The sequence below is a fragment of the Rhodococcus sp. NPDC003348 genome (genome assembly GCF_053589375.1).
Genome location: NZ_JBSFRT010000041.1, coordinates 1 through 55,510, shown reverse-complemented (window position 1 = coordinate 55,510; position 55,510 = coordinate 1). Strand labels below are relative to the sequence as shown.

Annotated in this window: 55 protein-coding genes and 1 pseudogene (1 of these 56 cut by a window edge); 27 read left to right on the top strand and 29 right to left on the bottom strand. The window is 70.5% G+C overall.

The features are described 5' to 3' along the window. On the bottom strand, positions 1-581 hold the 5' portion of the coding sequence (locus tag ACWDU4_RS22680; RefSeq protein ID WP_450116183.1) for a shikimate 5-dehydrogenase. It extends 250 nt beyond the left edge of the window; the window shows 581 of its 831 coding nt (coding positions 1-581); its start codon is at positions 579-581; its stop codon lies beyond the left edge, outside the window. 373 nt (positions 582-954) lie between these two features. Between ACWDU4_RS22680 and ACWDU4_RS22675 the strand changes: the two genes are divergently transcribed. The 7 genes from ACWDU4_RS22675 (at position 955) to yhjD (ending at position 7,751) form a co-directional block, all read left to right on the top strand. Then, on the top strand, positions 955-2,178 hold the full coding sequence (locus tag ACWDU4_RS22675; RefSeq protein ID WP_450116182.1) for an NADP-dependent isocitrate dehydrogenase: 1,224 nt from the start codon (positions 955-957) through the stop codon (positions 2,176-2,178). Between the two features lie 209 nt (positions 2,179-2,387). Further along, entirely contained in the window at positions 2,388-3,530 is a 1,143-nt protein-coding gene (locus ACWDU4_RS22670; protein ID WP_450116188.1) for an MFS transporter, read from the top strand. 170 nt (positions 3,531-3,700) lie between these two features. Continuing rightward, on the top strand, positions 3,701-4,504 hold the full coding sequence (locus tag ACWDU4_RS22665) for an exodeoxyribonuclease III (protein WP_450116181.1): 804 nt from the start codon (positions 3,701-3,703) through the stop codon (positions 4,502-4,504). Then, positions 4,501-5,088: a ribonuclease domain-containing protein gene (locus ACWDU4_RS22660; RefSeq protein ID WP_450116180.1), complete on the top strand. Its 588-nt coding sequence runs from the start codon at positions 4,501-4,503 to the stop codon at positions 5,086-5,088. The genes ACWDU4_RS22665 and ACWDU4_RS22660 overlap by 4 nt, the downstream gene beginning before the upstream one ends. After that, complete coding sequence (locus ACWDU4_RS22655) at positions 5,088-5,540, top strand: barstar family protein (protein ID WP_450116179.1); 453 nt, start codon at positions 5,088-5,090, stop codon at positions 5,538-5,540. The genes ACWDU4_RS22660 and ACWDU4_RS22655 overlap by 1 nt, the downstream gene beginning before the upstream one ends. 107 nt (positions 5,541-5,647) lie before the next feature. After that, positions 5,648-6,688: a tryptophan--tRNA ligase gene (trpS, locus tag ACWDU4_RS22650; RefSeq protein WP_450116178.1), complete on the top strand. Its 1,041-nt coding sequence runs from the start codon at positions 5,648-5,650 to the stop codon at positions 6,686-6,688. 37 nt (positions 6,689-6,725) lie between these two features. Further along, complete coding sequence (gene yhjD, locus ACWDU4_RS22645; RefSeq protein ID WP_450116177.1) at positions 6,726-7,751, top strand: inner membrane protein YhjD; 1,026 nt, start codon at positions 6,726-6,728, stop codon at positions 7,749-7,751. A 165-nt stretch (positions 7,752-7,916) separates the two neighbouring features. Here the strand turns inward: yhjD and ACWDU4_RS22640 are convergent, their stop codons facing one another. The 9 genes from ACWDU4_RS22640 to sdhC form a co-directional block, all read right to left on the bottom strand. After that, positions 7,917-9,221: a D-alanyl-D-alanine carboxypeptidase family protein gene (locus tag ACWDU4_RS22640; protein WP_450116176.1), complete on the bottom strand. Its 1,305-nt coding sequence runs from the start codon at positions 9,219-9,221 to the stop codon at positions 7,917-7,919. Positions 9,222-9,254: 33 nt separating this feature from the next. Further along, the gene (locus ACWDU4_RS22635; protein WP_450116175.1) at positions 9,255-10,241 is read right to left on the bottom strand and encodes a hypothetical protein; all 987 of its coding nucleotides are present in this window, start codon (positions 10,239-10,241) and stop codon (positions 9,255-9,257) included. Further along, positions 10,238-10,675: an ImmA/IrrE family metallo-endopeptidase gene (locus ACWDU4_RS22630; RefSeq protein WP_450116187.1), complete on the bottom strand. Its 438-nt coding sequence runs from the start codon at positions 10,673-10,675 to the stop codon at positions 10,238-10,240. The genes ACWDU4_RS22635 and ACWDU4_RS22630 overlap by 4 nt, the downstream gene beginning before the upstream one ends. 77 nt (positions 10,676-10,752) lie before the next feature. Next, complete coding sequence (locus tag ACWDU4_RS22625) at positions 10,753-12,474, bottom strand: hypothetical protein (RefSeq protein ID WP_450116174.1); 1,722 nt, start codon at positions 12,472-12,474, stop codon at positions 10,753-10,755. A 4-nt stretch (positions 12,475-12,478) separates the two neighbouring features. Beyond that, the gene (locus tag ACWDU4_RS22620) at positions 12,479-12,898 is read right to left on the bottom strand and encodes a helix-turn-helix domain-containing protein (protein ID WP_450116173.1); all 420 of its coding nucleotides are present in this window, start codon (positions 12,896-12,898) and stop codon (positions 12,479-12,481) included. 202 nt (positions 12,899-13,100) lie between these two features. Next, positions 13,101-13,874 (bottom strand): succinate dehydrogenase iron-sulfur subunit, encoded by a 774-nt coding sequence (locus ACWDU4_RS22615; protein ID WP_450116172.1) that lies wholly within the window; start codon positions 13,872-13,874, stop codon positions 13,101-13,103. Further along, positions 13,874-15,625 carry a succinate dehydrogenase flavoprotein subunit gene (gene sdhA / locus ACWDU4_RS22610; RefSeq protein WP_450116171.1) on the bottom strand — a complete coding sequence of 584 codons (1,752 nt, stop codon included), beginning with the start codon at positions 15,623-15,625 and terminating at the stop codon, positions 13,874-13,876. Before sdhA ends, ACWDU4_RS22615 begins: the two co-directional genes overlap by 1 nt. A gap of 5 nt (positions 15,626-15,630) precedes the next feature. Further along, on the bottom strand, positions 15,631-16,074 hold the full coding sequence (locus ACWDU4_RS22605; protein WP_450116170.1) for a succinate dehydrogenase hydrophobic membrane anchor subunit: 444 nt from the start codon (positions 16,072-16,074) through the stop codon (positions 15,631-15,633). A gap of 1 nt (position 16,075) precedes the next feature. Continuing rightward, positions 16,076-16,480 (bottom strand): succinate dehydrogenase, cytochrome b556 subunit, encoded by a 405-nt coding sequence (gene sdhC / locus ACWDU4_RS22600; RefSeq protein WP_450116169.1) that lies wholly within the window; start codon positions 16,478-16,480, stop codon positions 16,076-16,078. Positions 16,481-16,748: 268 nt separating this feature from the next. Between sdhC and ACWDU4_RS22595 the strand changes: the two genes are divergently transcribed. The 3 genes from ACWDU4_RS22595 (at position 16,749) to ACWDU4_RS22585 (ending at position 19,699) form a co-directional block, all read left to right on the top strand. Beyond that, entirely contained in the window at positions 16,749-17,168 is a 420-nt protein-coding gene (locus tag ACWDU4_RS22595; protein WP_450116168.1) for a cytidine deaminase, read from the top strand. A 101-nt stretch (positions 17,169-17,269) separates the two neighbouring features. Further along, entirely contained in the window at positions 17,270-18,556 is a 1,287-nt protein-coding gene (locus ACWDU4_RS22590) for a thymidine phosphorylase (RefSeq protein ID WP_450116167.1), read from the top strand. Between the two features lie 9 nt (positions 18,557-18,565). Beyond that, positions 18,566-19,699 (top strand): adenosine deaminase, encoded by a 1,134-nt coding sequence (locus ACWDU4_RS22585; protein WP_450116166.1) that lies wholly within the window; start codon positions 18,566-18,568, stop codon positions 19,697-19,699. A 39-nt stretch (positions 19,700-19,738) separates the two neighbouring features. Here the strand turns inward: ACWDU4_RS22585 and ACWDU4_RS22580 are convergent, their stop codons facing one another. The 4 genes and pseudogenes from ACWDU4_RS22580 to ACWDU4_RS22565 all read right to left on the bottom strand — a co-directional run. Next, positions 19,739-20,995: a primosomal protein gene (locus ACWDU4_RS22580; RefSeq protein WP_450116165.1), complete on the bottom strand. Its 1,257-nt coding sequence runs from the start codon at positions 20,993-20,995 to the stop codon at positions 19,739-19,741. Positions 20,996-21,005: 10 nt separating this feature from the next. Next, a complete protein-coding gene (locus ACWDU4_RS22575; protein ID WP_450116164.1) occupies positions 21,006-21,305 on the bottom strand; it encodes a YbaB/EbfC family DNA-binding protein in 300 nt (99 codons plus the stop codon). A gap of 49 nt (positions 21,306-21,354) precedes the next feature. Next, positions 21,355-21,840 carry a hypothetical protein gene (locus ACWDU4_RS22570; protein WP_450116163.1) on the bottom strand — a complete coding sequence of 162 codons (486 nt, stop codon included), beginning with the start codon at positions 21,838-21,840 and terminating at the stop codon, positions 21,355-21,357. Then, positions 21,837-22,436, bottom strand: a pseudogene (locus ACWDU4_RS22565) (C40 family peptidase); the annotation flags it as partial. The pseudogene ACWDU4_RS22565 and the gene ACWDU4_RS22570, both read right to left, overlap by 4 nt. A gap of 174 nt (positions 22,437-22,610) precedes the next feature. Between ACWDU4_RS22565 and ACWDU4_RS22560 the strand changes: the two are divergent. Further along, positions 22,611-22,892, top strand: coding sequence for a hypothetical protein (locus ACWDU4_RS22560; RefSeq protein ID WP_450116162.1), 282 nt, complete (start codon positions 22,611-22,613; stop codon positions 22,890-22,892). Between the two features lie 127 nt (positions 22,893-23,019). On the opposite strand, the gene ACWDU4_RS22555 is transcribed toward ACWDU4_RS22560, so the two are convergent. Beyond that, positions 23,020-23,343, bottom strand: coding sequence for a type VII secretion target (locus ACWDU4_RS22555; RefSeq protein WP_450116161.1), 324 nt, complete (start codon positions 23,341-23,343; stop codon positions 23,020-23,022). A gap of 138 nt (positions 23,344-23,481) precedes the next feature. Between ACWDU4_RS22555 and upp the strand changes: the two genes are divergently transcribed. Beyond that, positions 23,482-24,111, top strand: a complete 630-nt coding sequence (gene upp, locus ACWDU4_RS22550; protein ID WP_450116160.1) for a uracil phosphoribosyltransferase — start codon at positions 23,482-23,484, stop codon at positions 24,109-24,111. A gap of 59 nt (positions 24,112-24,170) precedes the next feature. Here the strand turns inward: upp and ACWDU4_RS22545 are convergent, their stop codons facing one another. Together ACWDU4_RS22545 and ACWDU4_RS22540 are read right to left on the bottom strand one after the other, a co-directional pair. Then, positions 24,171-25,784 carry a phospho-sugar mutase gene (locus tag ACWDU4_RS22545; protein WP_450116159.1) on the bottom strand — a complete coding sequence of 538 codons (1,614 nt, stop codon included), beginning with the start codon at positions 25,782-25,784 and terminating at the stop codon, positions 24,171-24,173. After that, a complete protein-coding gene (locus ACWDU4_RS22540; protein WP_450116158.1) occupies positions 25,781-26,566 on the bottom strand; it encodes a purine-nucleoside phosphorylase in 786 nt (261 codons plus the stop codon). The genes ACWDU4_RS22545 and ACWDU4_RS22540 overlap by 4 nt, the downstream gene beginning before the upstream one ends. A gap of 53 nt (positions 26,567-26,619) precedes the next feature. Here ACWDU4_RS22540 and ACWDU4_RS22535 point away from each other — a divergent pair, with 53 nt between their 5' ends. The 3 genes from ACWDU4_RS22535 (at position 26,620) to ACWDU4_RS22525 (ending at position 29,810) form a co-directional block, all read left to right on the top strand. Continuing rightward, positions 26,620-27,324, top strand: coding sequence for an enoyl-CoA hydratase/isomerase family protein (locus ACWDU4_RS22535; RefSeq protein ID WP_450116157.1), 705 nt, complete (start codon positions 26,620-26,622; stop codon positions 27,322-27,324). 111 nt (positions 27,325-27,435) lie between these two features. Beyond that, positions 27,436-28,644 carry a M20 family metallopeptidase gene (locus ACWDU4_RS22530; RefSeq protein ID WP_450116156.1) on the top strand — a complete coding sequence of 403 codons (1,209 nt, stop codon included), beginning with the start codon at positions 27,436-27,438 and terminating at the stop codon, positions 28,642-28,644. Next, positions 28,641-29,810 carry a M20 family metallopeptidase gene (locus tag ACWDU4_RS22525; RefSeq protein ID WP_450116155.1) on the top strand — a complete coding sequence of 390 codons (1,170 nt, stop codon included), beginning with the start codon at positions 28,641-28,643 and terminating at the stop codon, positions 29,808-29,810. The genes ACWDU4_RS22530 and ACWDU4_RS22525 overlap by 4 nt, the downstream gene beginning before the upstream one ends. A gap of 110 nt (positions 29,811-29,920) precedes the next feature. On the opposite strand, the gene ACWDU4_RS22520 is transcribed toward ACWDU4_RS22525, so the two are convergent. Then, complete coding sequence (locus ACWDU4_RS22520) at positions 29,921-30,397, bottom strand: gamma-glutamylcyclotransferase (protein ID WP_450116154.1); 477 nt, start codon at positions 30,395-30,397, stop codon at positions 29,921-29,923. Positions 30,398-30,573: 176 nt separating this feature from the next. On the opposite strand from ACWDU4_RS22520, the gene ACWDU4_RS22515 reads away from it, so the two are divergent. Further along, the gene (locus tag ACWDU4_RS22515) at positions 30,574-31,977 is read left to right on the top strand and encodes an NAD(P)H-quinone dehydrogenase (RefSeq protein ID WP_450116153.1); all 1,404 of its coding nucleotides are present in this window, start codon (positions 30,574-30,576) and stop codon (positions 31,975-31,977) included. 156 nt (positions 31,978-32,133) lie between these two features. Further along, positions 32,134-33,309 carry an aminotransferase-like domain-containing protein gene (locus ACWDU4_RS22510; RefSeq protein ID WP_450116152.1) on the top strand — a complete coding sequence of 392 codons (1,176 nt, stop codon included), beginning with the start codon at positions 32,134-32,136 and terminating at the stop codon, positions 33,307-33,309. A 66-nt stretch (positions 33,310-33,375) separates the two neighbouring features. On the opposite strand, the gene glpK is transcribed toward ACWDU4_RS22510, so the two are convergent. Then, entirely contained in the window at positions 33,376-34,878 is a 1,503-nt protein-coding gene (glpK, locus tag ACWDU4_RS22505) for a glycerol kinase GlpK (RefSeq protein WP_450116151.1), read from the bottom strand. 81 nt (positions 34,879-34,959) lie between these two features. Between glpK and ACWDU4_RS22500 the strand changes: the two genes are divergently transcribed. Beyond that, positions 34,960-36,693 (top strand): glycerol-3-phosphate dehydrogenase/oxidase, encoded by a 1,734-nt coding sequence (locus ACWDU4_RS22500; protein WP_450116150.1) that lies wholly within the window; start codon positions 34,960-34,962, stop codon positions 36,691-36,693. Between the two features lie 46 nt (positions 36,694-36,739). Here ACWDU4_RS22500 and ACWDU4_RS22495 read toward each other — a convergent pair whose 3' ends face one another. Continuing rightward, on the bottom strand, positions 36,740-37,237 hold the full coding sequence (locus ACWDU4_RS22495; protein ID WP_450116149.1) for a hypothetical protein: 498 nt from the start codon (positions 37,235-37,237) through the stop codon (positions 36,740-36,742). A gap of 279 nt (positions 37,238-37,516) precedes the next feature. Next, positions 37,517-38,218, bottom strand: coding sequence for a TetR/AcrR family transcriptional regulator (locus tag ACWDU4_RS22490; protein WP_450116148.1), 702 nt, complete (start codon positions 38,216-38,218; stop codon positions 37,517-37,519). A gap of 70 nt (positions 38,219-38,288) precedes the next feature. Between ACWDU4_RS22490 and ACWDU4_RS22485 the strand changes: the two genes are divergently transcribed. The 3 genes from ACWDU4_RS22485 to ACWDU4_RS22475 all read left to right on the top strand — a co-directional run bounded on the left by ACWDU4_RS22485 (position 38,289) and on the right by ACWDU4_RS22475 (position 40,238). After that, positions 38,289-39,056, top strand: coding sequence for an SDR family NAD(P)-dependent oxidoreductase (locus ACWDU4_RS22485; protein WP_450116147.1), 768 nt, complete (start codon positions 38,289-38,291; stop codon positions 39,054-39,056). A gap of 97 nt (positions 39,057-39,153) precedes the next feature. Further along, positions 39,154-39,741 (top strand): TetR/AcrR family transcriptional regulator, encoded by a 588-nt coding sequence (locus ACWDU4_RS22480; RefSeq protein WP_450116146.1) that lies wholly within the window; start codon positions 39,154-39,156, stop codon positions 39,739-39,741. A 38-nt stretch (positions 39,742-39,779) separates the two neighbouring features. Beyond that, positions 39,780-40,238, top strand: a complete 459-nt coding sequence (locus ACWDU4_RS22475; RefSeq protein WP_450116145.1) for a hypothetical protein — start codon at positions 39,780-39,782, stop codon at positions 40,236-40,238. Between the two features lie 25 nt (positions 40,239-40,263). On the opposite strand, the gene ACWDU4_RS22470 is transcribed toward ACWDU4_RS22475, so the two are convergent. From ACWDU4_RS22470 to ACWDU4_RS22460, 3 genes are read right to left on the bottom strand one after another with little or no spacing between them, the layout of a single operon-like run. Further along, complete coding sequence (locus ACWDU4_RS22470) at positions 40,264-40,848, bottom strand: hypothetical protein (protein ID WP_450116144.1); 585 nt, start codon at positions 40,846-40,848, stop codon at positions 40,264-40,266. Further along, the gene (locus ACWDU4_RS22465) at positions 40,845-41,648 is read right to left on the bottom strand and encodes a DNA-formamidopyrimidine glycosylase family protein (RefSeq protein WP_450116143.1); all 804 of its coding nucleotides are present in this window, start codon (positions 41,646-41,648) and stop codon (positions 40,845-40,847) included. Before ACWDU4_RS22465 ends, ACWDU4_RS22470 begins: the two co-directional genes overlap by 4 nt. A 29-nt stretch (positions 41,649-41,677) precedes the next feature. Continuing rightward, complete coding sequence (locus ACWDU4_RS22460) at positions 41,678-46,264, bottom strand: ATP-dependent helicase (protein WP_450116142.1); 4,587 nt, start codon at positions 46,262-46,264, stop codon at positions 41,678-41,680. A gap of 84 nt (positions 46,265-46,348) precedes the next feature. Here ACWDU4_RS22460 and ACWDU4_RS22455 point away from each other — a divergent pair, with 84 nt between their 5' ends. Next, complete coding sequence (locus ACWDU4_RS22455) at positions 46,349-47,176, top strand: alpha/beta fold hydrolase (RefSeq protein ID WP_450116141.1); 828 nt, start codon at positions 46,349-46,351, stop codon at positions 47,174-47,176. On the opposite strand, the gene ACWDU4_RS22450 is transcribed toward ACWDU4_RS22455, so the two are convergent. Both ACWDU4_RS22450 and amaB read right to left on the bottom strand, forming a co-directional pair. Beyond that, positions 47,173-48,186, bottom strand: coding sequence for an acyl-CoA dehydrogenase family protein (locus ACWDU4_RS22450; protein WP_450116140.1), 1,014 nt, complete (start codon positions 48,184-48,186; stop codon positions 47,173-47,175). The two genes, ACWDU4_RS22455 and ACWDU4_RS22450, sit on opposite strands and share 4 nt — an antisense overlap. Positions 48,187-48,286: 100 nt before the next feature. Then, entirely contained in the window at positions 48,287-49,792 is a 1,506-nt protein-coding gene (amaB, locus tag ACWDU4_RS22445; RefSeq protein WP_450116139.1) for an L-piperidine-6-carboxylate dehydrogenase, read from the bottom strand. A 56-nt stretch (positions 49,793-49,848) separates the two neighbouring features. Here amaB and ACWDU4_RS22440 point away from each other — a divergent pair, with 56 nt between their 5' ends. The 5 genes from ACWDU4_RS22440 (at position 49,849) to ACWDU4_RS22420 (ending at position 53,818) form a co-directional block, all read left to right on the top strand. After that, a complete protein-coding gene (locus ACWDU4_RS22440) occupies positions 49,849-50,289 on the top strand; it encodes an Lrp/AsnC family transcriptional regulator (RefSeq protein ID WP_450116138.1) in 441 nt (146 codons plus the stop codon). A 63-nt stretch (positions 50,290-50,352) separates the two neighbouring features. Then, entirely contained in the window at positions 50,353-51,702 is a 1,350-nt protein-coding gene (gene lat / locus ACWDU4_RS22435) for an L-lysine 6-transaminase (protein WP_450116137.1), read from the top strand. 150 nt (positions 51,703-51,852) lie between these two features. Beyond that, complete coding sequence (locus ACWDU4_RS22430; protein ID WP_450116136.1) at positions 51,853-52,050, top strand: hypothetical protein; 198 nt, start codon at positions 51,853-51,855, stop codon at positions 52,048-52,050. Positions 52,051-52,112: 62 nt separating this feature from the next. Further along, positions 52,113-52,931, top strand: a complete 819-nt coding sequence (locus ACWDU4_RS22425) for a tyrosine-protein phosphatase (RefSeq protein ID WP_450116135.1) — start codon at positions 52,113-52,115, stop codon at positions 52,929-52,931. 83 nt (positions 52,932-53,014) lie between these two features. Beyond that, positions 53,015-53,818 carry a tyrosine-protein phosphatase gene (locus ACWDU4_RS22420; protein ID WP_450116134.1) on the top strand — a complete coding sequence of 268 codons (804 nt, stop codon included), beginning with the start codon at positions 53,015-53,017 and terminating at the stop codon, positions 53,816-53,818. 38 nt (positions 53,819-53,856) lie between these two features. On the opposite strand, the gene ACWDU4_RS22415 is transcribed toward ACWDU4_RS22420, so the two are convergent. From ACWDU4_RS22415 to ACWDU4_RS22405, 3 genes are read right to left on the bottom strand one after another with little or no spacing between them, the layout of a single operon-like run. After that, entirely contained in the window at positions 53,857-54,555 is a 699-nt protein-coding gene (locus tag ACWDU4_RS22415; protein WP_450116133.1) for an NAD-dependent deacylase, read from the bottom strand. 53 nt (positions 54,556-54,608) lie between these two features. After that, a complete protein-coding gene (locus ACWDU4_RS22410; RefSeq protein ID WP_450116132.1) occupies positions 54,609-54,950 on the bottom strand; it encodes a hypothetical protein in 342 nt (113 codons plus the stop codon). Further along, a complete protein-coding gene (locus ACWDU4_RS22405) occupies positions 54,950-55,381 on the bottom strand; it encodes a DUF1707 SHOCT-like domain-containing protein (protein ID WP_450116131.1) in 432 nt (143 codons plus the stop codon). Before ACWDU4_RS22405 ends, ACWDU4_RS22410 begins: the two co-directional genes overlap by 1 nt. Positions 55,382-55,510 lie beyond the last annotated feature (129 nt).

Sequence of the window (55,510 nt, the reverse complement as noted above, 5' to 3'; positions counted from 1 at the left end):
ATGCCGAGCGGGGTCGCGTTGACCAGCAGTCGCGGTCGCAGGTCCCCGAGATCAGGGCGCCACGCGAAGCCGTACCGGTCGGCGAGCGCGCGACCGGTCCCGGCATTGCGGGCGACCACCGTCACCGAGCGAAAACCCTGGTCGCGCAGTGCCGCCACGACCGCCTTGGCCATGCCGCCGCTGCCGGCGACCGCGGCCGGTGTCGACGGGTCGACGGCCCGGTCGGCGAGAAGGGTGACGACGGCCTCGTAGTCGGTGTTGTACGCGTGCAGGACACCGTCCTCGTTGACGATGGTGTTCACCGATGCGATCGCCTCCGCGGACGGATGCATGACGTCGACATGCTCGATGCACGCCTCCTTGAACGGCATCGAGACACCGCAGCCGCGGATCCCGAGTGCACGGATGCCGGCGATCGCGGATGCCAGGTCGGTGGTGGTGAACGCCTTGTAGAGGAAGTCCAGCCCGAGTTCCTCGTAGAGGTGGTTGTGGAACCGGGTTCCGATGTTCGACGGGCGGGCGGACAGCGACATGCACAGCGTCGTGTCCCGGCTGATGGAGTCCCTGCTGATCCGGCGCACGTACCCACGGTATCGCCGGCCCCGCCGGAGCACCGGGTGTGGACGACCGGGGTAGTGACTCCCCTCACATCCGGACGTAGAGTCTGGATGGTGTCACAGTCGTTACCGGACGTGAAATATGCGGTGGAGCGGATGAACGACTCGCTGGTGGGTGTCTGAGCTGGGCGAAGTTACCCGGCGGTAGGGGTGTCGCCGTCGGGGGCGATCGTTGCGCGCCACGCCGCTAGCAGTACGCTTGTCTTGTTTGGCGCGGCATCCCGGTGTGTGCCCGCGACGTTTGGGTTTACTGAATTGAGTCGTTCGCCAACCGCTCACGAAGCGGATGGCTAACCGTGTGACCAGGGGAAACTTCCTAGGAGGACGCGAAGTACACATGTCCAAAATCAAGGTTGAGGGCACCGTCGTCGAACTGGACGGCGACGAGATGACACGCATCATCTGGCAGTTCATCAAGGACAAGCTGATCCATCCGTACCTCGATGTGAATCTCGAGTACTACGACCTCGGTATCGAATACCGCGACAAGACCGATGACCAGGTCACCGTCGACGCCGCGAACGCGATCAAGAAGCACGGCGTCGGCGTCAAGTGCGCGACCATCACGCCGGACGAGGCCCGGGTCGAGGAGTTCGGCCTCAAGAAGATGTGGCGGTCGCCGAACGGCACCATCCGCAACATCCTCGGCGGCACCATCTTCCGCGCGCCGATCCTGATCTCCAACGTGCCCCGCCTGGTTCCGGGCTGGACCAAGCCGGTCATCGTCGGACGTCACGCGTTCGGTGACCAGTACCGCGCCACCGACTTCAAGGTCCCCGGCGCAGGCACCGTCACCATCACGTACACCCCCGAGGACGGCTCCGAGCCGATCCAGCACGAGGTGTGCAAGATTCCCGAGGACGGCGGCGTCGTCATGGGGATGTACAACTACAAGAAGTCCATCCAGGACTTCGCGCGTGCCTCGCTGGCCTACGGCCTGCAGCAGAACTACCCGGTCTACCTGTCGACCAAGAACACGATCCTCAAGGCATACGACGGTATGTTCAAGGACGAGTTCCAGCGGATCTTCGAAGAAGAGTTCAAGGCCGAGTTCGACGCCGCGGGCCTGACCTACGAGCACCGCCTCATCGACGACATGGTCGCCTCCTCACTCAAGTGGGAGGGTGGCTACGTCTGGGCCTGCAAGAACTACGACGGTGACGTCCAGTCCGACACCGTCGCGCAGGGCTACGGCTCGCTGGGTCTGATGACCTCCGTGCTGATGACCCCGGACGGCAAGACCGTCGAGGCGGAGGCCGCGCACGGCACCGTCACCCGGCACTACCGCCAGCACCAGCAGGGCAAGCCGACGTCGACCAACCCGATTGCGTCGATCTTCGCCTGGACCCGTGGTCTCGAGCACCGCGGCAAGCTCGACAACACCCCCGAGGTGATCGACTTCGCACAGCAGCTCGAGGACGTCGTCATCAAGACCGTCGAGGGCGGTCAGATGACGAAGGATCTCGCGCTTCTGGTCGGTGGCGATCAGGGCTACCTGACCACCGAGGAGTTCCTCGGCGCGCTCGACGAGAACCTGCAGAAGGCGTTCGCGGCGAAGTAATCCCGCGCACGAGCACACCCGAAGGGGCGTCCGGACAACCCCGGCGCCCCTTCGGCGTACCCGGCGCCGGGTGAGCGAACTCACGCCCCCTCACTTGGCGGACCGTCGGCCCCCGTGACCACAATTGATTAGTGGTTTCGTCGACACTGTCCCGCATCGAGCGTCCGTCCCGTGGTTTCCGGGGGCCCGGCGCCGCCCGCTCGCTCGCGATGCTCGCCCTCGCACTCGGCGGCTTCGGGATCGGCACCACCGAGTTCGTCGCCATGGGGCTGCTGCCGGAGATGTCGGGCGGCCTGGGCGTCAGCGAACCGACCGCCGGGCACGTCATCTCCGCCTACGCCCTCGGCGTCGTCGTCGGCGCCCCGACCATCGCGGCACTGACCGCACGGGTGCCGCGCCGCGCCCTGCTGATCGCGCTGATGGTGGCGTTCACCGTCGGCAACGCCGCGTCCGTGTTCGCTCCCGACTACGCCACCCTGATGGTGGCCCGGTTCGTCGCCGGCCTGCCGCACGGCGCCTACTTCGGGGTGGCCGCGCTCGTCGCCGCCCACCTCGCCGAGCCCGGTCGCCGCGCCAAGGCGGTCGCGACCGTCATGCTCGGTCTGTCCGTGGCCAACGTGGTCGGGGTGCCGGTCGCCGCCTGGCTCGGGCAGCACCTGGGATGGCGGGCCGCGTTCGCGCTCGTCGCGGTCATCGGGGTGGTCACCGTCGTCTCCCTGATGCTGTGGATCCCACGACTGGACGCGATGCCGACGACCAACCCGATCACCGAGCTCGGCGCGCTGACGCGCGTGCAGGTGTGGATGACCCTGATCATGGGCATGGTCGGATTCGGCGGCATGTTCGCGGTCTACACCTACATCAGCACCACCCTGACCGACGTGTCCGGCCTGTCGCGATCACTCGTGCCGCTGGCGCTGATGCTGTACGGCCTCGGCATGGTGGTGGGCAACCTGGTCGGCGGTCATCTCGCAGATCGTGCCCTGATCCCTGGCCTCGCCGCGATGATGGCCGCCCTGGCGGTGATCCTCGCCGGATTCGTCGCCGCCGTGCACAACCCGGTGACCGCGCTGGTGTTCGTGTTCCTGATCGGACTGGCGGGAGCGGCCATGGTGCCCGCACTGCAGACACGGCTGATGGACGTGGCGGCCGACGCGCAGACCCTCGCCGCCGCCCTCAACCACGCCGCGCTCAATGTCGCCAACGCGTTCGGTGCCTGGATCGGCGGAGTCGTGATCGCGGCCGGATTCGGATACACGGCCCCCGCCGTGGTCGCGTCGGGCCTCGCCCTCGCCGGGCTCGTGGTGCTCGGCGTCGCGGTCCTGCTCGAACGCCGCGGCAGCCACGCCTGACCGGGTGCAGCGGCTCCGAACGAAGGTGACCTTCGTTCGGTTCAACCGGACGAAGGCCACCTTCAGCCACTGTCGGGGAGCGGGGTCGGGGCCGTCAGACACGCGCCTGGCCCGCGGCGTTCACCCCGGCCGGCCGGCTGTGTCCGAGTGGTTCGATACGGTTTCACCCCGTGCCGCACATCATCTCCACGGTCAATGTCAACGGCGTTCGCGCCGCCGCGAAGAAGGGTCTGCTCGAGTGGCTCGCCGCCACCGACGCGGATGTGGTCTGCCTGCAGGAGACCCGCGCCGACGACAAACAGTTGCACGCCACCCTCGCCCCGGCGCTCGACGCGGGGTGGCACATGGCGACCGCTCAGTCCGCGGTCAAGGGCCGCAACGGGGTCGCTGTGCTCTCCCGCCGGCCCGCGGACGCGGTGCGGATCGGCCACGGCGACGACGAGTTCGCCGAGGCGGGCCGCTACCTGGAAGCCGACTTCGACGACCTGACCGTCGCCAGCCTGTACCTGCCGTCCGGTGAGGTGGGCACCGAGCGGCAGGTCGAGAAGGAACGGTTCCTCGACTCGTTCGGCGCGTACCTGACCGCCACCGGCGCGGCCGCGACCGGGGCCGGACGCGACGCGGTGGTGTGCGGCGACTGGAACATCGCGCACACCGAACTGGACCTGAAGAACCACAAGGGCAACGTCAAGAACTCCGGCTTCCTGCCGCACGAGCGGGCCTGGATGGGTTCGGTCTTCGGCGAGTTCGGCTGGGCGGACGTGGTGCGCGGACTGCACCCCGACCTCGCCGGGCCCTACAGCTGGTGGTCCTACCGCGGCAAGGCGTTCGACAACGACTCCGGCTGGCGGATCGACTACCAGGTCGCCACCCCGGGTCTCGCCGAGCGTGCCAAGGAAGCCGTCGTCGAACGTGCGGCGTCCTACGACCAGCGCTGGTCCGACCACGCGCCGGTCACGGTGCGCTACCGGTGACCAGGCTGGGGCCGCGGGCCCGCCTCGTCCTCGGGGTCCTTGTCGCGGTGCTCGCGGTGGTCGCCGGGTTCCTGCTCACCGGTCCCGGTGGCCAGACCGGCCCGGACGCGGAACTTGTACGCAGCCACGCGGGCAACCCCGCGATCGCCACCGTCACCGCCACGCAGCAAGGGCTGACCCGTGACGAGGTGCAACGGCTGACCGTTGACGAGGACGGGACCCTTGTCGCACTGCCGCCCCCCGCGCCGGCCACCACCACCGCCGCCGCACAGACCGCCGGACCGCGCGGTGTCGTGCCGGTGCCCGTGCCCGACGTCGCGTGGGCAACCCTCGCCGAGATCGACGCGGGCCGCTGGCCGGGGTCGGCGAACGCGCCGGGCACGAAGGGCGGGGACACCTGGCGCAACCGGGAGGGGACGCTGCCCCGCACCGACACGGCCGGGTCGTCGATCGCGTATCGCGAATGGGACGTGAACCCGAAACGGCGCGGCGAATCGCGCGACGCGGAGCGCATCGTCACCGGCAGCGACACCAGCGCCTGGTACACCGGTGACCATTACGAATCTTTCACGAGGATGCGCTGATGACGACGCTGCACCAGTTCGCAACCGGCCCCGTGCGTGTCGGGCTGCTCGCCGGGGCGCCCAGGGACGCCGACAACGCGGCCTACGCGCTGTCCGAGAGTGGCTACGCCGTACGCCGTGTCCGCGGCACCCGGATGCCGACGGTGCCTGCCGTCTACGACGAGTTCGCGGCCGCGCTGCAGTTCCCGTACTACTTCGGCGCGAACAAGGACGCCTTCGACGAGTGCCTGCGGGACTGGCAGGACTGGCTCGGCGCCGCACCCGACCTGATCGTGATCGTCCGCGACGCCGGCGCGCTGCTTGGCGACCAGCCGGGGGAGGTGCCCTGGCTGCTGTCGGCGCTGCAGGACGCCGGCATCCGGGTGGTGGCGCAGGTCGCCGCACTGGATTCCGCCGCCCTGGCGCGGCGGTGGACGACGGTCGGGGTCGCGATCGTTCGGCTCGACGACTGAGCCGGCGCTGAGAAGCCGCCGGCGCCGACAAGACCCCGGCGCCGAGAAGACCCGTCGGCGCAGGGTGGACACCGGCGTACCGGGGCGGGCATGAAAGGATCGGGACCATGTCGAGTTCCGCATCGTCCACCCCCGATTCAGCTCCCCGCCAGCGGGTGCTCTCCGGTATCCAGCCGACCGCCGACTCCTTCCACCTCGGCAACTACCTCGGCGCCCTGGCCCAGTGGGTGCAGCTGCAGGACGACTTCGACGCCTTCTACTTCATTCCCGACCTGCACGCGATCACCGTCCCGCAGAACCCGAAGGAGCTGCGCAAGCGGACGAAGGTCGCGGCGGCGCAGCTGCTGGCGCTCGGCATCGACCCGGAACGGTCGACGCTGTTCGTGCAGAGCCAGGTGCCCGAGCACGCGCAGCTCGCGTGGGTCCTGAACTGCATCACCGGTTTCGGTGAGGCCAGCCGGATGACGCAGTTCAAGGACAAGTCCGCCAAGCAGGGCGCCGAGGCCGCGACCGTCGGCCTGTTCACCTACCCGGTGCTGATGGCCGCCGACATCCTGCTGTATCGCCCGCAGCGGGTGCCGGTCGGGGAGGACCAGCGTCAGCACCTGGAGATGGCCCGCGACCTCGCGCAGCGGTTCAACACCCGCTTCGGCAAGACGTTCGTGGTGCCCGAGGCGCAGATGATCAAGGGCACCTCGAAGATCTACGACCTGCAGGACCCGACGTCGAAGATGAGCAAGTCCGCCGCCACCGACGCCGGTCTGATCAACCTGCTCGACGACCCGAAGATCTCGGCCAAGAAGATCAAGTCCGCGGTCACCGACAACGAGCGCGAGATCCGGTTCGACCGGGAGAACAAGCCGGGTGTCTCCAATCTGCTGACCATCCAGTCCGCACTGTCCGGGACCAGCGTCGAGGACCTCGAGAAGGGTTACGCCGGAAAGGGATACGGCGACCTCAAGGTAGGCACTGCCGACGCACTGGTGGAGTTCGTGACGCCGCTGCGCGCGAAGGTCGACGAGTTCCTCGCAGACGAGGCCGAGCTGGACCGAATCCTCGACGCGGGCGCGGAGCGGGCACGCGAAGTGTCCGCCAAGGTTCTGGCCACCGTCTATGACAAGGTGGGATTCCTGCCGCAGAAGGGATGAGCCGGCAGGGCTGATTCAGCGACAGGGGTGAGCGCCGGTGCCGGACTTCAAGGGACTGCTCGAGCGCCGGCGCGCCGCTTGGCCGTGGCTCGACCACGTCATCCGAGCCGCCGGCCGGTACCAGGAGAACAAGGGCGACTACTTCGCGGCCGGGATCACCTACTTCAGCGTGTTCGCGCTGTTCCCCATGCTGATGGTCGCGTTCGCGATTCTCGGCTTCGTTCTGGTCCAGAACCCCAACCTGCTGGACTCGATCCACACCACCGTCACCAAGGCGATGCCCGGCGACCTGGGCGACCAGATCAACCAGCTGATCGACGCGGCGATCGCCGCCCGCGCGACCGTCGGTGTGTTCGGTCTGATCTTCGCCGCCTACGCCGGACTGGGCTGGATGGCGAACGTGCGCGAGGCGCTGTCCGCGATGTGGGCGCAGCGGCATCCGCCGACGGGATTCGTGGCGACCAAGCTGCGGGACCTGTCGAAGCTGCTCGGCCTGTTCCTGGCGCTGGTGTTGTCGGTGGGGCTCTCGGTCCTGGCCGAGGGGGGAGTGACGGGTACCGTCCTCGAGTTCCTCGGCATCGACGACCTGGGCTGGGTGCAGACGTTGGTGCAGATCGGCACGTCACTGCTCGCGGCCGTGATCACGTGGGCGCTGTTCACCTGGGTGATCGCCCGGTTGCCGCGGGAGCCGGTGACGCTGCGCAGCGCGGCCCGCGCCGCGCTGATCGCCGCCCTCGGGTTCGAGGTGTTCAAACGGGTCGGCGTGATCTACCTGCAGTCCGTGACCGGGGGGCCTGCCGGGTCGACCTTCGGTCCGATCATCGGTCTGCTGGTGTTCATCTACTTCACTGCACGGCTGCTGCTTGTCTCCACCGCCTGGGCGGCCACCACTCGTGAGAACGAGGAACTCGCACACGTGCCGCCGCCCCAGCCTGCCGTCATCGAGGTGGCCGCGCCCCCGCCGGCGCGCAGCGCCACGCTCGTCGAGGCCGCCGTGCTGGTCGCGACCGGCGCGGCCGCCGCGCTGGGCCTCGGTGGCTGGCTCAGGCGCCACCGCCGCTGACCGCAGCCGCGCGGCGTCAGGGTTTCTCGAAGCCGCAGTGCGGGAGCGCTCCAGCAGGCGTAGCGCGGGAGCGTTCCAGCAGGCGTAGCGCGGGAGCGTTCCAGACGCCGTGGCGCGGGAGCGCTCCCGAAGCCGCTGGGCGGCGGTGCTTTCGAAGCTGCCGCGTCAGTGTCGCCGACGTTGCAGACGCGCCGCGCCGCCGATGAGGACGGCGATGATCGCGCCGCCCACCGCCAGGACCGCGTTACGGGGGACGTCGCCGCCACCGGCGGTGCTCACGGCAGAGACGTCGCCCGCGGTGGACGACTCCGGCGGCGCGGCCACGGTGACCGGAGCGGCGTCGGCGTGATCGGTCTCGCCGGGGTCGACGAGCTCACCCACCGAGGTCGAGCGGGGCAGCGCGAAACCGTGGTCGAGCAGTCGGGCGGCCTGCTCCCACGGGCGGATCGGCAGGACGTCGCCGGCCATCAGGGTCACCGCCAGACGCCTGCCGCCGCGTTCGGCGCCCCCGACGAACGTCTGCCGTGCGTCGTCGGTGTAGCCGGTCTTGCCGCCGAGTGCACCGTCGTAGTTGTAGAGCAGCTTGTTGTCGTTGGCGAGGGTGAACCCGGGATGGTCCACGTCGAGGGGATCGTCGGGGTTCTTGGGGAATCCGGGGAACTCGACCCGCTCGGTGTGGATCAGTTCGGCGAAGGTCGGGTTGCGCATCGCCTCCCGGTAGACCAGGGCGAGATCGTAGGCGGAACTGGACATTCCGGGTCCGTCGAGACCCGATGGCGTCGCCGTCCGGGTGTCGAGCGCGCCGAGGTGGCGGGCCAGCTCGTTCATCTTCCGCACGGTTTCCGCGTCGCCGCCGAGCTGCGTGGACAACGCGTGCGCGGCGTCGTTGCCCGACGCCATCACCAGGCCCTGCAGCAGCTGCCGGTTGGTGTACCGGCCGTCCTTGCCCAACCCGACCGCGCTGCCCTCGACGTTCGCGTCCTCCGCGGTCGCGGTCACCGTCTCGTCGAGGTCCAGCTCGTGCAAAGCCACGAGGGCCAGCAGCATCTTGATCGTGCTCGCCGGGCGGTATCGGCCGTGCGGGTCCTTCGCCGCGAGAACAGCACCGGTGTCGAGGTCGGACAGGACCCACGCGGTGGCCGAGATGTCGGCCGGCAGCGGAGGAGAGCCGTCGGCCGTCACCACTCCGCAGGCGCCCAGGTTCTCGCCGCCGACGGGGCGCGCAGGCACCGGCAGCGGGGTGGGCGTCGGGTCACCCGGCGCGGGTACCTCGGACAGGTCGATCGCGGGCGGCGGCACGGCGCGGTTCGGGCATCCGTCGGTGTTCGGAGCGGTGAACGGCGTGCTGGTCACCGCGCCTAGGGTGGAGCCCGGCTCGGCGGGGAGGGGTTGTGCTGCCGCGGGCACACCGATCATGCCGATCGCGGCGACGGCGATCGCACAGTTCCGGGCCTTACCGAGCGTGTTCATCGAGGAGGCAGGGTAGCGCACCCATGGGTGCTGTCAGGCGACGGTCGCGTCTGCCCGCCGCCGGGGTCGATCGTATGCCGCGCTCACCGCCAGAATCCACTGCCGATCGGTGAGCCCGTCCGGGGTGCCGAGCCAGCCCGGGTCGATCGGCTCGATCTCGACGGCCGTGCGATGCAACCACTGCGCGACCGCGTCGGCCTGCTCCGCCGGATCGGCGGGCGGCGGCGACCAACCCGGGCCGAGCAGACCACCGCCGTCGTGCAGATACAGTCCGTCGAGGATCTGCGAGATCCGGTCGCCGGCCGTGAGCGTCGAGGTCACCGACCGGTAGTCGCTGTCGAGCAGTTCGGGGTGCGCCGAGGTCAGCGCCGTCCAGAGGCCGCGAGTGCGACGCAGGTCCAGCTGCGCCCGACCCCACGCCTCGATCATCACCGACGAACATCCTGCGCTGACGAGGATCACCGCCAGCGACCACAGGCCGGACGAGGGTGAGAAATGGCTTCGCGCGTCGGTGAACAGGTCGACCGCGCAACCTGCCGCGATCACGACCAGACCCGCGCAGTACAGCCCGATGGCCCGTCCCAGCGGATTCCACCGCGCGTACCGGATCGCGACGGCGGTCGCGAACAGGGCGGTCACCACCAGGTACACCGACGTGACCGGGCTGTGCTCCGCAGCCGAGAGTTCGAGGCCGGTGACCACCGCCGTGGCGACCGCGGAAACGGTGACCAGCTGCCACTGCGGACGGGCGCTGAGAACCGTCGTCGACGCCGCGGCGATCAGCGCCGTCGTCGTCCCGAACGCGATCAGGCACAGCTCGAACACCGTGGCGGCGACATGGTCGCCGTATCCGTCGAGCACCTCCGACACCGTGCTGGTACGCACGGTCGCCGCCACGGTCAGCGAGATCGCTGCCAGCGCGATGGCCACCCGGGCCAACGACGGAGGGCGCACCGTCAGACGCCCGATCCGTGCTCCCACCGCGGTGGAGCACAGTAGGGCGACAGCCCAGGTGATCACCCGAGAGCCTCGTCGAAGCACAGCAGAGGCCGCCAGTTCTCGTCACGTTCGAACTGGCCGAGGCGCTGGAGGAGACGGACGGCGAACGCCTCCGCCTCCCACTCGTGCAACGCCTCGTGCGTGAGGTCCGCGGACCCGGCGGACCGCTGACTGAGCATGTACGCGATCAGATCGTCGTCGGCCGCGAGCGTCGTCTCGGCGATCGCGGCGCCCGGATGTCGGAAGACGATGTGCCCGATCTCGTGGGCGAGGGTCCTGGTCACACTGGGAAGGCTACGCGCGAGCACGATCCGGTCATGATCCGGGAACTCACGGCGTTGCCCCCACACCCCCGGCCCGAGGTCCTCGAACGCGATCTCAATCGGACGCCGGCGGGTGTCGGCCAGCGACTGGACGATGTCCTCGATGGTGACCGCGTGGGTCTGCGCGGCCATGTCGAGCACCGCGTCCACCGCGGCCAGGACACGACGGTGATTGCGGACCGGCCGCGAGCCGGGATCCCTCGGAGCCGTCACCGCAGTGGCTCCAGGAACTCGGCGCGCGCGAGGTTCAATCGGGTTCGCGCGGCGCGGGCGCTGCGGAAGCTCATGAACCCGGTCGCGCCAGCCGCGAACAGCACCGCCGTGACGCCGGCCGTGGCGGCACCGATGTCGCCGCCCGGCCGGGACTCCGACGCCAGCGCGACATTCGGGTTGGGTGAACCCGCCGCAGGATGCGCGGCGACCGGGCTCGCATCGCGGTGCGGTGCCTGCGGCGCCGCGTTCGCGATCAACGTTTCGTGCCCGGGAGCCACGGCTGCCGCCCGCGCCCGCTCGTCCGCTGCCTGCGAAAGAGCGTCCGCCGCGGGCCCGTCCGCAGGATCAGCCTGTGCAGCCGGGTTCGACGGTGCGTCCGCGGCAGGTGCCGCCTCGGGTGCATCCGCGAGTGAGGCGGGCTGCTCGTTCGACTCCGCGGCCGGTGGCGGCACCCGCTGATCGGCATCGCCGCCACCCGTGCCGTCCCCGTCACCCGAAGGTCCGACCCCGGGGACCGCAACAGCGCTCGAGGTCGTGGTCGCCGCGGCCAGCGAGGTCGTGGGCTCGACGGTGGTCGTCGTGGGTTCGACGGTCGTGGTGGTGGGGTCGATCGTGGTGGTGGTGGGTTCGACGGTGGTCGTGGTGGGTTCGACGGTGGTCGTGGTGGGGTCGACCGTGGTGGTGGTGGGTTCCACGGTGGTGGTCGTGGTGGGTTCCACGGTGGTGGTCGTCTGGTCGACCGTGGTGGTCGTGGAGTCGACGGTCGTGGTGGTGGGCTCGACCGTCGTGGTGGTGGGTTCCACGGTCGTGGTGGTGGGCTCGACGGTGGTCGTGGGGTCGACGGTCGTCGTGGTGGGTTCGACGGTGGTGGTCGTGGTGGGTTCCACGCTGGTGGTCGTGGTGGTGGGCTCGACGGTGGTCGTGGTGGGCTCGACCGTTGTCGTGGTGGGTTCGACGGTGGTGGTCGTGGTGGGTTCCACGCTGGTGGTCGTGGTGGTGGGCTCGACGGTGGTCGTGGTGGGCTCGACCGTTGTCGTGGTGGGTTCGACGGTGGTGGTCGTGGTGGGTTCCACGCTGGTGGTCGTGGTGGGCTCGACCGTTGTCGTGGTGGGTTCGACGGTGGTGGTCGTGGTGGGTTCCACGCTGGTGGTCGTGGTGGTGGGCTCGACCGTTGTCGTGGTGGGTTCGACGGTGGTGGTCGTGGTGGGTTCCACGCTGGTGGTCGTGGTGGTGGGCTCGACCGTTGTCGTGGTGGGTTCGACGGTGGTGGTCGTGGGTTCCACGGTCGTCGTCGGTTCAGCAGTGGTTGTGGGCTGGACCCTGGTGGTGGTCGGAGGGGCGGCCGTCGTGGTGGGTGTGGGCCCACCGCAATGGTTTCCGTGCCGGTGGTGGTCGCACCAGCCGCCGCCGTTGCCGTTGCCGCAGTTGCCGCCGGGTCCGTTGCCTCCGTCGTGGTCGCACCAGCCGCCGCCGTTGCCGTTGCCCTGGCCGCCGTTGCCGTTGCCCTGGTTGCCGTTGCCCTGGTTGCCGTTGCCGTTGCCGTTGCCCTGGCCGCCGTTGCCATTGCCCTGGCCACGTTCCTGTGCGGAGGGCGTGGGGTCGGACCTGCCATCGCCGTTCGCCGCAGAGGCGAGACCCGGCAGGATCAGGAGCGAACCCAGCAAGGCGCTGGCGGTCAGGACCCGCCAGCGCCTTACTCGTGGGGTGGTGGTGCGCACCCCGCTACTCGGTGGAGTCCGGTGGGGTAGCCGGCAATCCCTCGCTGCGCCGCAGCTTTTCGGCCATTGCGGTGAGCAGTTCCTGTGACTCGCTGGACAGGTCGAACGCGCGCGCCGACAGTCGACGAAGGCCGTAGCCGCGCAGCTGGGAGAGCAGCTCCAGGTCGTGGTCGATGCGAGCGGCGTAGATGTCGTCGAAGAAGTAGTCGGACTTGACCTTGAAGAACTGGGCAAGAGCGGCAACGGTTTCCGGCGACGGGTTGGTGCGCTGGCCGTTCCTCAGTTGGGAGATGTACGGCTTGGAGATGCGATGGCCGGCCGAATTGAGGGCCTCGGCAACCTCGGTGTTCGTGTGTGGCTTGCGGCCGGGTGGATGTACCGTGTCGAACAGTTTGTTCAACCGAGATGCGAAGTCTGACTCCATTGCCGTAGGTCCCGATCCCTTCGTGTGTCGACCCCTGAATTGGGGTCTCGCGCAGTCTGCGAGCACATGGTAACGGATTGGTAGCGGACGTTACATGGGTTCGTGGCTGGAAATATGGAATTAACGTTTGACCTGGCGACAGGCAGCTAAAGGCGCGGACCCTGTCGGGTCCGCGCCTTTAGCTGATGTCGTGCTCGGCGATCTAGCGCGAGAAGAGCAGGGCGCGCTTGACTTCCTGGATCGCCTTCGTCACCTGAATGCCGCGGGGGCACGCGTCGGTGCAGTTGAAGGTCGTGCGGCAACGCCACACGCCTTCCTTGTCGTTGAGGATGTCGAGCCGCTCGGCGGCTCCCTCGTCACGGCTGTCGAAGATGAAGCGGTGCGCGTTCACGATCGCGGCCGGGCCGAAGTAGCTGCCGTCGCTCCAGTACACCGGGCACGAGGTGGTGCAGCAGGCGCACAGGATGCACTTGGTGGTGTCGTCGAACCGGGCGCGGTCGGCCTGCGACTGGATCCGCTCGCGGGTCGGCTCGTTGCCCGAGGTCATCAGGAACGGCTTGACGGCACGGAACGCGTCGAAGAACGGCTCCATGTCGACGAGCAGGTCCTTCTCGACCGGCAGGCCCTTGATCGGCTCGATCGTGATGGTGAGCGACTTGCCGTCCTTGGGCAGCATGTCGCGCATCAGCACCTTGCAGGCCAGCCGGTTGACACCGTTGATCCGCATCGCGTCCGAGCCGCAGACGCCGTGTGCGCAGGAGCGGCGGAACGTCAGCGTTCCGTCGAGGTAGCCCTTCACGTACAGCAGCAGGTTCAGCAGGCGGTCGGTCGGCAGGCACGGAACCTGGAAGGAGTCCCAGTGCTGACCCTTGCCGTCCTCCGGGTTGAACCGGGCGATCTTGAGGGTGACCATGACGGCTCCCTCGGGCACGGGCGGCAGCGCGGTCGCGTCCTTGTCGAGAACTGGTGCGGACATCAGTACTTACGCTCCATCGGCTCGTAGCGGGTCTGGACAACCGGCTTGTAGTCCAGACGGATGTCGGAGATGAGGTCCTTGCCGACCTTGTACGCCATGGTGTGCTGCATGTACTCGGCGTCGTTACGGTCCGGGTAGTCCTCGCGGGCGTGGCCGCCACGCGACTCCTTGCGGTTCAGTGCGCCGACGACGGTGACCTCCGCCATCTCGAGCAGGAAGCCGAGTTCGACGGCCTCGAGCAGGTCGCTGTTGTAGCGCTTGCCCTTGTCCTGCACGGTGATGTGGTTGTACCGCTCCTTGAGCGCCTTGATGTCCTTGAGCGCCTGCGTGAGGGTGTCCTCGGTGCGGAACACGGACGCGTTGTTGTCCATGGACTGCTGCAGCTCGGTGCGGATGTCCGCGACGCGCTCGTGACCGTGCTCGGAGAGGATGACCGCGAGCCATTCCTCGACCATCTTCGCGGGCTCGTCCGGCAGCGGCACGAACTCGGTGGCCAGCGCGTGCTCGGCGGCGGCGATGCCGGCGCGACGGCCGAACACGTTGATGTCGAGCAGCGAGTTGGTGCCGAGGCGGTTCGCACCGTGCACCGAGACGCACGCGCACTCACCGGCGGCGTACAGGCCGGGAACGTGGTCCTCGTTGTTGCGCAGCACCTCACCGTTGATCTTGGTGGGGATGCCGCCCATCACGTAGTGGCAGGTCGGGTAGACCGGCACCAGCTCGGTGACCGGGTCGACACCCAGGTAGGTGCGGGCGAACTCGGTGATGTCGGGGAGCTTCTCCTCGAGCACGTCCTCGCCGAGGTGCGTGACGTCGATGTAGACGTAGTCCTTGTTCGGACCGGCACCGCGACCCTCGAGCACCTCGAGCACCATCGAGCGGGCGACGATGTCGCGCGGCGCGAGGTCCTTGATGGTGGGGGCGTAGCGCTCCATGAAGCGCTCGCCGTCGGCGTTGCGGAGGATGCCGCCCTCGCCTCGGACGGCCTCCGAGATGAGGATGCCCAGGCCGGCGAGGCCTGTCGGATGGAACTGGTGGAATTCCATGTCCTCGAGCGGCAGGCCCTTGCGGAAGATGATGCCCATGCCGTCACCGGTGAGGGTGTGCGCGTTGGACGTCGTCTTGTACATGCGGCCCGAACCGCCGGTCGCGAAGACGATCGACTTCGCGTGGAAGACGTGGATCTCGCCGGTGGCCAGCTCGTAGGCGATGACGCCGGTCGCGACCGGGCCTTCCTCGGTCTCGGTGAGCGCGATGTCGAGGGCGTAGAACTCGTTGAAGAACTCGACGTCGTGCTTGACGCAGTTCTGGTACAGCGTCTGCAGGATCATGTGACCGGTGCGGTCCGCGGCGTAACAGGCCCGGCGGACCGGGGCCTTGCCGTGGTCGCGGGTGTGGCCACCGAAACGACGCTGGTCGATCTTGCCCTCGGGTGTGCGGTTGAACGGCAGACCCATCTTCTCCAGGTCGAGCACCGCGTCGATGGCCTCCTTGGCCATGATCTCGACAGCGTCCTGGTCGGCGAGGTAGTCGCCACCCTTGACGGTGTCGAAGGTGTGCCACTCCCAGTTGTCTTCCTCCACGTTCGCCAGCGCGGCGCACATGCCGCCCTGCGCCGCACCGGTGTGGGAGCGGGTGGGGTAGAGCTTGGTCAGGACCGCGGTGCGGGTGCGCGGGCCAGATTCGATGGCTGCGCGCATGCCGGCGCCGCCGGCGCCGACGATGACCACGTCGTAACGATGTTCCAGCATGAAGATTAGCTCCCCGGGACGAAGGTCGGGTCGAAGGTGAAGATGACGTACGTGCCGGTCAGGATGATCAGGATCACCGCGACAGCGAGGATCGTGTTCAGCCAGAAGCGCGTGGAATCCTTGCGCGAGTAGTCCGCGATCACGGTGCGCAGACCGTTGCCGCCGTGCAGCATCGCGAGCCAGAGCATCGCGAGGTCCCAGATCTGCCAGAACGGGCTGGACCAGCGGCCGGCGACGAACGCGAAGTTGATGCGGTGCACGCCGTCATCCATCATCAGCATGATGAACATGTGGCCGAGCACCAGGATGACCAGTGCGAGGCCGGACAGGCGCATGAACAACCAGGCGTAGAGCTCGAAGTTGTTCTTGGCCTGACGGCGCGGCGAGCGCGGGGCGTCCAGGCTGGCCGGGCGGTCGTACGACTTGCCCAGAGTCTTGGCTTCGCTCATGTCAGTGCCCCGCAAACATGTTGTAGAAGATGCGTCCGGCGCCCGGAATCATCACGACGAACCAGATCGCGAGGATGACCCAGAGCATGACGCGCTGGTACTGGGGGCCCTTCGACCAGAAGTCCACGAGCATCACGCGGATACCGTTGAGTGCGTGGTAGAGGACCATCGCGACCAGTCCGAGCTCCAGGAGCCCCACGATGGGGTTCTTGTAGGTCTCGATGACCCGGTCGTAGGTGTCCGCGTTGACCCGCACGAGCGCGGTGTCGAGAACGTGAACGAAGAGAAAGAAAAAGGTCGCGACGCCGGTGATCCGGTGTAGAACCCAAGACCACATTCCGGGGTCGCCCCGGTATAGCGACCGCGTGCGCTCCTGTGCCGGAGCGGCTTCAGTCGTGCTACTCATCGAGTGCTGTGCCTCCAACGTCTTTGGTGGACGCGTCGCACCGGGGATTTCGGCTGTTTTCGGGGACCACCCTGCAGTTTTCAGCCTATGGCGCGACGAGAACCTGAACCGACTCACTGCACTGTAATCCTCCCCGGAAGTGGGAACTAATTCGACGGGCGGTTCGTACGAGACCAGGGAACGCTACTTAGGTTTGCCTTTCCAATGGTCAGCGTGGGTCGGCGCGGCGCGCTGCGGTGGTGCCCCGCTCGTGCGAGGATGGGGAATTGTGGTCGAAATCGATTGGAAACTGTTGCGCGACAACGCAGATCGTGTCCGCGAGGGGGCATATGCGCCGTATTCGCACTATCCGGTGGGTGCGGCCGCGCTGGTCGACGATGGCCGAATTGTCGTCGGATGCAATGTGGAAAATGTCTCATACGGGCTGAGTCTGTGCGCCGAATGTGGACTCGTCGGTAACTTGCACGCCACCGGAGGCGGGCGCCTGGTCGCGTTCAGCTGCCGTGATGCGAATTCCCAGGTACTGACGCCGTGCGGGCGCTGCAGGCAGCTGCTGCACGAGCATGGCGGCGGGGGACTGCTGGTCGACACCGGGGTGGGTCCGGTGCCACTGTCGACGCTTCTGCCTGCGCCCTTCGGGCCTGATGACCTGGCGCGGGTGCACACCGGCGAGGACGGGACCCGATGAGCGCGCACGTCAGCTCGGGCGCAGCCTCGGGGGGTTTTGACGTCGCCTCGGGCGCAGCCTCGGGGGGTTTTGACGTCGCCTCGGGCGCAGCCTCGGGGAGTGTGGACGCAGTCTCCGTCATCACCGCCAAGCGGGACGGGCGCGAGCTCGCCGACGCACAGATCGAGTGGGTCGTCGACGCCTACACCCGCGGCGACGTCGCCGACGAGCAGATGTCCGCGCTCGCGATGGCGATCGTCTTCCGCGGCCTGGGTCGCCGCGAGACCGCGGCCTGGACTCGCGCGATGATCGCGTCCGGCCGTCGGATGGACCTGACGTCGCTGCCGCGGCCCACCGTGGACAAGCACTCGACGGGCGGGGTGGGGGACAAGATCACCCTGCCGCTCGCGCCGCTGGTGGCCGCCTGCGGAGCCGCGGTCCCGCAGCTGTCCGGGCGCGGGCTCGGCCACACCGGAGGCACTCTCGACAAGCTCGAGGCGATCCGCGGATGGCGCGCGGATCTGGACGCGGACGAGATCCTGCGGACGCTCGCGGACCCACGGGTCGGCGCGGTGGTGTGCGCGGCGAGTGCGGATCTCGCCCCGGCGGACCGCAAGCTGTACGCACTGCGCGACGTCACCGGCACCGTCGAGTCCATCCCGCTGATCGCCAGTTCGATCATGAGCAAGAAGATCGCGGAGGGCTCACAGTCGCTCGTCCTCGATGTGAAGGTCGGCTCCGGTGCCTTCATGAAATCGGTTCCGCAGGCGCGCGAATTGGCCACGGCGATGGTCGAACTCGGTCACGACGCCGGGGTGCACACGGTCGCGCTGCTGACGGCGATGGACACCCCGCTCGGATACACCGCGGGCAACGCCCTCGAGGTCGCGGAGGCGGTCGAGGTGCTCGCCGGCGGGGGACCGGCGGACGTGGTGGAGCTGACCGTCACCCTGGCGCGGGAGATGCTCGCGGCGGCCGGGCTGGACACCGTCGATCCGGCCGACGTCCTGCGGGACGGGCGGGCGATGGACCGGTGGCGGGCGATGGTGCGTGCGCAGGGCGGGGACCCGGCGGCACCGCTGCCTGTCGCGAGGGAGCGAGAAGTGTTGTACGCAAACAGCTCCGGAGCGCTCACCCGGCTCGACGCGATGGCCGTCGGCGTCGCCGCGTGGCGGCTCGGCGCGGGCCGTGAACGACAGGGACAGGCAGTCCAGCCCGGCGCCGGCGTGCAGTGGCACGCCCGTCCGGGCGACACCGTCGTCGCCGGCGCACCGCTGCTGACCTTGCACACCGACACCCCGCACCGGTTCGAACACGCCCGCGCCGCCCTCGACGGAGCCTGGGACATCGGCGACACGCCACCCGACGAGCCGCTCGTGATCGACCGCATCGGCCTGGTCCGGGTCTAGTTTCGGGATATGAGCACGCCACCGAGCTGGAACATCACCCCGACCGGCCCCGGCCCGGCCCCTCTCGACCTCGACACGGTGCGCACCGCGCCGAAGGCACTGCTGCACGACCATCTCGACGGCGGACTCCGGCCGGTCACCGTGCTCGAACTCGCCCACCACTGCGGCTACGACGGGTTGCCCGCCGACGACGCCGACACCCTCGCGGACTGGTTCTCCTCGGCGGCGAGCAGCGGCTCACTGGAGCAGTATCTGGAGACGTTCGCCCACACCGTCGCGGTGATGCAGACCCCCGAGGGTCTGCAGCGGGTCGCGCGCGAATGCGTCGCCGACCTCGCCGCGGACGGCGTCGTGTACGCGGAGGTCCGGTTCGCGCCCGAACAGCACCTCGAGCGGGGCCTGACCCTCGACGAGGTGGTGCACCACACCCTGCTCGGGTTCGAGGACGGGACGGCGCAGGCGCGGGACGCCGGACACGAGATCCGGGTCGGCTGCCTGCTCACCGCGATGCGGCATGCCGCACGCTCCCGGGAGATCGCGGACCTGGCCGTCCGCTTCCGGGAGCGCGGAGTCGTCGGGTTCGACATCGCAGGCGCCGAGGCCGGGCACCCACCGAGCCGGCACCTCGACGCCTTCGAACACATGCGGGCGAACAACGCACACTTCACGATTCACGCAGGCGAGGCGTTCGGACTGCCGTCGATCCACGAGGCGATCGCCTTCTGCGGCGCCGACCGGCTCGGGCACGGCGTGCGGATCACCGACGACATCGCCGTCGACGACGACGGGGACGCCCGCCTCGGCCGACTCGCCAACTACGTGCGGGACAAGCGGATTCCGCTGGAGCTGTGCCCGAGCTCGAATGTGCAGACAGGCGCCGTCCCCAGCCTGGAACGGCACCCCTTCGACCTGCTCGCCCGGCTCCGCTTCCGGGTCACCGTCAACACCGACAACCGGCTGATGAGCGCGACCACGATGAGCCGAGAGATGATCAAGCTCGCCGAGACCTTCGACTACGACTGGAACGACCTCGAGCGGTTCACCATCAACGCGCTCAAGTCCGCGTTCATCCCGTTCCCGGAGCGGCTGGCGCTGATCGAGGACGTGGTCAAACCGGGGTACGCGCGGCTGCGCGGGCAGTGACGTCGTGAACGGGGGCCTCGCGGACTGGGGTCCCCGTCGTCACTCCACCCGCAGCCGGGACTCGAACTCCTGCTCGAGCTCGCGCCAGGACTGCGACTCCGCGGTGAACGGGGCACTCGGCGCCAGGCGCGTCGGGTCGGGGTTGAGCGTGTAGGAGACGTACCAGCCGAGCGGCGTGGACGGCGCCAGCGCCTGCTCGGTGGAGTCGTCGTCGGCGAACGCCGCCGCGTCGGTGAACAGTTCCACCGCCAGATCGAGCTGGTCGGCGTCCACCGCCCGCGGCCCTTCGGCCAGGTCGTCGGCCAGACCCGGCAGGACGTACACGTTCTCGTCGGTGACCTCGATCTCGAGCGAACCGTCCACCGCGGCCGCCGCCACGTCGGAATACGTGCTGACGTGGGCGAGGGCGTGGTCGTTGTGGTCGGCCAGGTAGCGGGCCAGTGCGCGCTCGGACGTGAAGACCAGGATCTTGCCGCCCCGGCCGAGGAAGACCGGTTCGTCGTCGAGATAGCAGCGCAACGTGAAATACGTCGCCGAGGACGTGATGATCTTGACGGGGTCGATCCCGACCGACGTCCAGAACGTCTCCTCCTCCTCGCCATCGGTCTCGTCGGTGTCGCCGAGCGTCACGTACTCGATGTCGTCGCCCTCGTCGTCACCCTCCTCGGCGAGATCGTCGGCGTCGACGACGTTCTCCTCGGCCGCAACGATTTCGGCCTCGGCCTCCTCGACCGCGGCCGCATCGACCGCCGGTGACTGGACGATCGCGTCGATCGCGTCGATCACCCGATCCCAGCCGGCCGCGACGGCGGCACCGACCTGATCCCACCGTTCCGCCCCCTCACGCCCGAAGAAGGCGCTCGGTCCGGCCCCGACGGACCCGAGGACCGGGTGCGCGCTGAAATAGCGGGTGACGGCGTCCAGTTCGCAGACCTCGCCGATCGAGCGCGTGATCTCGAAGGTGTCCTCGAGTTCGCCGAGCGTGTCCGCGTCCGGGTCGCCCGCGACGAGTTCCAGGACGCCGACGAGATCGAAGACATGCGACTCGTCGGGTTCGAACTCCGCCGCCGACAGTGCCGCGACGATCCGCCAGGACGGGTGCTCGATCAGGTCGTGCTCGGAGTTCGCGCGCACGAACGCCGCCAGCTCGGCGGCGGAGGCGAACCCGTACAGATCGTCACCGTGGCCGAGGAACGCCTCCCACTCGTCGTCCCCCTCACGCCACCGCGGAGCCCACAGAGTGACGAGGTCGCCGTCGGTCAGACCGAGTTGGATCGGGACGATGTCTCCAGCCATGGCGCGAAGCCTAATCGGTCAGCGCACGTGCAAGCGATGCCAGGATCGCCTCCCGCCGCTGCGCGACCAGTCCGGCGGCCCGACCCGCCGTCTCGACAATCGCGCGCCCCAGGTCACGGGCGTCGACCCCGTCCAGCGATTCGGGCAGCCACAGCCCACACATGCCGCCGTGCTGGTCCACCTCCACACTCACCAACCCGGAACCGTGGCTGACGCGAGCCCGCGCCGACGACAGCTGATGCAGCGCGTCCTCGAGTGATTGGAGCCCGGCGCCCGCGCGAGCGACGACCGCATCCATCGCCCCGCTCACAGCAACCACCCGTTCGTTCCGCTCATACCAACGACCCTGTTCGCTTCGCTCACACCGGCCTCATCCACGTCGCCGGGGTGGCCTCGTCCGCCTCCCGTCGCGCCTGCGCGTCGGCGAGATCGTCGCGGGTGGGCAATCCGAGCTGGTCGAGGACGTCCTCCGGGACGCCCGCGGCAGCCAGGTCCTCGCGGCGGCGGGCCCCGGCCTCCGCCGCCGACGCCCGGCACATCTCCAGGATCGCCGCCGCCAGCCCGGCTCCGCTGTAGCGCAGTTCCCGCGGGTCGACCCGCACGTCGAGCGGTTGACCGCGATCGGTCGCGGTGACGGTGACGGTGCCCGCACGGTTGCTCGTCGTGGCGACTGCGGCGTCCTCCGGGAGTTGCACCGGCTCCGGCTCGGGGCCCGGTATGGCCATCGGGGCCGGGGCCGGGGCCGAGGCCGAGGCCGGGGTCGGGGTAGCGGTCGCGCCGAGCGCCGCGGCAACCGGGATGCCGGGGCCGAACCGGGCGTCGGGGGCGTCGAACGGTGTGTTCATGCGGTGGGCCGGTAGAAGCCGTGGAAGCTCATACCGATGTTGTCGGTGCGGACCGCGCTGACCTGGACGGGGTCGCCTGCTTCGACCATCTGGCCGTTGCCGATCACCATCGCCACATGGCCGTCCCAGACGGCGAGATCACCCGGTCGAAGGTCGGACGGATCCACCTGGCAGCCCACGTTCTGCTCCTGCGCGAGGCGGGGAATGTCCACGCCCGCCTCGCCGTACGCCCACTGGGTCAGTCCGGAGCAGTCCAGGCCCTGCCCGGGCGTCGTCCCGCCCCACGAGTACGGCACACCCTGCTGGCTGAGGGCGTTGCGCACCGCGTCGGCGGCCTCCTTGTTCGGTGCCATCGCGCTGCTGCCGTCCGGCAGGAACACCTCGACGCCGCCACTCGAGCCGAACAGGTCCGAACTGCTCCCACCGCGGATCGCGGGAGCGGGCCTGCCGGGGGACGGGGCCGGTACGCCGCCCGAACGTGAGATCGGAGACATCGCTCCCGAGAACCCCGAGTAGTTCGACGCGGGCTGGAAGGACGCCGAATCGGTGAAGCCGCGTGCGAAGCCACTGAACGCGTCGCCCCGCTGCTGCAGGCCCGACAGCGGGACCTCCCGGCCGGCCGCCGACGGGCGGACGTCGCCTGCACGGCACCGGTGTCTGCCTGCGCCACCGCCGGGGCGGGAGCGGTCAGCTCCGTCATCGCGGCGGTGTGCACGTCGAGTTGGCCACGGACCCGGGCGACCACGGCCAGGCCGCGCGACAGGTGGTCGATGGCGGACGCGACGATCATGATCTGCCCGGCGGGCGTGGTCAGGGCGGGACCGGCCGCGACGGCGGTCGAGACGAACGAGCCGACGATCGCCTGGAGTTCGGCCATGCCCGCGCCGACGTCGCCGGACGCCGACGTCAACACGGCGGCGATCTCCGTTCCCCGCTCCGAGAGTTGCACCTGCTGGACCTGGACCTGCTGCCCCTTGGCGGCCGCGGCGTCGGCGGCCGCTCCCGACCAGGCGCCGCCGAGCTCGGCGAGCCCGAGCTTGCCGACGGCATAGGCGGAGTCGAGCGCCGCAGAGGCGATCGCCAGCGCCTCCGGCGGTCCGTCGGGCGGCAGCACGCCGGTGCCGAACGTGTCGAGCAGGTCGGTCAGGGGACGGGTCAGCAGATCGACGGCGATCATTCTCACACCTCCAGTCCGGAGCCCGTGTCGGCGAGCCCGCCCGCCACCGACCGGTCTGCGTCGTCGTAGGCGGTGGCCGTCGCGTGCGCGGCCGCGCCCATGCTGTCGAGGGTGTCCGCGAGCGCGCCGAGCGCGGCGGTGTGCGAGCCGTGTGCCGTCGCGAACGCGGCCAGGAAGTCGCCGCCGATCAGCCCGAACACCGGCGTCAACAGACCCGGCCCGACCGTGGCCGCCCCCGCCGCGGCCTGGCGCACACCGGCCGCCATCACCGTGGCCGTCGCGCCGTATGCGCGGATCCCGTCGGTCACCGCTGAAAACTCGGTCATAGCCCGATTCCCCCCGTTTCGTTCGATCCCTGCGCCCGGTCGGTCTCAGCCGAACCGTCACGAGATTGGACGCAGAGGTGCACCATCCGGTTCCCGCCGGTTTCGCGTGCCCGACCTCCGCTGCATATCCTGAGGCCCATGGATACGCACGTGGTCGATCACCCGTTGGCAGCCGCACGATTGACCACGATGCGCGACGAACACAGCAGCAATCCGGCGTTCCGCGCGGCACTGCGCGAACTGACGCAGATGCTGATCTACGAGGCGATCCGCGACGCCGAGATCGAGGAATTCGAGATCGCCACGCCCGTCTCGCCCGCGCGCGGCGTCCGGTTGGCCGCGCCGCCGCTGCTGGTGCCGGTGCTGCGCGCCGGGCTCGGCATGGTCGAGCAGGCCAGTCTGACCATCCCGCAGTCCCAGGTCGGATTCGTCGGGATGGCGCGGGACGAACAGACGCACCAGCCGGTGCCGTACCTGGAATCGCTCCCCGCCGACCTGGCCGGGATCCCCGTCTACGTCCTCGACCCGATGCTCGCCACCGGCGGGTCGATGGTGCGAACCCTCGAACTTCTCGTCGAGCGCGGCGCCACCGACATCACCGCCGTCTGCGTGGTCGCCGCACCGCAGGGCGTCGCCGCGCTCGCCGACTCGGGCCTGCCTGTGCGTCTGGTCACCGCGAGCATCGACGAGGGACTGAACGAGGACGCGTACATCGTCCCCGGCCTCGGCGACGCAGGCGACCGGCAGTTCGGGCCCCGCAACATCTAGGCCCGGCAACATCTGGGCCCGGCAACATCTGGGCGCGGCCGCGCCGCCGGGAGTGAGCTTCACCCCAGCCGGGTCGAGAACCGCTCACACGCGCGAAGCGTCTCGTCGGCGGCGGCGCGGGCGCGGGGCAGGTCGGCGCGGCTCGTGACCGGCTCGAACGCCTCCAGGTAGCACTTGAGCTTCGGCTCGGTTCCCGACGGACGCACCACAACCCGCACCCGCTCGCCGGTGAGGATCACCGCGTCGGTGCGAGCCTGCCCGCGCCGGTCCAGCAGGTCCTCGGCCGTGACGGGCAGGCCGGCCAGTTCGGTGGGCACGGCCGCGCGCAGCCCCGCCATCGCGTCGGCGATCCGGTCGAGGTGCTCGAAACGCAGTGACACCTGCGCCGTCGCGTGCACCCCGAACTCGACCGCCAGGTCGTCGAGAACGTCGAGAAGGGTCCGCCCCCGCGCCTTCAGGCCCGCCGCGAGGTCGGCGACGACGACGGCGGCCGAGATCCCGTCCTTGTCCCGGACCGCATCCGGGTCCACGCAGTGCCCGATCGCCTCCTCGTACGCGTACACCAGCCCACTGCCCGCCCGGACCAGCCACTTGAACCCGGTCAGCGTCCGGGCGAACCGGGCTCCGCGTGCCGCGGCGATCCGGCCGAGCAACTGCGAAGAGACGATGGTGGTCGCGACGAGCGGATCCGTGCCCTCCGGTTGCCGCGAGAGCAGGTGGTCGCCGAGCAGCGCGCCGGTCTCGTCGCCGGTGAGCATCCGCCAGCCGTCCGCCGATGGGACGCCCACCGCGCAGCGGTCGGCGTCCGGATCGAGCGCGATCGCCAGATCGGCGTCGACCCGCGCGGCCAGTTCCAGCAGCGCGTCGGTCGCCCCCGGCTCCTCCGGGTTCGGGAACGCGACGGTCGGGAAGTCCGGGTCCGGGGCGTACTGGCTCGCGACCGTGTGGATCTCTGCGAATCCCGCCGCCTGCAGCGCCTCGACGGCGAGTTTGCCGCCGACACCGTGCAGGGGCGTCAGAGCGATGCGCAGGTCTCGCTCGGTGGATCGGGTCAGTGTTGCGATGCGGGCGAGGTAATCCCGCATCAGTGGGGTGTCCTCGGCGGGACGGACGGGGGAGCGGGGCACCGCGACGGCCGGGCCGACCGCGGCGATCGCGTCCTCGATCTCCCGGTCGGACGGCGAGATCAGCTGCGCGCCGCCGTCGAGATACACCTTGTAGCCGTTGTCGGCGGCGGGGTTGTGCGAGGCGGTGATCTGCACGCCGAGCTGCGCGCCCAGCTTCCGCACCGCGTATGCGACCACCGGGGTCGGTGTCGGCCCCGGCAGCAACACCACCGAGAAACCTGCGCCGGCAAGCACTTCCGCTGCCGTGGTGGCGAACACTGCACTGCCGTGGCGCCCGTCGCGCCCGACCACGACCGTCGAGCCGCCCAGACACTTCGCCTGCAGCCACGCCGCGATCCCGGCGGTGGTGCGGGTGACGACGGCGACGTTCATCCCGTTGGGTCCGGCCCGCACCGGCCCGCGCAACCCGGCGGTGCCGAAGGTCAGCGGGGCGGAGAAGCGTTCCGCCAGTTCGCCCTCCGGCAGCGCGGCGAGCTCGGCCCGCGCGTCGGGGTCGGGGTCCTCGGCGAGCCACCGCTCGACCCGGCCGCGCAGGTCGTCGGTCACAGCGACGACACCAGCTTCCGCAGCAGGCCGCCGATGTGTCCGGCCGCGGCCGCACCCGCCGCGAGCACCTCCGCGTGGTCGAGGGGTTCGCCGGTGATGCCCGCCGCGAGGTTGGTGACCAGGGAGATGCCGAGGACCTCCGCGCCTGCCGCGCGGGCCGCGATGGTCTCGTGCACGGTGGACATGCCCACCAGATCGGCGCCGAGGGTCCGCAGCATCCGGATCTCGGCGGGCGTCTCGTAGTGCGGGCCGGGCAGCCCCGCGTACACGCCCTCCTCGAGACCCGGGTCGATCGACCGGGCCAGGTCCCGCAGCCGTGGGGAGTAGGCGTCGGTCAGGTCGACGAACTGGGCGCCGACGAGCGGGGAACGGGCCGTGAGGTTGAGGTGGTCGCTGATCAGGACGGGTTGCCCGACGCGCATGCCCTCCCGGATGCCGCCTGCGGCGTTGGTCAGGACCACCGTGCGGGCGCCGGCGGCGACGGCGGTCCGCACCGGGTGCACCACCTGCGCGAGGTCGTGGCCCTCGTAGGCGTGGGTGCGGCCGAGCAGTATCAGGACCCGGGCGTCGTCGACGGACACCGACAGTGCGGTACCCGCGTGCCCGGATGCCGACGGGGCCGCGAAACCGGGGAGGTCGGTCATCGGCACCGTCGCCGCGGGCGTGCCGAACGCGTCGGCGGCGGCCCGCCAGCCGGAGCCGAGGACGATCGCGACGTCGTGCTTCGCGACGCCGGTGCGCTCGGCCAGAACCTGCGCGGCCTGCTGCTCGAGGGTTCCCATGAAGGCACACAGTACTGGCGACAGCGGAAGTTACCCGCAGGTAGTATCCGGGCATGCCTTATCTCGAGCGCAACGGCGACGTCCACATCCTCCACCTCGGCGACGAGGGTGTGACGGACAGTGAGAACCGTTTCCACCCGGACTGGATCGACCGGTTCCACGCCGCGCTCGACCAGGTCGAATCGGTCGAGGGTCCGGCCGCGCTGGTCGTGACCGCGGACGGGAAGTTCTTCACCAACGGCCTCGACACCGACTGGCTGTTCGGCAACCTCGACAAGATCCACGGCTACCTGGACCGGGTCCACACGATCTTCACCCGACTGCTGACCCTCCCGATGACCACCGTCGCCGCGATCGGCGGCCACGCGTTCGGTGCCGGTGCGATGCTCGCCGCCTCCTGCGACCAGCGGGTGATGCGCGCCGACCGCGGGTTCTGGTGCCTGCCCGAGGCCAACCTCAACATGCCGTTCACGATCGGGATGAACGCGCTCATGACGACGCAGCTGCCGCGCCCGACCGCGGTCGAGGCGATGACCACCAGCCGTCGCTACGCCGGCCCGGACGCGCTCGCCGCCGGGATCGTCAACGAGATCGTCGAGGGCGACGGGGTGCTCGCGGCCGCGGTCGCCCGCGCCGGCGCGACCGCGAACGTGCGCGGTGCCAACCTCGGTCGGATCAAGGCGGACATCCACGCGTCGATCCTCGCCGCGCTGGCGACGAAGACCGACGCGGGCAACCTGCCGTTCGGTCAGAACTGACTCGTCGACCGACACCGCGGCACCCGCCAGTACATGGGCGGGTGCCGCGTCGGACGAGTCTTGCCGCGGCGTGGATGAGCGCCGCCGCGGCGGGGTGAGACACTGGATGGTGTGACCTCGGAAGTGGACGACGCGCTCGCCGGCGCGCAGGCGGATCTGATCGCGCTGTCCCATTCCATCCATGCGGAGCCGGAACTCGCCTTCGCCGAGCACCGTAGTGCCGCGAAGACCTCGGAACTGCTGTCCCGGTACGGGTTCGAGGTCACCACACCGTACGCCGACCTTCCGACGGCGCTGTGCGCCGAGTACGGCAGCGGCGATCTGGTGGTGGGGATCCTCGCCGAGTACGACGCGCTGCCCGAGATCGGTCATGCGTGCGGGCACAACATCATCGCCGCTGCCGCTGTCGGCGCGGGGATCGCGCTCGCGCCGGTCGCGGACCGCCTCGGCATCACGGTCCGGGTGATCGGCACACCGGCCGAGGAGAGTGGTGGCGGCAAGGTCCTCATGCTCGAACGCGGCGCGTTCGACGACCTCGCGGCGGCGCTGATGGTGCATCCGGGTCCCGAGGACATCGCCGGTGCGAGTTCGCTGGCGATGGCGGACGTCGCGGTCACCTTCAGCGGGCGGGAGGCGCACGCGTCGGCCGCGCCGCAGCACGGTCGCAACGCCGCCGATGCCGCGACGGTTGCGCAGGTCGGTCTGGGTCTGCTGCGGCAGCATCTCGAACCCGGTCAGCAGATGCACGGGATAGTCAGCGACGGCGGCGCGGCGCCGAACATCGTGCCCGCCCGCACCGAGATGCTGTACTACCTGCGCGCCCGCACGTCGCAGTCGCTCGCCGAGCTCACCGAGCGGGCCTTCGCATGCTTCGAGGCCGGGGCGCTCGCCGCCGGCTGCACTCACGACATCCGCACGGTGTCACCGAATTACGCGGAGCTTCGGCCGGACCCCTGGTTGGTCGGGGCGTACCGGGAACTGATCGAGACGATGGGACGCAGTCCGCTGCCCCCCGACCGGGAAGGATCGCGCCCGCTGGGCAGCACCGACATGGGAAACGTGACACATGTGATTCCGGGGATCCACCCGGTGATCGGGATCGAGTCCGGCGGCGCGGTGACGCACCAGCCGGAGTTCGCGGCGGCCTGCGTGACGGCCTCCGCCGACCGCGCGGTGCTCGACGGTGCCCGCGCGCTGGCGGGTACCGCCGTCGCGGCTGCGGCCGATCCGGTGCAGAGGGACCGGTTGCTGGCCGGGGTCGAGAAGCGGACGGGCCTGGCCGGCCGGCGCTCCGCGTCGGAGAAGGGGGCCCGGTCGTGAGCAGCTGGATCGATCACTGGGTCGAGACGCACACCGCCGAGTTGTCGGCCTGGCGCAGGCACATCCACGCCCACCCCGAACTCGCCCGCCAGGAGTTCGCCACCACCGAGTTCGTGGCGCGCAAGCTGGCCGCGGCCGGCCTCGAGCCGAAGATCCTGCCCGGCGGAACCGGGCTGACCTGTGACATCGGTCCGGACGGCCCGCGGGTGGCGCTGCGGGCGGACATGGATGCGTTGCCGCTGCAGGAGGACACCGGCGCGCCGTACGCGTCCACCGTTCCCGGCATCTCCCACGCGTGCGGGCACGACGCGCACACGACGATCCTGCTCGGGGCGGGTCTCGCGCTCGCGCAGTCGCCGGAGCCGCTGCCGTACGGGGTGCGGCTGGTGTTCCAGCCCGCGGAGGAGGTGATGCCGGGCGGCGCACTCGACGTCGTCGCGAGCGGTGGGATGAAGGATGTGTCGAGAATCTTTGCGCTGCACTGTGATCCGCGACTGGCGGCGGGTCGCGTGGGGGTGCGGCTCGGGGCCATCACCTCGGCCGCCGACACCGTCGAGCTCCTGCTCGACTCACCCGGCGGTCACACCTCGCGCCCGCACCTGACCACCGACCTGGTGTACGCGCTCGGCACGGTCATCACCGGGCTGCCCGGCATGCTCAGCCGGAGGATCGACCCGCGGACCAGCACGGTGATGGTGTGGGGTGCGGTCAGCGCCGGGCAGGCACCGAACGCCATCCCGCAGACGGGGCGGCTGGTCGGCACCGTCCGCACCGGCGACCACGACACCTGGGCGCTGCTCGAGCCGCTGGTCCGGGAGATCGTGCACGGCCTGCTCGCGCCGACCGGGGTTCGGTACGAGCTGAACTACCGCCGGGGCGTCCCGCCCGTCGTCAACGACGAGGTCTCCACCCGGATGTTCGAGCACGCGATCTCACAACTTGGCCCCGACGCCCTGTCGGACACGCCGCAGTCCGGCGGCGGCGAGGACTTCTCCTGGTACCTCGAGGAGGTGCCGGGCGCGATGGCCCGGCTCGGGGTGTGGTCCGGCATCGGTGAGCAGCTCGACATCCACCAGCCGACCTTCGACCTCGACGAGCGGGCCCTCTCGGTGGGCGTGCGGGTGATGGCGAATCTCGCCGTGTCCGGCGAGCCCACGGTGCCGTGACGGCGCCGCGGCCCCGGGGCGGGTCCCAGCGGCCGTAGCCCGGCGTGCCGGGGCTGGCTGCCCGTAGCCCGGCGTGCCGGGGCTGGCTGCCGTAACCCGGCGTGCCGGGGCTAGCTGCCGTAGCCCGGCGTGCCGGGGCCGACGTTGCGGCTGTTGCGGGTGCGCAGCTCGCGGACGTACTCCGCGGGAGCTCCCGCGATCTCCGCGGCGTCGGCCATCACGCCGAGGTAGCGGGCCGAGGGCAGGCCACCCTCGTAGGCGTCGAGCACATACAGCCACGCCAGGACCGAGTCGCCGGTGTCGGTGTCGACGCGCAACCGGATCTTGCGGTGGATGCCGAGCTCGGAACCCTCCCACCGGTCCAGGCTGGCCTCGTCCTCGTCGGGCACGTCGTAGAGCACCACGAACACCCGGGAGTCGGGGTCCTCGACGACGGTCGCGAGCGCGCCCTCCCAACCGATGTCCCCGCCGCTGAAGGTCAGCCGCCAACCGTTCAACCAGCCGGTACCCGCCATCGGCGAGTGCGGGCAGCGTTGGAGCATCTGCTCCGGGTGCATGTTGGATCCGTACGCGGCGTAAATCGGCACGCGGAAAGCGTAGACCGTGAGCCGACGGCCATCGAACCGTACACAGCACAATTCGCTCCGCTCGGCGCACGGCGGCCCTGTCGATGTGCGCGCGGACGGGCGGGTGGAATAGCGTGGACGCACCGAGAAGTGTGCACACGCTGCTGAAACAGCACCTGCCGAAACATGGAGGACGGATGACCCGGATCGTGATCATTGGCGGCGGACCCGCCGGCTACGAGGCGGCGTTGGTCGCGGCGCAGCATGGGGCGGCAGTCTCCTTGATCGATTCCGATGGTGTGGGCGGCGCGTGCGTGCTGTGGGACTGCGTTCCCTCGAAGACGTTCATCGCCTCGACCGGTGTCCGCACCGACATGCGCCGGGCCACCGACCTGGGCATCGCGCTCGACCCGTCCCAGGCGACGATCTCGCTGCCGCAGATTCACTCCCGGGTCAAGAGCCTCGCGCAGGCCCAGTCCGCCGACATCCGCGACAAGCTGCAGACCGCAGGCGTCGAGCTGCTCTCCGGCACCGGCGAGCTGATCGACCCGGTGATCGGGATGGCCTCCCACAAGATCAAGGCCATCCTGGCCGAGGGCGGAGAGCGGGTGCTCGAGGCCGACGTGGTGCTGATCGCGACCGGTGCGTCTCCTCGGGTCCTGCGGGGCGCGGAGCCGGACGGCGACCGCATCCTCAACTGGCGCCAGCTCTACGACCTCGACTCGCTGCCGGAGCATCTCGTCGTCGTCGGCTCGGGTGTCACCGGCGCCGAGTTCGTCTCCGCCTACACCGAGATGGGTGTGCGGGTCACGATGGTCTCCAGCCGGGACCGGGTGCTGCCGCACGAGGACGCCGATGCGGCGATGGTGCTCGAGGAAGCGCTGTCCGAGCGCGGTGTCACCCTCGTCAAGCACGCCCGCGCCGACGCCGTCGAGCGCACCGAGGACGGGATCATCGTCCGGCTGTCCGACGGTCGCACGGTCACCGGCAGTCATGCCCTGATGACGGTCGGCTCCACCCCGAACACGTCGGGTCTGGGCCTGGAGAAGGTCGGCATCGAACTCGACCAGGGCGGTTACCTGCGGGTCGACCGGGTTTCGCGCACCGCCGTGTCCGGGATCTACGCGGCCGGCGACTGTACGGGACTGTTCCCGCTCGCCTCGGTCGCGGCGATGCAGGGCCGGATCGCGATGTACCACGCCCTCGGCGAGGGTGTGAGCCCGATCAAGCTCAAGACCGTCGCGTCGGCCGTGTTCACCCGCCCGGAGATCGCGAACGTCGGCGTGAGCCAGGCCTCGATCGACAACGGCGAGGTGCCCGCCCGCACCGTCATGCTGCCGCTGAACACGAATCCGCGCGCCAAGATGTCGAGCCTGCGCCGCGGCTTCGTGAAGATCTTCTGCCGCCCGGCGACCGGCGTGGTGATCGGTGGCGTGGTGGTCGCTCCGACCGCGTCCGAGCTGATCCTGCCGATCGCGATCGCGGTGCAGAACAACCTGTCGGTGAACGATCTCGCGCAGACGTTCTCGGTGTACCCGTCGCTGTCCGGTTCGATCACCGAGGCCGCCCGTCAGCTGATGCGGCACGACGACCTGGACTAGGAGGATCCCGGCATGTGGGCCCCACGTTCCACATGCCGAACCTCTCTGGAACAATGAGGGGCGGCCGGGAACCCCGGTCGCCCCTTCAGTACCTCCCGCCCGTGGATCCGAGCGCCAGGTCGCCTCGAACCTCGTCCACTTCCACCGGGAGTCGTCATGTCCCCAGTTCTCGCGCGACGCATGTCCGCGCTCCGTTCCTCCGCAATCCGCGATCTGCTCGCGGTCACCGCTCGCCCCGACGTCATCGGTCTCGCGGGCGGGCTTCCCGATCCGAACCTGGTCCCGCTGGACCGGATCCGGGACACCACCGAGCGGGTGCTGGGGTCGCCGGCCGCGCTGCAGTACACCGAGACCACCGGGCTGGCCCGACTGCGTGAGGTGGTGGCCGCGCGCGAGTCGGCGCGACGGCAGGGGCCGGTCGACGCATCGCGGGTGGTGATCACCCACGGCTCCCAGCAGGCGCTGAGCCTGCTCGCGCAGGCGCTGCTCGATCCCGGCGCCACCGTGGTGGTCGAAGAGCCCGCCTACACCGGGGCGCTGCAGGTGCTGCGGACCGCCGAGGCCCGCATCGTCACCGTGCCCCTCGACGCGGACGGCATGCGGGTGGACCGGCTCGCCGAACTCCTCGCCGCGGGGGAGCGGCCGGCCCTCGTACACACCGTCAGTACCTTCCACAATCCGCGCGGCGTGACCATGTCCGCCGACCGGCGCCGGTCGCTGGCCGCCCTCGCCGAGCGTTACGACTTCCGGATCGTCGAGGACGACCCGTACGGCGAGCTGTACTTCCGCGATGCACCACCGGAACCCGTTGCCGCGCACTCGGACCGGGTAATCCGGCTGTCCAGTGCCTCGAAAACCCTCGCGCCCGCGCTGCGCGTCGGCTGGATGGTCGCGGAGCCGGAGATCTGCGCGGCCGTCGAACTGCTCAAGCAGGGCGCGGACCTGTGCGGGTCGCGGCTCACGCACCAGGTCGCGGCCGACCTGCTCGCCGACGACGCCTGGTACACGGCGCACCTGGCGGGCCTGCGCGCCGAGTACGGGCGCCGGGCCGCCGCACTCCGCGCCGCGGTCGACCGGGAGCTCGCCGGGGTCGCGACGCTCGGGCCGATCGCCGGCGGCATGTTCGGCTGGCTCGAATTCGGCGACGGCACCGACACCGAGGCGCTGCTGTCGGCCGCGCTGGACCACGGGGTGGCGTTCGTCCCCGGATCGGCGTTCGCCGTCACGGACGGCGCCCGGCACAGCGCACGGGTGTGCTTCACGACGAACACTCCCGACCGGCTGGCCGAGGGGCTGACCCGCCTCGCCGCGGCCCACCGGTCCCTGCGGTGAGGTTCCCCAATGTGACATTTGCTGTCGGCAAGTGAGCCAATGTGACATCAGGGAACCAACGGGTGGTCAGTCGACCCAGTCGTAGGTGCGCTCGACGGCCTTGTTCCACTCCCGGTACAGCCGATCCCGTTGCTCGGCAGGCATGTTCGGCGTCCAGGTGTGGCCGATCTCCCAGTTCGCGCGGATGTCGTCCTCGGAGCTCCAGAATCCGACGGCGAGTCCGGCGGCGTAGGCCGCACCGAGTGCGGTGGTCTCGTTCACGACCGGCCGGATCACCGGGACGTCGAGGATGTCGGCCTGGAACTGCATGAGGGTCTCGTTGAGCACCATCCCGCCGTCGACCTTCAGCGAGGTGAGGGCGACACCGGAGTCGGCCTCGGCGGCCTCGATCACCTCGCGGGACTGGAAGGCGGTGGCCTCGAGCGCGGCCCGAGCGAGGTGGCCCTTGTTCACGAAGCGGGTCAGCCCGACGATCGCTCCGCGGGCGTCCGGTCGCCACCGCGGCGCGAACAGTCCGGAGAACGCGGGCACGAAGTAGGTGCCGCCGTTGTCCGGGACCGCGGACGCGAGCAGTTCGACCTCCTTGGCGGAGTTGATGATCCCCAGGTTGTCGCGCAGCCACTGCACGAGCGACCCGGTGACCGCCACCGAGCCCTCCAGCGCGTACACCGGTGCGCTCTCACCGATCCGGTAGCACAGCGTCGTCAGCAGTCCGTGCTTGCTGTGCACCGGGGTGGTGCCGGTGTTGACCAGCAGGAAGTTCCCGGTGCCGTAGGTGTTCTTCGCCTCGCCGGGGGACAGGCAGGCCTGCCCGAACATGGCGGCCTGCTGGTCGCCGAGGATGCCGGCGATCGGGACGCCGGCCAGCGGGCCGCGTTCCCGGCAGGTGCCGAACGGGCCGGAGGAGCTGCGGATCTGCGGCAGCATCGACGTCGGGATCCGCATGTCCGCGCAGATCTGTTCGTCCCAGTCCAGGGTTGTCAGGTCCATCAGGAGTGTCCGGGACGCGTTGGTGACGTCGGTGGCGTGCACGCCGCCGTCCGGTCCGCCGGTGAGGTTCCACAGGATCCAGCTGTCCATGGTGCCGAAGCACAGGTCGCCGGCCTCGGCGCGGGCCCGGACACCGTCGACGTTGTCCAGGATCCACCGCAGTTTCGGCCCGGAGAAGTACGTGGACAGCGGCAGTCCGGTGGTCTGCCGGTAGCGGTCGGGGCCGTGCCCGTCGGCGATCTCTTCGCACAGCCGGTCGGTGCGCGTGTCCTGCCAGACGATCGCGTTGTACACCGGTTCGCCGGTGGCGCGGTCCCAGACGACGGTCGTCTCGCGCTGGTTGGTGATGCCGACCGCGGCGATGTCGTCGCGGGTGAGGTCTTTCTTGGCGAGCGCGGCGGCGGCCACCTCGCGGGTGGTGCGCCAGATCTCGGCCGCGTCGTGTTCGACCCACCCGGCCTGCGGGAAGATCTGGCGGTGTTCCTGCTGGGCGGAGGTCACGACGCGGCCACCGTGATCGAAGATCATGCAGCGGCTCGACGTGGTGCCCTGATCGATCGCGGCGATGTACTTGGTCACGGGCGTCCTCGTCTCTCGGGCGGTCTCGGCACGAAGCTACTAGCCTGGAGCGAGATTTGCCGACAACCTCTGGAGCTCGAGTTGGACAAGCAACCTGGTGTGCAGTTCCTCGGCCCGGATCAGCGGAAGCTGGCCTGGGAGCAGTTGGGGACCGAACAGTTCGACGTGGTGGTGGTGGGCGGCGGGGTCGTCGGCGCCGGCGCCGCGCTTGACGCCGCGACGCGGGGACTGAAGGTGGCGCTGGTGGAGGCGCGGGACTTCGCCTCGGGTACCTCGTCTCGGTCGTCGAAGATGTTCCACGGCGGTCTGCGCTACCTCGAACAGCTCGAGTTCGGTCTGGTCGCGGAGGCGCTGCACGAGCGGGAACTGTCGATGTCGACGCTGGCGCCGCACCTGGTGAAACCGCTGAAGTTCCTCTTCCCGCTGACGCACCGGGTGTGGGAACGCCCGTACATGGCGGCCGGGTTCATGCTCTACGACCGGATGGGCGGCGCGAAGTCCGTTCCCGCGCAGAAGCATCTGACGCGGGCGGGTGCGCTGCGGATGGCGCCGGGGCTCAAGCGGAACGCGCTCGTCGGCGGAATCCGCTACTACGACACGGTGGTCGACGACGCGCGGCACACGATGACGGTGGCGCGCACGGCCGCGCACTACGGTGCGGTGGTGCGCACCTCGACGCAGGTGGTCGGGTTCATGCGCGAGGCGGATCGGGTTTCCGGTGTGCGCGTGCGGGATTCGGAGGACGGCAGCACCACGGAGGTGCGCGGTCACGTCGTGATCAACGCGACCGGAGTGTGGACCGACGAGATCCAGGCGCTGTCGCACCAGCGGGGCCGGTTCCGGGTCCGGGCCAGCAAGGGCGTGCACATCGTGGTGCCCCGGGACCGGATCGTCAGCGACGCCGCGATCATCCTGCGCACGGAGAAGTCGGTGCTGTTCGTGATCCCGTGGGGCGGGCACTGGATCATCGGGACCACCGACACCGACTGGAATCTCGACCTCGCACATCCGGCGGCGACGAAGGCCGACATCGACTACATCCTCGGGCACGTGAACAATGTGCTCGTCACCCCGCTCACCCACGACGACATCGACGGCGTCTACGCCGGACTGCGCCCGCTGCTCGCGGGGGAGTCCGACGAGACCTCGAAACTCTCCCGGGAGCATGCGGTCGCGCGGGTGGCGCCCGGGCTGGTCGCGATCGCGGGAGGCAAGTACACGACCTACCGGGTGATGGCCGAGGATGCCGTCGACATTGCGTCCGAGGACATTCCGGCGCGGATCGCGTCGTCGATCACCGAGAAGGTGCCGCTGGTCGGCGCGGACGGGTACTTCGCGCTGGTGAACCAGGCGGTGCACCTCGGTGAGCTGTACGGGCTGCACCCGTACCGGGTCAAGCACCTGCTCGACCGCTACGGTTCGCTGATCGACGACGTGCTCCAACTCGGCGCGGCGACACCCGAACTGCTGCAACCGATCACCGACGCCCCGGACTACCTGCAGGTCGAGGCGGTGTACGCGGCGGCGGCGGAGGGGGCACTGCACCTCGAGGACATCCTCGCCCGCCGGACCCGGATCGCGATCGAGTACCCGCACCGCGGCGTGAACTGCGCCGAGCAGGTCGCGCACCTGGTGGCGCCCGTGCTGGGCTGGGACGCGGCGGCGGTCGATCGCGAGGTCGAGACCTATCGGGCGCGGGTCGAGGCGGAGGTCGAGTCGCAGCGCAGGCCCGACGACGAGTCCGCCGACGCGCTGCGGGCGGCCGCACCCGAGGCCCGTGCGGAAATCCTGGAGCCGGTGCCGATCTCGCGGTGACGGCGGACGCTGCCCCGGCGCTGCCGCGGCAGGGGCAGCGTCGGGCTCAGTGGGTGAGGACCAGCTTGATCGCGACGATCAGCACCGCGACGAACCCGAGTACGAACGATGAGACGAGGGTGTTCCGAGTCGGGCGTTCACCGCGCAACCGGGTGATGACGTAGGCGATGCCCGCGATACGGGTGACCACCCAGACCTCGGCGAGCAGTAGCGCCGTGGTCAGTTCGATCCAGCCGAGTCCGCTGCCCAACCACACCAGCACCGCCGGGATCAGTGCCGACGTCAGGACCGGCACCGAGTCGCGGAGCTCGTCGAGTCGTTCCGACCAGGTCAGGGCATGGCCGGTTCGGGTGCTGCGCCCGAGGGATTCGGCGAAGGCGTGCGCGATGAAGGTGGAGATCCCGGTCCCGATGATCACCAGTGCCGCATGCGTGACGCTCGCGTTGTTCAGTGGCACGAGAGCGGCCAGCACCAGGATGTTGCCGTAGACGTAGGCACTGATCCGGCTGGCGTAGTCCTCGGTGGACAGGGGCTCGCGCGTCATGGGGTACAGCTTGGCATGCGCGGTCGGCGCAGTCGGCTCGGCGCCGCTCTCGCGCACTCAGCGTGTCCGCACGACGGTGCCGGGGGCCGACCGGGCGGCCAGCCCGGAGATCGCCATGACGATCAGGACGAGGACGGCGATGGATGCGGTGGCCATGGTCGAGCCTTCCTGTGCGGATGTTTTCCGGACAGGTTCCAGACTGCGGTACGTAGCCGTGGCGCACCTCGGAGCGAGTTATGGATTTGCTGAGAGTGTGCTGGCGGGGAGTCGGACGTCGGGTCAGCCCCGGGACGGATCCGAACCCGGCGCCGCGAGGCCGGCGGTCAGGGTGCGGATGCAGCGGACGGCGATGTCGGCGGGGCTCGGTCCGGCGCCGTCGGCGCCGGTGGTGCCGTCGGGGTCGCCGGTTCCGGCCCACGTCTGGATCGCCAGGCGCATCGCGGTGTTGCCCGCCACCGCCATCAGCCGGACGTCGACGGGGTCCGCGTCCGGGCCCATCAGGGGGCCCAGGACGGTGACGAGGGCTTCCTCGGTGTCGTGCACGACGCGGAACCACACCGATTCCAGGCCCGGGTCGCCCGGGACGGCGCGGAGCAGGCCGCGGCTCAGGCGCAGGGAGTCGCTGCCGAACCGGTCGGACCGGGACAGGGCCCGGTGCGCGGAGCTCGCGAGGGCCTCGACCGGCGGCGTCCCCGGCTCGGTGGCGGCCAGGTCGGCGATCCAGTCCGCGACACCGCCCGCGAGCAGGGGGGTGACCGCCGCCTCCTTGGTGGGGAAGTAGCGGTAGAAGGTGCGCAGTCCGATGCCCGCCGCGGTGGCGATGTCCTCCGCGGTGACGGCGGCCGCGCCGCGGGCGGCGAACAGCTCGGCCGCGCAGCGGGCGATCTCGAGCTGGGTCTGGGCCTTGCGGCGCTCGGTCAGTGAGCGGGGGGCTTGCGCGATCGGGTCGGCCATGGTCACCATCATGGCACGTTGTGCCACTCCGGCGTAGCGTGCAGGTACGCAGTCTGCAGACCAGGAGTGCTGCGGGAGACCAGAAGGAGTGCTGCTCATGAATCGCTTCGAGGGACGCAAGGTGCTCGTCACCGGCGCGGGATCGGGCATCGGTCAGGCCACCGTGGCTCGGCTGCTGTCCGAGGGCGGCGTCGTCGCGGCCGCGGACGTGTCCGAGCAGGGCCTCGCCGAGACCCGCAGGCGTGCGGAGGAGGCCGGCGTCGCGGACCGCCTCACCACCGCCGTCGTCGACATCTCCAGCGAGGACTCGGTACGTGAGGCCATCGGCGGGGCCATCGAAGGCCTCGGCGGCCTGCAGGTCCTCGTCAACGCGGCCGGCATCCTGCGGTCCTCGCACACCGCGGAGACCACTCTCGAGTTCTGGAACACGATGATCGGGGTCAACCTCACCGGCACGTTCCTCGTGACGCGTCAGGCACTGCCCGCCCTGCTCGAATCGGGGAAGGGTGTGGTGGTGAACTTCAGCTCCACCTCGGCGTCGTTCGCGCACCCGTACATGGCCGCCTACGCCGCGACGAAGGGCGGCATCCGGTCCTTCACGCACGCGATCGCGCTCGAGTACGCCAAGCAGGGCCTGCGCGCGGTCGCCGTCGAACCCGGCTCCATCGCGTCCGGGATGACCAGCAACCCCGGCTTCCCGGAGGAGGGCGTCGACCCGAGCCTGATCGGCAAGCTGTACCCGTGGATCGGCAACGGGTTCGCGCCGCCGGAGGACGTCGCCGGCGTGATCGCGATGCTCGCGTCCGATGACGGAAAGTTCGTCACCGGCACCGAGATTCGCATCGACGGCGGCACCCACATGTGACGCAGGCGCCTCCGGCGCTCGTGCGTGGTTTGCGGGTCCCCACACCCGCAAACCGCGCACGAGCAGCGGAGCTGCCCGTCTCCTAGACTCGGGCGCGATGAGTGCCACCGACCGCCCCGACCTCGACCAGCGCCGCCTGCAGCGACGCACGCGTCTGCTCGAGGTCGGCGTGGACCTGCTGGGGACGGCCGACGCTCCGGGCGTCAACGTGCGCGCCGCCTGCCGCGCGGCCGGCCTCACCGAGCGGTACTTCTACGAGAGCTTCGCCGACCGCGACACCTACATCCGGGAGGTGTACGCGGAGGTGGGCGAGCGGGCCCGTGCCGCGCTGGTGGCGGCGGTCGCGAAGGCCGACGGCCCCGCGGAGGTCGCCGAACACGCGGTGCGGGCGTTCGTCGAACTCGTCCTCGACCACCCGGAGGCGGGCCGGGTGCTGCTGCTGGCGCCGCTGCGCGAACCCGCGCTCGGCGGCCGCGGCCTCGCGCTCGCCCCGAGTTTCGTTGTCCTGGTGGCAGATCAACTGAAGGACATCGCCGATCCCGACGAACGGGCCCTGCGCGCCCTCGGCCTCGTCGGTGCCCTGACGAGCCTGTTCATCGGCTACCTCGACGGCACCGTCACCGTGCCGCGCGAGACCCTGATCCGGCACTGCCTCGGCCTGCTCGAGCGGGCGAGCAGGCTCTGACGCGGGGACCCGTCCCGGGGATGTCTAGATTGGCGAGCATGTCCACAACCCCGGATCGGGAGATCGTCGACGAGGCTCTCGGCACCTTCGTCCGTGGTCACCTCGACCTCACCGACGGAACCCGCCTCGACGACCGGCATTTCAGCCTGACACTCGAACTCGGCGGGCGGGACGTCGCATTCCTCGCCGCCGCCGTCGACCCCGACGAGGCCCGTTCGCTGCTGCCCAGGCTCCGCCGGGTCGTGCACGATCACGATCGGTTGGTCCGCAGCGCCGTCGAGGCCGTGGTCCGGCAATTCGGCGACGACCCACCGTCCGTCGAGGAACTCGCCGACGCCCACGACGATCTCGTGCTCGACACCGTCGAGACCCACCCCGGCGGCGACGTGGTGCTGCACCTGGCGGACACGTGTGGCGACCACTTCATGGACGGCTACTGGCCCGCGGTCCGACTCGATCCCGACGACAACGTGGTGGCTGTGACGGTCGAGTCGTGAGACTCCCGGCCTCGGGTGCGTTGCGCTACCGGAAGTCCGTGTACGCGTCGGCGCGCGGGCCGATCGCCGTGACCTCGACGATCCGCCGGATCTCGTCGATCCGGAAGACCACCCGATTGGCGCCCCGCGGGAACGAGTAGAGGAGTGACAGCGCCGGCGCGTCCAGTTCGGCGCCGATGGCGCGCGGGTCGTCGAGCAGGGGGCCGGTGAGGACGCCGAACAGCGCGAGTGCGTCGGGGGCGCGGACCGTTCCGGTGAGGGCGAGCGCCGCCGATCGTGCGACGGCCAGTCGATGGCGCGATTCCACCGAAGTCGGCGGGGTTGCTTCCCCGGGACCGCGGTCGGCGTCGTGCATGGCCCGACCGAGGGCGGCAGCGTCGACGACGTCCCCGGCGGCGATCTCGGCGACACCGAGCTCGTGCGCAGCCAGCATCGGCGGGTCGGACAGCAGGGCGATCGTCTCGCGCAGCCCGTCGTAGTGGTTCGCGCCGAGGAGAACCGCCGCGCGCGCTCCGCCCGCGATGATGTCGAACCGTTCCTTTCCTCGGGTGGTTGCCGCGATCAGTTCGGGCAGTCGTTCCTGCGCGTCGCCCACCTGGAGAATCGTCATGTGGTGACGGTAGCGGTCTGCGGCTGGCAGTTCGGGCACCAGAAGATCTGCCGCTCACGATCGGGTGTGCCGTCACCGAGCATGCCGGCCGCGACGAGGGTGCCGCAGCGCAGGCACGGCTTGCCCGCGCGGCCGTACACCCACGTGGTGCGACCGCGACGGCGGTCGCCGGTGGTGATGCGGACGGTGCGGTCGCGGTTCGCGGTCAGCAGGCGGTGCGCGAGATCCGCCCACGCTCGCGGTTCCCCGGCGTCCGCGACGGGTGTCGCCGGGTGCACGCCGCGCAGGAAGCACAGTTCGCTGCGGTAGACGTTGCCCACCCCGGCCATCACGCGCTGATCGAGCAGGGCCACGCCGATCGGGCGGCCAGGCTCGGCGCCGAGGTTCGCCGCGGCGCGGCCGGTGTCCCAGTCGGGGCCGAGTAGATCCGGCCCCAAGTGCCCGACCGCGCGCTCCTCCTCGGCGCGCGCGAGCACCTCGACGATGCCGAGCTGGAACCCGACGGCGAGGAAATCCTCGGTGCCGAGCAGGATTCGGGCCTGCCAGGCGGGCCGGCGCCACCGCGCGCCCGCCGGGTACACGTGCCACTCGCCCTCCATCTTCAGGTGGGAGTGCACTGTCGCCTCGCCGACCCGGATCAGCAGGTGCTTGCCGCGGCTGAGCACCTCGTCGACCGGTCCGGGCGTCAGATCCACCGTCGCGAACCGAGGCACCCGGATGTCGCAGACCGTCAGCGGCGTGCCGATCAGCGCGCGGCGCAGCCTGCTCGCGGCCTGCCAGACGGTGTCACCCTCGGGCATCGGCACCGCCTCGCGCCGGGCGCATCCGGTCAGTGCCCATACGAGGTCCGTTTGCGCAGCCCGCGGGGCGTCGCCGAGAACCCCGCCTCGACCAGCGCGGGGGACAGCGGGCTGGTGTGCACCGACTCGCCGTCGACCTTCTCGATGACGATCTTGTCGACGCCGCCGCGGTCGACGAGTTCGGCCAGGGCGATGGCGGCGCTGTGCCGGGTCCCCGGGTCGTCGGTGAACGTGAGCAGTGTCTTGCCGCCCCGCTCGACGTAGAGCGCGAGCTCGCCGTCGACGAGGACGACCATCGCTCCGGCCTTGCGCCCCGGGCGATGACCGCCGTCGGTGGCGGGCCACGGCAGCGCGCCGCCGTACGGGTTCGCCGGGTCGGTCGCGGCGAGCGCGACCGCGGCGCGGGCGGGCTCGGCTCCCGGCTCCGCGAAGCCGCGGAGCCGGTCCACCACCTCGGACGTCGAGAACTGGGCCGCACCGAGACCGTTCACGAAGTAGCCGCGCCGGCACCGGCCGCCGTCCTCGAACCCGCGCAACACCTTGTACATCAGCGCGAACCCGCCGGGCACGTCCTCCGCGACCACCGAGCCTCGGGTGAGCACCCCGTACCGGTCGAGCAGCAGGTCGGCGCGGGCGTGCGCACGGATCGTCGGGTCCGGCTCCGGATCGGGCAGCAGCGACCACCGGCCGCCCACCGTCGGGGGACCGGTGCGGGACGGCAGTGCCGGCCGCGGCAACGCCCGGTACGCGCGGGTCCGGGGTGCGCGGCGCGGAGTCCGGTGGCTCGGGGTCGCTCGGGTGGTGCCCGACAGCAGCGCCCGCAGCGGCGCGAACGTGTCGCCCGACAGGTGCCCGGCCCACACCAGTTGCCACAGCGCCTCGACCAGCGCCGGGTCGTCGGTGGACCCGATCTGGTCCGACAGGGTGCGGAAGAAGTACGCCCCGCCCGGCGCCAGGGTGTCGAGGATCGTGCGGTGCAGATCGGACAGTTCGATGTCCTGAGGTGGCGGCAGCGTCAGCGGCGCGGTGTCCGCCAGGTGCAGGCGGACCCAGCCGTCGCTGCCGGAGATCTGCCCGGCTCCGGACCACAGCACCTCTCCGGTGGTGGTCAGTTCGTCCAGCATCGACGGCCGGTAGTCGCGCACCCGCGACGGCAGCACCATCGACTCCCAGGCGGACGCCGGGATCGGCACCCCGGCGAGTTGGTCGATCACCGCCGCGACCCCGTCCACGCCGCGCAGTCCGCCGCCGACGTGCTGCCAGTCGGGGAGGAAGCGGCCGAGCGCCTCCGGTTCGACCGGTTCGACCTCGCGCCGGGCCGCGGCCAGGGACCTGCGCCGGATCCGGCGCAGCACTTCGGCGTCGCACCACTCCGAACCCGTTGCCGCGGGACGGAACTCGCCCTCGACGACCCGCTTGTCCTGCGCCAGCCGCAACAGCACGTCCCGGACCACCGAGGTGCCGAGCCCGAACCGGGAGGCACACTCGGCGAGCGTGAACGGACCGTGGGTGCGGGCGTAGCGGCCGATCAGGTCACCGAGCGGGTCGTCGACCGGCTCGATGAACGCGGCCGGGGTGCCGATCGGCAGCGGTACCCCGAGTGCGTCGCGCATTCGCGAGGCGTCCTCGATCGCGACCCACCACTGCTGCCCGGCGAACGCGACCCGCATCGCACGCTTGTGGGCTTCGAGCCCGGCCAGCCACTCCCGCGGATCCGCCGTGGCGCGGGCGGCCACCTCCGTTTCGGTCAGCGGTCCGAGCAGCCGCAACAGGTCGGCGACACCCTCGGCGTCCTTCGCGCGGCGGTCCTCGGCGAGCCGCTGCAGTTCGCGTTCGGTCTGCTCGATCACCGCCTCGTCGAGCAGTTCCCGCAACTCCACCCGGCCGAGCAGCTCGGCGAGCAGCGTCGAGTCCAACGACAGTGCGGCGGCGCGGCGTTCGGCGAGTGGACTGTCGCCCTCGTACATGAACGCGCCGACGTAGTCGAACAGCAGCGCCGTGGCGAACGGGGACGGCGACGGCGTCTCCACCTCCACGATCCGGATCCGGCGGCGGCCCACGTCGGTCAGCAGCCGGATCAGGGACGGCAGGTCGTACACGTCCTGCAGGCACTCGCGGACCGTCTCGAGCAGGATCGGGAACGTCGGGTACTTGCGGGCCACGTCCAGCAGTTGCGCGGACCGCTGCCGCTGCTGCCACAGCGGGGCGCGGCGACCCGGGTTGCGGCGCGGCAGCAGCAGGGCGCGGGCCGCACACTCGCGGAACCGCGACGCGAACAGCGCCGACGCCCCGACCTGCTCGGTGACGACGTCCTCGATCTCGTCGTGGTCGAAGACGAACAGCTCCGCACCGGGCGCCGCGTCCTCGGTGTCCGGCAGCCGGACGATGATGCCGTCGTCGGATGCGGTTGGCGCGGAATCGATCCCGTACCGCTCTTGCAGTCGGGCGCCGATCGCCAGAGCCCACGGTGCGTGCACCGGCAGCCCGTACGGGGAGTGCAGCACCAGCCGCCAGTCGCCAAGTTCGTCGCGGAACCGTTCCAGCACCAGGGTGCGGTCGCTGGGCACCTGCCCGGTCGCGGCACGCTGCTCGTCGACCAGCGCCAGCAGGTTGTTCGTCGCGTTCTCGTCGAGGCCCTGGGCGGTCAGCCGCGGCCGCAGCTCCGCCGGGTCGCCGAGCGCGGTCTCGCGCAGGAACCCGCCGAGCGCGGCGCCGAGCTCGGCGGGCCGGCCGAGGCCGTCGCCGTGCCAGAACGGCAACCGGCCCGGCATCCCGTAGGCGGGGGAGACCAGCACCCGGTCGTGGGTGATCTCCTCGATCCGCCAGCTGGTCGCGCCGAGCGCGAACACGTCCCCGACCCGGGACTCGTAGACCATCTCCTCGTCGAGCTCACCGACCCGCGCGTTGCGCTCACCCACCATGTAGACGGTGAACAGCCCACGGTCGGGGATCGCGCCGCCCGAGGTGACGGCGAGGCGCTGCGATCCGGGCCTGCCGGTCAGCACGTCGGCGTCGCGGTCCCACACCAGCCGCGGTCGCAATTCGGCGAACTCGTCGGACGGGTAGCGGCCGGCGAGCAGGTCCAGGGTGGCGTCGTAGGCGGACCGGGGCAGGGTCGCGAAGTTCCCGGTGCGCCGGACCGCGTCGAACCACGCCCCCGCGTCGATCGGGTCGAGCGCGCACACCGCGACGGTGTGCTGCGCCAGGATGTCGAGCGGGTTCGCCGGTACCGCAAGGGCTTCGATCTTCCCGGTGGTCATCCGCTCCACCGTGACGGCACAGTGGATCAGGTCGGTGCGGTGCTTCGGGAAGAGCACGCCGCGGGAGATCTCCCCGACCTGGTGCCCCGCCCGGCCGACGCGCTGCAGCCCGCTGGCCACCGACGGCGGTGCCTCGACCTGGATCACCAGGTCCACCGCACCCATGTCGATGCCGAGTTCGAGACTGGACGTGGCGACCACGCACCGCAGCCGGCCGGACTTGAGGTCGTCCTCGATCAGTGCGCGTTGGTCCTTGCTGACCGATCCGTGGTGGGCGCGCGCCAGCAGCGGCTCGGCGCCGTGGTTCACCTCGGTCGGCGCGCCGATCTGCGCAGGCGGCGCGTGCAGGGTGGTGACCGGGTCGCCGAGTCGCGCCGCGTACACCTCGTTCAGTCGTGCGGTCAGGCGTTCGGCGAGGCGGCGCGAATTGGCGAACACGATCGACGAGGAGTGCTCGAGCACCAGGTCGACGATCTGTTCCTCGACGTGCGGCCAGATCGAACCCTGCTGCGGCGCCGGTGATTCCGAGGTCGGGTCCGGGTCGGTGACACCGAGCTCGGTCATGTCCTCGACCGGGACCCGGACCGTCAGGTCGAACGTCTTCGGTGCGGGCGGTGCGACGACGTGCACCGGCGCCGAGCCGGCCAGGAACCGGGCCACCTCCTCGTGCGGGCGGACGGTGGCGGAGAGCCCGATCCGCTGCGCCGGCCGGTCCAGCAGCATGTCCAGCCGCTCGAGCGAGAGGGCCAGGTGCGCGCCGCGTTTGGTGGCGGCGACGGCGTGCACCTCGTCGACGATCACCGTCCGCACCGTCGCCAGGGTCTCGCGGGCCGCGGAGGTGAGCATCAGGAACAGCGACTCGGGGGTGGTGATCAGGATGTCCGGCGGGGTGCGCAGCATCGCGCGCCGCGTGGCCGGGGCGGTGTCGCCCGACCGGACGCCGACGGTGATCTCCGGCGGCGTCAGGCCGAGTCGCTTCGCGGTCTGGGTGATCCCGACGAGTGGGGCGCGCAGGTTGCGTTCGACGTCCACCGCCAGTGCCTTGAGCGGCGAGACGTAGACGACCGTCGTCCCGGTGGGCTGCTCCTCCGTCGTGTCGGCGAGCCGGTGCGGGCGGGTGGCCAGCTGGTCGAGGGCCCACAGGAACGCCGAGAGGGTCTTTCCGGAGCCGGTCGGTGCGACGACGAGGGCGTGCGAACCGTCCGCGATCGCCTCCCACGCACCGAGCTGTGCGGACGTCGGCGCAGGGAAGGCACCCGCGAACCACTCGCGGGTGGGCGCCGAGAACCTGTCGAGCACGGCGTCCCTGCGCCCATCCCGCACGGCGTCGCTGCGCCCATCCTGCACGGCATCCATGGGTCCATCCTGCCTCGCGCCCCCGACATCACGAGTGGGTGTCGAAACGGCGCGGTCCCTCGACAGGTGTCGTAGCCTGCCCGGATGACCACTGCGGAAGCTCGGTTCCGGCGGGTGGGCGCCGGCGAACCGGTCTTGCTGATTCACCCGTTCGCGCTGTCTCATCACGTGTGGCGACGAACCGCCGACCTGCTGGCCGCCGACCACGACGTGCTGGCGGTCTCGATGCCGGGACACTGGGCCGGGGAACGCGTCCGGCCCTTCGACGTCAGCATCGACAACTACGCCGACGGTGTGGAGCGGATCGTCGACGAGCTCGGCTGGGACACCTGCCACATCGTCGGCAACTCCCTCGGCGGCTGGGTCGGCTTCGAACTCGAGCGGCGCGGCCGCGCACGTTCCCTGACGGCGATCGCCCCGGCCGGCGGCTGGTCGGACCTCTCGCCGTCCGAACTGCGACTCGGGGCGATCTTCCTGGCGCTGGCGCCGTTCATCGGGATCGGGCGCCTGATCGGTGACCAGGCGTGGAGGATGCCACTGGTGCGGCGACTGGTGCTGTGGCTGCTCTCCCACGACGACGCCGCGGTGCCCGCCGACGACCTCCGGCTGGTCATCAAGGCCGCGACGCACTGCGGCGCGTTCCTGCCGACCGAATGGATGGGCTTGCGGGACGGCGGAATCCGCGGCATCGGCCGGGTTCGGGTCTCGACACTGCTGGTGCTGTGCGAGCACGACACGCTGCTGCCGATCGAGACGTACGGCCGGCGATTCCTCGACGAGCTGCCCGCCACCGCAGGCCGGGTGGTTCTGCCCGGGGTCGGGCACATCCCGATGCTGGAGAATCCGGCGCTGGTCGCCGAGACGATCCGCGGGCACGTGACGGCCGCCGTCGAACGTCCGATCGCGCGTTAGCCGCTGCCGAGTCGGTCCAACAGCGCCGAGCGGATCTGCGGCCGCGACGCGGCGACCAGGGTCAACGTCGCCTCCCGCATCAGCCGTTCGGCGGTGCTGCCGCCGATCGACGCCGCACTTCCCGTGGCGGTCACCAGCGCGGCCGCGGTCACGATGGCCAGTTCCGATGCGGCGGCGCGGGCGTCGTACAAGTCGCCGGCCACGGTCAGCGCCTTGTCCAGACGCTCGCGGACCGTGTCGGCGGCCGACTCGAACGGATCGACGTCGACTCCCCGCTCCGCGAGCTCGGTCCGGCAGCGCCGTGCCACGCCGGTTGCCATGCAGCCGTTCAACCACGACCCGAACAGCTGACCGGCCGCGAACACCTCGGGCGAGGTGACATTCGCGACCCGGGCGTCCGGAACCTCGAACCCGTCGAGCCGCAGCCGCACCGTGTTGCTGCCGCGGGCCGCGATCAGCGGAAGTTCTTCGACGACGACCGCCTCGGTGGCGGTGGCGTCCACCACCAGGTGGACGATCGAGTCGTCGAACTCGTCACGGGCGGACAGTTGCAGGACGTCGACGATGTCCCAGCCGGTGACGAACGGCGCGACCCCGTCGAGCACGTATCCGCCGTCCACCCGTCGCGCGTAGAGCAGTGGCGGCTGCGGGATCGCGCCGGCGAACGCCACCCCGCCGCGGACCGACCCGTTGACCAGGCCGTCCCAGAGTCGTTCACGGAGATCGTGATTCGGGCTCGAGGCGAGCGAGCTGACGACACCGTGGTGCTGCATCCAGGTGAATGCGGTGGCCAGGCAGCCGCCGCAGAGGATCTCGACCACCGCGACCAGCTCGCCGGTGTCGAGTGCCGGGCCGCCCCGGTCCGGGGGCGCGGCGAGCCCGTAGAACCCGGCCTCGGCCAGTGCGGCGAAGTGGCTCGACGGGATCTCGCCGTCGGCGTCCACGCTGTCGGCGGCCGGGAACAGCACGTCCTCGGCGACTTCGTGAGCGAGCTCGGACCAGTGCGTCACGCCCTCAGGGTAAGGGCCCGGAGACGGCATCGGCGCGAGGCGGCTCCGCCGCCGGTGAGTCCTTCCGGCCCGCCACCGGACCGGAAGGACTCACGATGCGTCAGCGCCCGAACTCGACGCCCTGTGCCAGGGGCAGCTGGTCGGAGTGGTTGACGGTGTTGGTGGCCCGGCGCATGTACGCCTTCCACGAGTCGGAGCCCGACTCGCGACCGCCGCCGGTGTGCTTCTCGCCGCCGAACGCGCCGCCGATCTCGGCGCCCGAGGTGCCGATGTTGACGTTCGCGATGCCGCAGTCCGACCCGTCGGCGGCGAGGAACCGCTCGGCCTCGCGCTGGTCGAGGGTGAAGATCGCCGACGACAACCCCTGCGGGACCGCGTTGTGGAGCGCGATCGCCTCGTCGAGGTCTTCGTAGGTCAGGACGTAGAGGACCGGCGCGAAGGTCTCCTCGCGGACCACCGCGGTCTGTGCGGGCATCCGGACGAGGGCGGGCGAGACGTACACCCCGGGCCGCTCGACCCGGTCGCCGCCGCAGACCACCGTGCCGCCGTCGGCGCGGGCCCGGTCCAGTGCGGAAACCATGCCGTCCCAAGCCTGTTCGCGGACCAGTGGACCGACCAGGACGCCGTCGTCGAGGGGGCTGCCCACCGGCAACTTCCGGTAGGCGGCCGCCACCCGGTCGACGACGGTGTCCACGATCGACGAGTGCACGATCAGCCTGCGCAGTGTGGTGCAGCGCTGCCCGGCGGTACCCGCGCCTGCGAACACGATCGCCCGGACCGCGAGATCCAGGTCGGCGGAGGGGGCGACGACCGCGGCGTTGTTGCCGCCCAGTTCGAGCAGGCAGCGGCCGAACCGGGCCGCGACCCGCGGGCCCACCTCCCGGCCCATGCGGACGGAGCCGGTGGCGCTGACGAGAGCCACCCGTGGATCGTCGACGAGCCGCTCGCCCACCGGACCGGTCCCGAGCAGCACCCGGTGCACGCCGTCGGGGGCGCCGGTGTCCGCCGCCGCGCGCCGGACCAGCGCGTCGCAGGCGAGCGCGGTCAGCGGGGTCAGTTCGGACGGCTTCCACACCACCGGGTCCCCGCACACGAGCGCCACGGCGGCGTTCCACGACCACACCGCGACCGGAAAGTTGAACGCCGAGATCACCGCGACGACGCCGAGTGGGTGCCACGTCTCCATCAATCTGTGCCCGGGCCGCTCGGAAGGCATTGTCCGGCCGTACAACTGGCGGGACAGCCCGACCGCGAACTCGCAGACGTCGATCATCTCCTGCACCTCACCGAGGGCCTCGGATTCGATCTTGCCCGCCTCGATCGTCACCAGTGTTGCGAGGTCCTGCTTGTGTTCGGTGAGCAGTTCCCCGAGCCGGCGCACGAGCGCGCCCCGCTGCGGTGCGGGCACGACCCGCCACCGCTCGAAGGCGTGCCGGGAGTCGGTGATCGCGGCGTCCACCTGCTCGGGGGTGGAGGACTGCAGCCGGAACAGTGTCGATCCATCGATCGGCGTGCGGGCGGGCAGGTCCCCGTCGTCGGGTGGCGTGGGGACACCGCACGCCTGCAGGGCCCGGGCGGCGAGTTCGCGTGGGGAAGTGGGGGACATCGGATGCACCTCTTGCGGTCGCGGCGGATGGGAACCTACTGGGCTAGCCTGCCCCCATGTCGGAGCCACTGGACGAGATCGACACGTTGCTCGTGCGGGAACTCGTCGACGACGGACGGGCGACGCTCGCCACGCTCGCGGAAAAGGCCGGTTTGTCGGTGTCGGCGGTCCAGACCCGGGTGCGCCGGCTCGAGGCGCGCGGCGTGATCCGCGGATACGGTGCGCGCGTCGACCCCGAAGCGCTCGGTGAGGAACTGTCCGCTTTCGTGGCGATCACTCCCTTCGATCCGTCGGGTCCCGACGATGCGCCTGCTCGCCTGGCGCACATTCCGGAGATCCGGGCCTGCCACTCGGTCGCGGGGGAGGAGAGCTACGTCCTGCTGGTGCGGGTGGAGTCTCCGCGGGCGCTCGAGCGGCTGTTGCAGCTGATCCGGACCACAGCCAACGTCCGTACCCGCAGCACCATCATTCTGCAGACATTTTACGACAGGGCATAGATAGGGCCGGAAATGTTACTGAATATCGTGTCTGAACGGGAAGTTTTGGCCTAACCTCGGAATATGAGTGGCGCGGTCGATCAGCGGCGCGGAGTCGGGGACATCGGACCCGGCGAGGTTCTCGGCGTGCTGGGTGCGCACATGCTGGTCGACGGATTCGACCTCGTCCTCGACCTCGCCCGATCCCGCGGTCGCACGCTGGTCGACCAGCGCGACGGCACCGAATATCTCGACATGTTCGGGTTCTTCGCCTCGAACGCGCTCGGCATGAACCATCCCGCGCTCGCCGACGACGGGGAGTTCCTCGCCGAACTCGCCGAAGTCGCAGTGAACAAGCCGAGCAACTCCGACGTCTACACCGTCGAGATGGCACGCTTCGTGCAGGCATTCGAGCGGGTCCTCGGCGATCCCGCGCTGCCGCACCTGTTCCTCGTCGACGGCGGCGCGCTCGCGGTCGAGAACGCGCTCAAGGTCGCGTTCGACTGGAAGAGCCGCCGCAACGAGGCGACCGGCCGGGACCGCGCGCTCGGTTCCCAGGTGCTGCACCTGCGGCACGCCTTCCACGGTCGCAGCGGCTACACCCTGTCGCTGACCAACACCGATCCGGTCAAGGTCGCACGGTTCCCGCTGTTCGCGTGGCCGCGGATCGACGCCCCCGCGATCGAAGCCGGGACGGACATCGCCGCGGCCGAGGCCCGCGCACTCGACCAGGCTCGGTGCGCTTTCGTCGAGAACCCTTACGACATAGCCTGTTTCGTTGCCGAACCCATCCAGGGGGAGGGGGGTGACCGGCACCTGCGGGCGGAGTTCCTGCTGGCGATGGCCGACCTGTGCCGCGAGCACGACGCGCTGTTCGTCCTCGACGAGGTGCAGACCGGCGCCGGGCTCACCGGCACCGCCTGGGCCTACCAGCAACTGGGGTTGCGACCGGACGTCGTCGCGTTCGGGAAGAAGACCCAGGTGTGCGGGATCATGGCCGGCGGCCGCGTCGACGAGATCCCCGACAACGTCTTCGCGGTGAGTTCACGGATCAACTCCACGTGGGGCGGCAACCTCACGGACATGGTGCGCGCCCGGCGCATCCTCGAGGTGATCGAGCGCGACCGGCTCATCGACCGGGCCCGGCTCCTCGGCTCGCACCTGCTCACCGAATTGACGGCGCTCGCACGCAGGCACGACGGGGTGAGCGACCCGCGTGGCCGCGGCCTGATGTGCGCGATCACCCTCGACACCGCGGGGCGCCGCGACGCCGCCGTCGCCGCCCTGCGCGAGTGCGAGCGGGTACTGGTTCTCGGCACCGGGGAACGGGGGATCCGGTTCCGGCCGCCGCTGACCGTCACCGCCACCGAACTGTCGGACGCCGTCGCCGCGCTGGACCGGGTGCTCGCGGCGGACGGGGTGCCGGGGGCCTGACCGGGCGGGGCTTCGGGAGAACGTGTCGGTGCCCCCTGTCATTCTGGTCGGCTCCGCGGTGGAGCGGCGAGGACCCGCGTGAACGAGGCTGTGCGACAGCCTCGTCCGCGTGCCGGTCCCGCCCCGAACCTGCACCCGAGGAACCAGCACTTGAACGAGTTCGATCCGACCACACATCCCGATCCGGCCGTCTCGAAGGCGACCTGGGTGATCGGTGTCGCCGCCGCGCTGGTGCTCGGCATGGCGATCGGCGTCGTCATGACCGAGGCCGCCGCACCGAGCGCGGGGGCGCCCTGTGCGCCGTGGCCGCAGCCTGCGCGCACCGTCGAAGTGTCGACCGGGCAGTGAGGTGAGCGGAGCGGCGGGGGATGGGCGCAGACGGTGTCCGCGGCGTGGTTTACCGTGCAGGCATGAGCATCTCGCGCCCGGTCGGGTCGCCGATTCCAGTCGCCTCCGTCCCCAACCTGCGGGATGCGGGCGGGTACCGCACCACGGACGGCGCGGTGGTGCGCAGCGGCCGGGTCTACCGCTCCACCGATCTGGGCGCGGTCGCGGACTCGGACCGGTCCGCGCTCGACGCCCTCGGCGTCGCGACGGTGTTCGACCTGCGGACACTCGCCGAACGCGAGCACCGCCCGGACCGCGTGCCGACCGGCGCGAAGGAGGTCGCGCTCGACGTGCTCGCCGACCGCGACCCGTCCGCCGCCCCGGCGATGATGCAGAAGCTCATCGGCGATCCCGTCCTCGCGGAGCAGCTGCTCGGCGGCGACGCCGGCGGCACCAACTCGCACCTGCTCGGCAGCTACCGCGAGTTCGTGTCCATGCCGTCCGCGGTCGCCGCGTACCGGGCGCTGTACACCGACCTGGCCCGCCGCGAGGACACACCGGTTCTGATTCACTGCACCACCGGCAAGGACCGCACCGGGTGGGCCGTGGCCGCGCTGCTGCTGGTCCTCGGCGTCGACGAGAACCAGGTGTTCGAGGAGTACCTGCTGACCAACGAGCAGCTGCTGCCCGCGCTCGCGCCGGTGTTCGACCGGTTCCGCAGCGCCGGCGGCAACCCCGACATCCTCCTGCCGCTGCTCGGCGTGCGCCGCGAGTACCTGGAGGCCGCGCTAGACCAGATGCACACCGACTTCGGCGACATCGAGGGCTACTTCGTGCGGGGTCTCGGGCTCGGCACCGAGGATGTCGACGCGTTGCGGGCCCGGCTCCTCACCCGGGACTGACGGCCGCAGCGTCCCACGCGACACGAACCGGTCCCCGAGACGGTTGGGGAGCCACCGGTGTCGGATTCGCCTACTTTGGGCAGATGACGATCACGCCCGGCACGAGCATCCCGATCCTGTCCGTCCCGAACCTGCGCGAGATCGGCGGGTATCGCACCCGTGACGGCGCGACGGTCCGCTTCGGTCGCTTCTACCGTTCGACGGATCTGAGCAAGGTCACCGTCGACGATGCGATCAGGCTCGCCGACCTCGGTCTCGTGACGGTGTTCGACCTGCGCACCGCGGCCGAGCGCGACGCGGCGCCCGATCGGGCGCCGGCATCGGTTCGGGAGGTGCCGCTGGACGTGCTGGCCGACCAGGTGCAGGCGTCGATGGCCGCCCAGATGCAGTCCGTGCTGGAGGAACCGGCGATCCTCGAGAAGTATCTCGGCGACACCCACGCGATGGACCTGTTCCTCGAGGTCTATCGCGACCTGGTCACCCTGCCGAGCGCGCTCGCGTCGTACCGGGCGATGTTCGTCGACCTCGCGGCGCCCGACGCCCTGCCCGCCCTCGTGCACTGCACGACGGGCAAGGACCGTACCGGCTGGGCCACCGCGTCGCTGCTGCTCCTGCTCGGTGTCGACGAGGACGACGTGTTCCACGACTACCTGCTGACCAACGACCAGCTGCTGCCGTCGTTCCAGGCCGTCTTCGACAAGTTCACCGCAGGGGGTGGCGACCCGAAACTTCTCGAGCTGGTGCTCGGCGTCCGTCCCGAATATCTGCAGACGGCTCTGGGGCAGATGCGGGAGAAGTTCGGGACGGTGGAGGGATACTTCGCCGACGGTCTCGGGATCGACGGGGCCGCGCAGCAGGCCATTCGTTCGCATCTGCTCGAGGGCTGAAACGCACGCCCGGGTTGCGTGCCGGGGCGCACGGGTGGTCAGCGCCGCGACTCCAGCATCTCGCGGACCCAGGCCGGTACCAGGTCGCCGGCCCGGCCCTGCCGTGTCTCGTGAAACAGGTGGCTTCCCTCACTGGGCTCGAGGTTGAGCTCGAGGGTCCGGGCACCGTGCTGCCGGGCGTGCCGGACGAACCCGGCCGCGGGGTAGACCGCACCGGAGGTGCCGATGGACACGAAGTGGGTGGCCTCGGTGAGGGCGTCGGCGATGCGCTCCATCTCGTACGGGATCTCGCCGAACCACACCACGTCGGGCCGCAGGTCGGCGACTCCGCAGCGGGGGCAGGGCGGCCCGTCGATCAAACCGTCGTCCCACGGCGAGGCGACGCCGCACGCGCGGCACAGGGCCTTGCGGAGCTCGCCGTGCATGTGGATCACGTTGCGCGAGCCGGCCCGCTCGTGCAGGTCGTCGATGTTCTGGGTGACGACCAGTAGCCTCGTTCCGAGTGTCTCTTCCAACTCGGCCAGCGCCCGGTGGGCGTGATTCGGTTCGACGGTGCGCAGCGCGTCGCGGCGGGCGTCGTAGAACCGCTGCACCGTGAGCCGGTCACGCTCGAACCCCTCCGGCGTGGCCACGTCCTCGATCCGGTGGCTCTCCCACAGGCCGTCGGCGTCGCGAAAGGTCGGCACTCCGCTCTCTGCGGAGATGCCGGCACCGGTCAGGACCACGATCTGGGACACGGAAAAAGGCTACCCGTGCACCGAGTGCCCGCGCCGTCGCCCGGCGGTCGCCCTCAGCGGTCGGCTACGGTGAGCCCGAGCGCTCCCTCGGCGAAACGCCGGACGGCATCGCTCGCGCTCGCCAGTGCGTCGTCGTGGCCGTGTCGTGCCCAGCCGCCGAGCTCGCCGACGTCACCGCGCGGCGTCAGGCCGACCTCGGCGAGCAGTTCGCCGGTGGTGGGTTCGCACACCGCCCACGAGTAGTGCTCCTCCGCCGCCCACTGCGCGGTGCGGTTGGCGATGTAATCCGGGTCGGTGACACCGCCGTCGGCGAGGGCGGGACGGTCGTCGACGCGCTCGTCCTCCCGCAGTGCACGCAGATACCAGGAACCGGCGTTGATCTCGATCGGTTCCATCAGCCCTCGTCTCCGTCCCCGAGCTCGCGGCGGCGGTGGTCCCGGTGCCTGCGCTGCTTGCGTTCGCGATCGGTGCCGAACAGCAGGATGCCGGCGGCGGGGATCGCGAGGAACCACAGCCAGCTGCCGGTGACGAAGAAGAGCAGAAGGGCGACGAGCGGGATCAGCGCCATGATCCGGCCCTGCCAGTCGGGGGAGAAGCGGCGGTCCGGGGTGGAGGCGTCCGCGGGCGCGGCGGTCGCTGCCGTCGGCGTGGGGAGATCCGCAAACACCTGCTCGAGCTGTCCGCGGGTGGTCGCGGCGGTGATCAGCCCGCTGCGCTCGTCGAACTCGGTCACCGACAACCGGCCGTCGCTGAAGTGCCGGCTGAGTTGTTCGAGCGCCTGCTCGCGTTCGGCGGTCCCGATGCGAATCTCCGGTGGTTCGGCCATGTCGACAGACTAACGACTGCGTTGAAACGCCGAATGCCCCCGACCTCGGGGTCGGGGTCGGGGGCATTCGGCGTGAGCGTCTTACTTGAGTTCGGCGAGGACGGTGCCCTGCGTGATCGCGGCACCCGG

Bases quoted from the DNA above. Each gene is read 5' to 3' on its own strand.
- ACWDU4_RS22555 (WP_450116161.1), bottom strand. From the start codon at position 23,343: ATGACCGAGTTTTCAGCGGTGACCGACGGGATCCGCGCATACGGCGCG.
- upp (WP_450116160.1), top strand. From the start codon at position 23,482: ATGGATACGCACGTGGTCGATCACCCGTTGGCAGCCGCACGATTGACC.
- ACWDU4_RS22405 (WP_450116131.1), bottom strand. From the start codon at position 55,381: ATGGCCGAACCACCGGAGATTCGCATCGGGACCGCCGAACGCGAGCAG.
- ACWDU4_RS22560 (WP_450116162.1), top strand. From the start codon at position 22,611: ATGGCGGACGCGACGATCATGATCTGCCCGGCGGGCGTGGTCAGGGCG.
- ACWDU4_RS22465 (WP_450116143.1), bottom strand. From the start codon at position 41,648: ATGCCCGAGGGTGACACCGTCTGGCAGGCCGCGAGCAGGCTGCGCCGC.
- ACWDU4_RS22670 (WP_450116188.1), top strand. From the start codon at position 2,388: ATGCTCGCCCTCGCACTCGGCGGCTTCGGGATCGGCACCACCGAGTTC.
- ACWDU4_RS22535 (WP_450116157.1), top strand. From the start codon at position 26,620: ATGCCTTATCTCGAGCGCAACGGCGACGTCCACATCCTCCACCTCGGC.
- ACWDU4_RS22640 (WP_450116176.1), bottom strand. From the start codon at position 9,221: ATGAACACGCTCGGTAAGGCCCGGAACTGTGCGATCGCCGTCGCCGCG.
- ACWDU4_RS22580 (WP_450116165.1), bottom strand. From the start codon at position 20,995: ATGGCTGGAGACATCGTCCCGATCCAACTCGGTCTGACCGACGGCGAC.
- ACWDU4_RS22470 (WP_450116144.1), bottom strand. From the start codon at position 40,848: ATGACGATTCTCCAGGTGGGCGACGCGCAGGAACGACTGCCCGAACTG.
- ACWDU4_RS22495 (WP_450116149.1), bottom strand. From the start codon at position 37,237: ATGACGCGCGAGCCCCTGTCCACCGAGGACTACGCCAGCCGGATCAGT.
- ACWDU4_RS22630 (WP_450116187.1), bottom strand. From the start codon at position 10,675: ATGGCCGCGCAGACCCACGCGGTCACCATCGAGGACATCGTCCAGTCG.
- ACWDU4_RS22480 (WP_450116146.1), top strand. From the start codon at position 39,154: ATGAGTGCCACCGACCGCCCCGACCTCGACCAGCGCCGCCTGCAGCGA.
- ACWDU4_RS22455 (WP_450116141.1), top strand. From the start codon at position 46,349: ATGACCACTGCGGAAGCTCGGTTCCGGCGGGTGGGCGCCGGCGAACCG.
- ACWDU4_RS22655 (WP_450116179.1), top strand. From the start codon at position 5,088: ATGACGACGCTGCACCAGTTCGCAACCGGCCCCGTGCGTGTCGGGCTG.
- ACWDU4_RS22540 (WP_450116158.1), bottom strand. From the start codon at position 26,566: ATGGGAACCCTCGAGCAGCAGGCCGCGCAGGTTCTGGCCGAGCGCACC.
- ACWDU4_RS22615 (WP_450116172.1), bottom strand. From the start codon at position 13,874: ATGTCCGCACCAGTTCTCGACAAGGACGCGACCGCGCTGCCGCCCGTG.
- ACWDU4_RS22410 (WP_450116132.1), bottom strand. From the start codon at position 54,950: ATGGAACCGATCGAGATCAACGCCGGTTCCTGGTATCTGCGTGCACTG.
- ACWDU4_RS22460 (WP_450116142.1), bottom strand. From the start codon at position 46,264: ATGGATGCCGTGCAGGATGGGCGCAGCGACGCCGTGCGGGATGGGCGC.
- trpS (WP_450116178.1), top strand. From the start codon at position 5,648: ATGTCGAGTTCCGCATCGTCCACCCCCGATTCAGCTCCCCGCCAGCGG.
- sdhA (WP_450116171.1), bottom strand. From the start codon at position 15,625: ATGCTGGAACATCGTTACGACGTGGTCATCGTCGGCGCCGGCGGCGCC.
- ACWDU4_RS22585 (WP_450116166.1), top strand. From the start codon at position 18,566: ATGAGCACGCCACCGAGCTGGAACATCACCCCGACCGGCCCCGGCCCG.
- ACWDU4_RS22420 (WP_450116134.1), top strand. From the start codon at position 53,015: ATGACGATCACGCCCGGCACGAGCATCCCGATCCTGTCCGTCCCGAAC.
- sdhC (WP_450116169.1), bottom strand. From the start codon at position 16,480: ATGAGTAGCACGACTGAAGCCGCTCCGGCACAGGAGCGCACGCGGTCG.
- amaB (WP_450116139.1), bottom strand. From the start codon at position 49,792: ATGTCCCCCACTTCCCCACGCGAACTCGCCGCCCGGGCCCTGCAGGCG.
- ACWDU4_RS22425 (WP_450116135.1), top strand. From the start codon at position 52,113: ATGAGCATCTCGCGCCCGGTCGGGTCGCCGATTCCAGTCGCCTCCGTC.
- lat (WP_450116137.1), top strand. From the start codon at position 50,353: ATGAGTGGCGCGGTCGATCAGCGGCGCGGAGTCGGGGACATCGGACCC.
- ACWDU4_RS22605 (WP_450116170.1), bottom strand. From the start codon at position 16,074: ATGAGCGAAGCCAAGACTCTGGGCAAGTCGTACGACCGCCCGGCCAGC.
- ACWDU4_RS22510 (WP_450116152.1), top strand. From the start codon at position 32,134: ATGTCCCCAGTTCTCGCGCGACGCATGTCCGCGCTCCGTTCCTCCGCA.
- ACWDU4_RS22620 (WP_450116173.1), bottom strand. From the start codon at position 12,898: ATGGAGTCAGACTTCGCATCTCGGTTGAACAAACTGTTCGACACGGTA.
- ACWDU4_RS22440 (WP_450116138.1), top strand. From the start codon at position 49,849: ATGTCGGAGCCACTGGACGAGATCGACACGTTGCTCGTGCGGGAACTC.
- ACWDU4_RS22570 (WP_450116163.1), bottom strand. From the start codon at position 21,840: ATGAACACACCGTTCGACGCCCCCGACGCCCGGTTCGGCCCCGGCATC.
- ACWDU4_RS22675 (WP_450116182.1), top strand. From the start codon at position 955: ATGTCCAAAATCAAGGTTGAGGGCACCGTCGTCGAACTGGACGGCGAC.
- ACWDU4_RS22515 (WP_450116153.1), top strand. From the start codon at position 30,574: ATGACCCGGATCGTGATCATTGGCGGCGGACCCGCCGGCTACGAGGCG.
- ACWDU4_RS22475 (WP_450116145.1), top strand. From the start codon at position 39,780: ATGTCCACAACCCCGGATCGGGAGATCGTCGACGAGGCTCTCGGCACC.
- ACWDU4_RS22485 (WP_450116147.1), top strand. From the start codon at position 38,289: ATGAATCGCTTCGAGGGACGCAAGGTGCTCGTCACCGGCGCGGGATCG.